The organism is Desulfovulcanus sp. (assembly GCF_982781345.1).
In genome coordinates, this window is record NZ_CEYAEZ010000008.1 from 1 (window position 1) to 57,671 (window position 57,671).

At 41.8% G+C, this 57,671-nt stretch carries 53 protein-coding genes and 1 tRNA gene; 36 read left to right on the forward strand and 18 right to left on the reverse strand.

What is annotated here, in order from left to right; genetic code table 11:
* Window positions 1–103: 103 nt before the first annotated feature.
* Together AC3WVG_RS02260 and AC3WVG_RS02265 are read left to right on the forward strand one after the other, a co-directional pair.
* Complete coding sequence (locus AC3WVG_RS02260) at window positions 104–556, forward strand: hypothetical protein (protein ID WP_488796557.1); 453 nt, start codon at window positions 104–106, stop codon at window positions 554–556.
* Between the two features lie 703 nt (window positions 557–1,259).
* On the forward strand, window positions 1,260–1,955 hold the full coding sequence (locus AC3WVG_RS02265) for a DUF5714 domain-containing protein (RefSeq protein WP_488796558.1): 696 nt from the start codon (window positions 1,260–1,262) through the stop codon (window positions 1,953–1,955).
* 90 nt (window positions 1,956–2,045) lie between these two features.
* On the opposite strand, the gene thiL is transcribed toward AC3WVG_RS02265, so the two are convergent.
* From thiL to AC3WVG_RS02280, 3 genes are all read right to left on the reverse strand, one after another.
* On the reverse strand, window positions 2,046–2,996 hold the full coding sequence (gene thiL, locus AC3WVG_RS02270) for a thiamine-phosphate kinase (protein ID WP_488796559.1): 951 nt from the start codon (window positions 2,994–2,996) through the stop codon (window positions 2,046–2,048).
* A gap of 140 nt (window positions 2,997–3,136) precedes the next feature.
* Window positions 3,137–5,257, reverse strand: a complete 2,121-nt coding sequence (locus AC3WVG_RS02275; RefSeq protein WP_488796560.1) for an ATP-dependent helicase — start codon at window positions 5,255–5,257, stop codon at window positions 3,137–3,139.
* 4 nt (window positions 5,258–5,261) lie between these two features.
* Window positions 5,262–6,563 (reverse strand): alkaline phosphatase family protein, encoded by a 1,302-nt coding sequence (locus AC3WVG_RS02280; protein ID WP_488796561.1) that lies wholly within the window; start codon window positions 6,561–6,563, stop codon window positions 5,262–5,264.
* Window positions 6,564–6,673: 110 nt separating this feature from the next.
* Here AC3WVG_RS02280 and AC3WVG_RS02285 point away from each other — a divergent pair.
* Both AC3WVG_RS02285 and AC3WVG_RS02290 read left to right on the forward strand, forming a co-directional pair.
* Window positions 6,674–6,763 (forward strand) — tRNA-Leu (locus AC3WVG_RS02285).
* A 538-nt stretch (window positions 6,764–7,301) separates the two neighbouring features.
* Window positions 7,302–8,177: a DUF2569 family protein gene (locus AC3WVG_RS02290; RefSeq protein WP_488796562.1), complete on the forward strand. Its 876-nt coding sequence runs from the start codon at window positions 7,302–7,304 to the stop codon at window positions 8,175–8,177.
* A 311-nt stretch (window positions 8,178–8,488) separates the two neighbouring features.
* Here the strand turns inward: AC3WVG_RS02290 and AC3WVG_RS02295 are convergent, their stop codons facing one another.
* The 13 genes from AC3WVG_RS02295 to AC3WVG_RS02355 form a co-directional block, all read right to left on the reverse strand.
* Complete coding sequence (locus tag AC3WVG_RS02295) at window positions 8,489–8,956, reverse strand: hypothetical protein (RefSeq protein WP_488796563.1); 468 nt, start codon at window positions 8,954–8,956, stop codon at window positions 8,489–8,491.
* Between the two features lie 90 nt (window positions 8,957–9,046).
* The gene (locus AC3WVG_RS02300; protein ID WP_488796564.1) at window positions 9,047–9,382 is read right to left on the reverse strand and encodes a hypothetical protein; all 336 of its coding nucleotides are present in this window, start codon (window positions 9,380–9,382) and stop codon (window positions 9,047–9,049) included.
* A gap of 89 nt (window positions 9,383–9,471) precedes the next feature.
* Window positions 9,472–10,602: a hypothetical protein gene (locus AC3WVG_RS02305; RefSeq protein ID WP_488796565.1), complete on the reverse strand. Its 1,131-nt coding sequence runs from the start codon at window positions 10,600–10,602 to the stop codon at window positions 9,472–9,474.
* Window positions 10,586–10,759 (reverse strand): hypothetical protein, encoded by a 174-nt coding sequence (locus AC3WVG_RS02310; protein WP_488796566.1) that lies wholly within the window; start codon window positions 10,757–10,759, stop codon window positions 10,586–10,588. Before AC3WVG_RS02310 ends, AC3WVG_RS02305 begins: the two co-directional genes overlap by 17 nt.
* An 81-nt stretch (window positions 10,760–10,840) precedes the next feature.
* Window positions 10,841–11,233: a hypothetical protein gene (locus tag AC3WVG_RS02315; RefSeq protein ID WP_488796567.1), complete on the reverse strand. Its 393-nt coding sequence runs from the start codon at window positions 11,231–11,233 to the stop codon at window positions 10,841–10,843.
* Between the two features lie 112 nt (window positions 11,234–11,345).
* Complete coding sequence (locus AC3WVG_RS02320) at window positions 11,346–11,963, reverse strand: hypothetical protein (RefSeq protein ID WP_488796568.1); 618 nt, start codon at window positions 11,961–11,963, stop codon at window positions 11,346–11,348.
* On the reverse strand, window positions 11,938–14,670 hold the full coding sequence (locus AC3WVG_RS02325) for a hypothetical protein (protein ID WP_488796569.1): 2,733 nt from the start codon (window positions 14,668–14,670) through the stop codon (window positions 11,938–11,940). The genes AC3WVG_RS02320 and AC3WVG_RS02325 overlap by 26 nt, the downstream gene beginning before the upstream one ends.
* On the reverse strand, window positions 14,670–14,885 hold the full coding sequence (locus tag AC3WVG_RS02330) for a helix-turn-helix transcriptional regulator (RefSeq protein WP_488796570.1): 216 nt from the start codon (window positions 14,883–14,885) through the stop codon (window positions 14,670–14,672). Before AC3WVG_RS02330 ends, AC3WVG_RS02325 begins: the two co-directional genes overlap by 1 nt.
* A 576-nt stretch (window positions 14,886–15,461) precedes the next feature.
* A complete protein-coding gene (locus AC3WVG_RS02335; RefSeq protein ID WP_488796571.1) occupies window positions 15,462–15,710 on the reverse strand; it encodes a hypothetical protein in 249 nt (82 codons plus the stop codon).
* A gap of 177 nt (window positions 15,711–15,887) precedes the next feature.
* Complete coding sequence (locus AC3WVG_RS02340; RefSeq protein ID WP_488796572.1) at window positions 15,888–17,150, reverse strand: tyrosine-type recombinase/integrase; 1,263 nt, start codon at window positions 17,148–17,150, stop codon at window positions 15,888–15,890.
* A 299-nt stretch (window positions 17,151–17,449) separates the two neighbouring features.
* Window positions 17,450–17,905, reverse strand: a complete 456-nt coding sequence (locus AC3WVG_RS02345) for an Hsp20/alpha crystallin family protein (RefSeq protein WP_488796573.1) — start codon at window positions 17,903–17,905, stop codon at window positions 17,450–17,452.
* A gap of 35 nt (window positions 17,906–17,940) precedes the next feature.
* Window positions 17,941–18,309: an Hsp20/alpha crystallin family protein gene (locus tag AC3WVG_RS02350; RefSeq protein WP_488796574.1), complete on the reverse strand. Its 369-nt coding sequence runs from the start codon at window positions 18,307–18,309 to the stop codon at window positions 17,941–17,943.
* Between the two features lie 15 nt (window positions 18,310–18,324).
* Complete coding sequence (locus AC3WVG_RS02355) at window positions 18,325–18,738, reverse strand: Hsp20/alpha crystallin family protein (protein WP_488796575.1); 414 nt, start codon at window positions 18,736–18,738, stop codon at window positions 18,325–18,327.
* Between the two features lie 560 nt (window positions 18,739–19,298).
* Between AC3WVG_RS02355 and AC3WVG_RS02360 the strand changes: the two genes are divergently transcribed.
* The 27 genes from AC3WVG_RS02360 (at window position 19,299) to AC3WVG_RS02490 (ending at window position 49,104) form a co-directional block, all read left to right on the forward strand.
* Window positions 19,299–20,153 carry a tetratricopeptide repeat protein gene (locus AC3WVG_RS02360; RefSeq protein WP_488796576.1) on the forward strand — a complete coding sequence of 285 codons (855 nt, stop codon included), beginning with the start codon at window positions 19,299–19,301 and terminating at the stop codon, window positions 20,151–20,153.
* A 22-nt stretch (window positions 20,154–20,175) separates the two neighbouring features.
* Window positions 20,176–21,105, forward strand: a complete 930-nt coding sequence (locus AC3WVG_RS02365; protein WP_488796577.1) for a type II secretion system protein N — start codon at window positions 20,176–20,178, stop codon at window positions 21,103–21,105.
* Window positions 21,106–21,264: 159 nt separating this feature from the next.
* On the forward strand, window positions 21,265–23,184 hold the full coding sequence (gspD, locus tag AC3WVG_RS02370) for a type II secretion system secretin GspD (RefSeq protein ID WP_488796578.1): 1,920 nt from the start codon (window positions 21,265–21,267) through the stop codon (window positions 23,182–23,184).
* A 31-nt stretch (window positions 23,185–23,215) separates the two neighbouring features.
* A complete protein-coding gene (gene gspE, locus AC3WVG_RS02375; RefSeq protein WP_488796579.1) occupies window positions 23,216–24,907 on the forward strand; it encodes a type II secretion system ATPase GspE in 1,692 nt (563 codons plus the stop codon).
* A 395-nt stretch (window positions 24,908–25,302) separates the two neighbouring features.
* Window positions 25,303–26,523 (forward strand): type II secretion system F family protein, encoded by a 1,221-nt coding sequence (locus AC3WVG_RS02380; RefSeq protein WP_488796580.1) that lies wholly within the window; start codon window positions 25,303–25,305, stop codon window positions 26,521–26,523.
* 172 nt (window positions 26,524–26,695) lie between these two features.
* Window positions 26,696–28,078, forward strand: a complete 1,383-nt coding sequence (locus AC3WVG_RS02385) for an ExeA family protein (RefSeq protein ID WP_488796608.1) — start codon at window positions 26,696–26,698, stop codon at window positions 28,076–28,078.
* Between the two features lie 42 nt (window positions 28,079–28,120).
* Window positions 28,121–28,606, forward strand: coding sequence for a type II secretion system major pseudopilin GspG (gene gspG, locus AC3WVG_RS02390; RefSeq protein WP_488796581.1), 486 nt, complete (start codon window positions 28,121–28,123; stop codon window positions 28,604–28,606).
* A 6-nt stretch (window positions 28,607–28,612) separates the two neighbouring features.
* Entirely contained in the window at window positions 28,613–29,122 is a 510-nt protein-coding gene (locus AC3WVG_RS02395) for a GspH/FimT family pseudopilin (RefSeq protein WP_488796582.1), read from the forward strand.
* 11 nt (window positions 29,123–29,133) lie between these two features.
* On the forward strand, window positions 29,134–29,523 hold the full coding sequence (locus AC3WVG_RS02400; protein WP_488796609.1) for a type IV pilus modification PilV family protein: 390 nt from the start codon (window positions 29,134–29,136) through the stop codon (window positions 29,521–29,523).
* Window positions 29,516–30,259 (forward strand): PilW family protein, encoded by a 744-nt coding sequence (locus AC3WVG_RS02405; RefSeq protein ID WP_488796583.1) that lies wholly within the window; start codon window positions 29,516–29,518, stop codon window positions 30,257–30,259. Before AC3WVG_RS02400 ends, AC3WVG_RS02405 begins: the two co-directional genes overlap by 8 nt.
* Before the next feature lie 47 nt (window positions 30,260–30,306).
* Window positions 30,307–31,341 (forward strand): type II secretion system minor pseudopilin GspK, encoded by a 1,035-nt coding sequence (gene gspK / locus AC3WVG_RS02410; RefSeq protein ID WP_488796584.1) that lies wholly within the window; start codon window positions 30,307–30,309, stop codon window positions 31,339–31,341.
* Complete coding sequence (locus AC3WVG_RS02415; RefSeq protein WP_488796585.1) at window positions 31,341–32,828, forward strand: PilN domain-containing protein; 1,488 nt, start codon at window positions 31,341–31,343, stop codon at window positions 32,826–32,828. The genes gspK and AC3WVG_RS02415 overlap by 1 nt, the downstream gene beginning before the upstream one ends.
* Window positions 32,829–32,904: 76 nt before the next feature.
* A complete protein-coding gene (locus tag AC3WVG_RS02420; protein ID WP_488796586.1) occupies window positions 32,905–33,423 on the forward strand; it encodes a type II secretion system protein M in 519 nt (172 codons plus the stop codon).
* 57 nt (window positions 33,424–33,480) lie between these two features.
* Window positions 33,481–34,341 carry a type II secretion system protein GspN gene (gene gspN / locus AC3WVG_RS02425; protein ID WP_488796587.1) on the forward strand — a complete coding sequence of 287 codons (861 nt, stop codon included), beginning with the start codon at window positions 33,481–33,483 and terminating at the stop codon, window positions 34,339–34,341.
* Between the two features lie 129 nt (window positions 34,342–34,470).
* Window positions 34,471–35,466, forward strand: a complete 996-nt coding sequence (locus AC3WVG_RS02430; RefSeq protein ID WP_488796588.1) for an NAD(P)H-dependent glycerol-3-phosphate dehydrogenase — start codon at window positions 34,471–34,473, stop codon at window positions 35,464–35,466.
* A 77-nt stretch (window positions 35,467–35,543) separates the two neighbouring features.
* On the forward strand, window positions 35,544–36,524 hold the full coding sequence (locus AC3WVG_RS02435; protein WP_488796589.1) for an ABC transporter permease: 981 nt from the start codon (window positions 35,544–35,546) through the stop codon (window positions 36,522–36,524).
* Between the two features lie 4 nt (window positions 36,525–36,528).
* Window positions 36,529–37,344 (forward strand): ABC transporter permease, encoded by an 816-nt coding sequence (locus AC3WVG_RS02440; protein ID WP_488796590.1) that lies wholly within the window; start codon window positions 36,529–36,531, stop codon window positions 37,342–37,344.
* 25 nt (window positions 37,345–37,369) lie between these two features.
* Window positions 37,370–39,067 (forward strand): CgeB family protein, encoded by a 1,698-nt coding sequence (locus AC3WVG_RS02445; RefSeq protein WP_488796591.1) that lies wholly within the window; start codon window positions 37,370–37,372, stop codon window positions 39,065–39,067.
* Between the two features lie 526 nt (window positions 39,068–39,593).
* A complete protein-coding gene (locus tag AC3WVG_RS02450) occupies window positions 39,594–41,198 on the forward strand; it encodes a DNA repair protein RecN (protein ID WP_488796592.1) in 1,605 nt (534 codons plus the stop codon).
* Between the two features lie 3 nt (window positions 41,199–41,201).
* Window positions 41,202–41,963 (forward strand): iron-sulfur cluster-binding protein, encoded by a 762-nt coding sequence (locus tag AC3WVG_RS02455; RefSeq protein WP_488796593.1) that lies wholly within the window; start codon window positions 41,202–41,204, stop codon window positions 41,961–41,963.
* 12 nt (window positions 41,964–41,975) lie between these two features.
* Window positions 41,976–42,911, forward strand: coding sequence for a dihydroorotate dehydrogenase (locus tag AC3WVG_RS02460; RefSeq protein ID WP_488796594.1), 936 nt, complete (start codon window positions 41,976–41,978; stop codon window positions 42,909–42,911).
* A gap of 179 nt (window positions 42,912–43,090) precedes the next feature.
* Window positions 43,091–44,416 (forward strand): HD domain-containing protein, encoded by a 1,326-nt coding sequence (locus AC3WVG_RS02465; RefSeq protein ID WP_488796595.1) that lies wholly within the window; start codon window positions 43,091–43,093, stop codon window positions 44,414–44,416.
* Window positions 44,417–44,569: 153 nt separating this feature from the next.
* Window positions 44,570–45,622, forward strand: a complete 1,053-nt coding sequence (gene rlmN / locus AC3WVG_RS02470; RefSeq protein ID WP_488796596.1) for a dual-specificity RNA methyltransferase RlmN — start codon at window positions 44,570–44,572, stop codon at window positions 45,620–45,622.
* 101 nt (window positions 45,623–45,723) lie between these two features.
* The gene (gene hisI / locus AC3WVG_RS02475) at window positions 45,724–46,095 is read left to right on the forward strand and encodes a phosphoribosyl-AMP cyclohydrolase (protein WP_488796597.1); all 372 of its coding nucleotides are present in this window, start codon (window positions 45,724–45,726) and stop codon (window positions 46,093–46,095) included.
* Window positions 46,096–46,980: an ATP phosphoribosyltransferase gene (hisG, locus tag AC3WVG_RS02480; RefSeq protein ID WP_488796598.1), complete on the forward strand. Its 885-nt coding sequence runs from the start codon at window positions 46,096–46,098 to the stop codon at window positions 46,978–46,980.
* A gap of 98 nt (window positions 46,981–47,078) precedes the next feature.
* Window positions 47,079–47,792: a tetratricopeptide repeat protein gene (locus AC3WVG_RS02485; RefSeq protein ID WP_488796599.1), complete on the forward strand. Its 714-nt coding sequence runs from the start codon at window positions 47,079–47,081 to the stop codon at window positions 47,790–47,792.
* Window positions 47,695–49,104 (forward strand): B12-binding domain-containing radical SAM protein, encoded by a 1,410-nt coding sequence (locus AC3WVG_RS02490; protein ID WP_488796600.1) that lies wholly within the window; start codon window positions 47,695–47,697, stop codon window positions 49,102–49,104. The genes AC3WVG_RS02485 and AC3WVG_RS02490 overlap by 98 nt, the downstream gene beginning before the upstream one ends.
* Before the next feature lie 91 nt (window positions 49,105–49,195).
* Here AC3WVG_RS02490 and acs read toward each other — a convergent pair whose 3' ends face one another.
* Window positions 49,196–51,115: an acetate--CoA ligase gene (gene acs, locus AC3WVG_RS02495; protein WP_488796601.1), complete on the reverse strand. Its 1,920-nt coding sequence runs from the start codon at window positions 51,113–51,115 to the stop codon at window positions 49,196–49,198.
* 218 nt (window positions 51,116–51,333) lie between these two features.
* Window positions 51,334–52,182 (reverse strand): LytR/AlgR family response regulator transcription factor, encoded by an 849-nt coding sequence (locus tag AC3WVG_RS02500; RefSeq protein ID WP_488796602.1) that lies wholly within the window; start codon window positions 52,180–52,182, stop codon window positions 51,334–51,336.
* Window positions 52,183–52,522: 340 nt separating this feature from the next.
* Between AC3WVG_RS02500 and AC3WVG_RS02505 the strand changes: the two genes are divergently transcribed.
* The 5 genes from AC3WVG_RS02505 to AC3WVG_RS02525 all read left to right on the forward strand — a co-directional run bounded on the left by AC3WVG_RS02505 (window position 52,523) and on the right by AC3WVG_RS02525 (window position 57,587).
* On the forward strand, window positions 52,523–54,262 hold the full coding sequence (locus AC3WVG_RS02505; RefSeq protein ID WP_488796603.1) for an aldehyde ferredoxin oxidoreductase family protein: 1,740 nt from the start codon (window positions 52,523–52,525) through the stop codon (window positions 54,260–54,262).
* Between the two features lie 107 nt (window positions 54,263–54,369).
* Entirely contained in the window at window positions 54,370–54,591 is a 222-nt protein-coding gene (locus tag AC3WVG_RS02510; protein ID WP_488796604.1) for a MoaD/ThiS family protein, read from the forward strand.
* 1 nt (window position 54,592) lies between these two features.
* Window positions 54,593–55,444: a HesA/MoeB/ThiF family protein gene (locus tag AC3WVG_RS02515; protein WP_488796605.1), complete on the forward strand. Its 852-nt coding sequence runs from the start codon at window positions 54,593–54,595 to the stop codon at window positions 55,442–55,444.
* Window positions 55,445–55,470: 26 nt separating this feature from the next.
* Window positions 55,471–56,955, forward strand: a complete 1,485-nt coding sequence (locus AC3WVG_RS02520; RefSeq protein ID WP_488796606.1) for a two-component system sensor histidine kinase NtrB — start codon at window positions 55,471–55,473, stop codon at window positions 56,953–56,955.
* Window positions 56,956–56,966: 11 nt separating this feature from the next.
* A complete protein-coding gene (locus AC3WVG_RS02525) occupies window positions 56,967–57,587 on the forward strand; it encodes an XTP/dITP diphosphatase (protein ID WP_488796607.1) in 621 nt (206 codons plus the stop codon).
* The last annotated feature ends 84 nt before the right edge of the window (window positions 57,588–57,671 follow it).

Consider the following 57,671-nt stretch of genomic DNA (forward strand, 5'->3'; position numbering starts at 1 on the left):
AAACCGAACCCCTAAACCACCGCCTTTATTAAAAATTTTAACCGGACACTAGTGATAGAAAATATTTTTCAAAAATCTAACATCTACATAAGGAGGTTAAACCATGAGCATAATAGAAAACAAAGAAATACCCAGTATTATCGTCGGTGCTTCACTGCATCATGCGATGCAAAAGATAACAGAAAATACCACGGGTGAAGAAAGAAAAAAACTACTCAGGATAGCGGGGCAGGCAGTTTTAGACTTTCTTAAAGAAAACGATATAGTCAAAGATAGGATGACTCTTTCTGATGTGAAGCATGTATTTGTTGATGTTCTTGACCTTCTTGATGATTTGAAAATTGAAGACAAAGAAAACGAAATTGTCTTTAAACTAATAAACCCGCTACTAGCTGATTGCCTGCGAGAAGCCTACCTAACAAACACACCTGTCTTCTGTCCGTATATTGGAGTTATTGAAATACTTTATTCACAAATAAATAAAACAAAACTCGATCTTACAGCTGTAGAACCTCAGAAAGAGGGTAATCTGGAGCTAACATTCAGGAAATGTTAAAAAATTCATAATGACGAATTTGGCCGAACATACAAAAAACAAATTTCACGATTCTGCCAAACAAACCTCCAGCTTAATGAATTGATATTACTAAAAATTTTAAACCCATTAAAGACAGACGAACATGGTATGTTAATAGGCACGGCCCCTTTAGAGTAACCATCTGCTTAACCCTATTTCCCTCTCCCTTAACCTCGTGGAATTGATCCATAGGACTGTATCATCTTTTGGTGTCTCGCCCCAAGATGTGCGGCCTTATATGGTGCCCGTTAGCACAATTTTGTACTCCGACTCGCTTTACAGAATTCACCTCACGATAATGCTCTTGCCCCCGGCTAGGCTAATAGTTTATGGCAAAAGCCATCTTGCTAATCGACTAGCTACTGGCAGAGATACTCCATAAATCCACACATACTAACCATACACAATTAGGATAGCTGACATGACCATTCCAGAGATGGACCACAAGCCGGTTATCAACGTTGTCATGACATCTGCTAAAAGACCTAAAGCAGCTAGCGGTCAATTACAAAGCTGGAGTCCTGGCCAGACTGCTCACGTTCTAAGGAGTGAAGGGGATATGATAAAGAATAAAAAAATAAAAAACGGTTCAAGTTGTTGAGCGCAACCAGCTAACAAATCCGGTCGGGTTTATACTGGTTCTTCTGTCCAAACTGATTCTGGGAACAACATAAAAAACTGTATGGTATGCGGGTCTCAATTAGAATATCTCAACCATGCAGTAGAGCTGCAATGCTCCAATTGTGGCAGACTTGAAACAGGTCATATTCGTTGCCCAAACAACCATTATGTTTGCGATATATGCCACAATCAACAAGCTATAAAAACAATCAAAGAAATTTGTTTGTCGGCTAAATCTAAAAATCCTTTTGAGATTGCAGAGCAAATAATGGCGCTCTCTCAATTTCCTATGCTTGGATGTCACCATGCCTTTGTTGCAGCAGGCGCCTTAATGGCTGCTATTCGCAATGAAGGGACAATAAGAGTCGCTGACGAACAAATTGAAGAAGCATTCAACCGCACAGAACGGCAAGCTATAGGTGGTTATTGTGGGTTAACAGGGGTTTGCGGCATTGTACCGGCCATTGGTGCTTGTTTTTCTATCCTGCTTGGTTCTAAATGTGGAACGGATAAAGAACAGAGATTGACTATGGAAGTAGTTTCAAAAGTTGTTCATGCTATTACAGAGTTAACAGGACCGAGTTGTTGCAAAGCTTATGTTCGAATAGCACTGGAAAAGGCCGTGTATTTTTTGAAAGATAATTTTAAGATCAATCTTGTACTGCCTCCGCCTCCTATTCAATGTAGAGCTATCGACCAGCATCCACATGGATGTCGAGGCATAAAATGCCCTTACTTTAGTGAGCCCAACACCTAACAAATCGCCCGGCCCCGGTTTCAAAGTATTTCAAAAAAACAATAAAGTGTTATCTTCAGTCGTTTGAGGCCTGAAGCAAATCAAAACGATTCAACCAACAAAGTGATCAAATCCCTTTATCCCTATTCTTGTCCCACGCACAAAAAGACCGGGGCTGGGCACTACTTTGCCTAAAATCCAGGCATGTGGAATAATCTTTTCTACTTTCGAAAACGATTTTGGTGAAGTTGCCCCGATCAATGCATAATCTTCACCACCCTGCAGGCTAAACATAAATGGATCCTGTTCTGTCAGGCGACAGTAGTCTAACACTTCCTGGTGCAGAGCAAAACTTTCTTCATCAATCTCTAGCCCCAAACCAGTACCCAAAAAACGCGGTATGTCCTGCGCCAGTCCATCTGAGACATCCATCAGCCCCTTGACGCAGTCTATCTTGGCCAGAAGCATTCCTTCACGCACCAGAGGCTCTGGAGAAAGATGCCTGGAAATGGAAATGGGGAAGTCTTCCTGGGGGGTGGTTCTTTGTTCCAGTATATGTAGACCTGCCCTGGCCAGGCCAACATGACCAACCACAAAAACCAAGTCATCTGGAGAGACATTTTGACGACAAAGAATCTTTTCCGGACACTCACCCCAAATCGTAATACACAGACTTAACCGCTCACCCAGGCTTAAATCGCCCCCGGCCAAAGCCAAGTCAAACTGCTTGGCTACATTGGACATGCCATTGAATAAGCGGTGCGCAAAATCTTGGTCCAGATTCCTGGGCCAGGTAAGACCCAGCTCAAACCCCAATGGTTTGGCTCCCATGGCAGCCAAGTCGCTCAAATTAACAGCCAGGGCCTTGTGTCCAATGTGCTCAGGCCTAAAATACTCGGTACGGAAATGGATGTCCTGGATAAAAAGATCAGTGCTTATGCTTATGCGGGCAGGAGTATTTAAGACAGCACAATCATGACCCCGGCCCAAGAAAAGATGAGAGTGCTCTTGGGGAAAATAGGTGTCGATCAGGGCCAAAAAATCATCTTCGCTTTTGAACATACGGCTCTCGAGTTTTAAATTTTGATTTTTGAGTTGAATGAGAACGAGATTGCCCCGCTCAGGCCGCTAACCCTTTAACCTTTGACCCCTAACCTCTAGCCTTATCAAAACATTGAACTCAGGACTGGCCAACCTAATTTCTAATCCTCAAACTCCAGGTAGTCTCCAATTACTGTTTTTAGACCAACCCCCGGAAAATTGACCTTGAACTTGTTGGGCGGAATTTCAGCAATGACCTTACCTCGTCCAAATATCTTGTGCGAGCAATAACGACAATCAGGCCTCTGGCCGAGCCCTTGGCCGTACGTCTTTTGCCCTAAGGTTTTGGTCCTGGGTTTCTTGTTTTGAGTAGGTACCAGGCTGCCCAGATAATTTTCGCGCCATTCTTCAAATAATGAATTGTCCAGTTCCTGGATAAAGGGACAGGGGAGCACTGACTCATGCAGGCCCTGATAACGGTTGTAAATGGAATCAGGGACGAACAGGGCAAGGTAATCTTTGGCCCTGGTACAGGCTACATACAGAAGCCTGCGTTCCTCTTCCATCTCATCATAGTCCATCAGGGCATGTTTGGATGGAAAGCGCTCTTCCACCAGGTCAATAATAAGCACTGCTGACCATTCCAGACCCTTGGCAGAGTGCACCGTGGATAAAACCAGGGTGTCTTCCTTGACCTTGTTACCCTCTGGGTCCGGATTTTCCAAACTCATATCAGCCAAAAAGATATCCAGATTGTCATAAGCAGAAGCTATTTGGGCCAGCTGTTCCAGGCCAGTGGCTCGTTTGGGATAATCATCAGCAAACTTCTCTTGCATTATCGGCTGGTAAAACCTGACTATCTCATCTAATATTTGAGCCGGACTGTCTTGCTTGGACCGCAACTCATCCAAAAGATTCAGGATATGTTCTAATTGCTTGCTCTTTTTACATTGTTTTTCAATGTACTGGCTGTTGCCCTGCATAAAAGCATTATAGAGCCGTTCGCAGGTTTTGGGCCCGATACCCTTTAGATTGGACAGCCCCCTGGTCCAGGCCAAAAGGTCTGCCGGATTGGCCACCAAACGCATAAACGCTAAAACATCTTTTATATGGGCTGCTTCAGAAAATTTGATCCCACCAAACTTTTGAAAAGGAATGGAAGCTCTGTTTAGTTCGACCTCCAGCGGATATGATTGATATCCAGCGCGAAAAAGCACTGCGATTTCGTGAAGAGAATATTTTTTGGTAAGTTCAATAATTTTTTGAACCACAACCCTGGCTTGACTAAGGTCACTCAAGGGGCGGATCAATTGAGGTTTGAGAGATGACTTACGTTTGGTAAACAGGTTCTTGGGGTATTTTTCTGTAGCCTGAGCCAAAATTTGGTTGGTCAAATTTAAAATTGGCTGGGTAGAACGATAGTTTTGTTCCAGCTTAATAATTTTGGCATTATTAAAAATTTTAGGGAAATTAAGGATATTATTTACATTAGCACCCCGGAAAGCATAGATAGACTGGGCATCATCCCCCACGGCCATGACATTGCCCTCGCTTCCGGCTATAAGCTTAACCAACCTTCCCTGCACCAGGTTAGTGTCCTGAAATTCGTCCACCATAATGTATTGAAATGCTCGATGTAAAAAGTCCCGTATATCATCGTGCTCCACCAGAAGCCGCTCCAGCTGGAACAAAAGATCATCATAGTCGAACAGGCCGTGTTTTTGCTTAAAAAGTTGATACTCTCTGTAAATGCGTTCCAGGTCTTCGGCATAGCCTCGCAGATGATATGCTTCCTTGAGCAAAACCTGCTCCAGCTCCATTTCCTTGTTTCTGGCCTTGCTGATCAAAGCGAGGACTGTTTTTTTCTTGGGAAAAGAACGGTCGCCCTGCCCTATTTTAAGTTGTTCTTTGACACTTTTGAGCAGGTCTTCGGCATCACTGGAATCCATGACAGTAATGCCATTCACGTATCCCAAGGCAGTGGCAAATTTGCGCAACATCCCGTACGCAAAGCTGTGAAAAGTTCCGCTGTGGACACCCAGTAGTCCTCGCCCAAGCAGGCTTTCAGCTCTCTTCAACATCTCCCCTGCTGCTTTGCGGGTGAAGGTAAGCAAGAGAATATTTTGTGGGCTCACCTCATGTTCTACAAGATAAGCCAGGCGATAGACAATGGTTCTTGTTTTGCCGCTGCCAGCTCCGGCAATAACCAGAACAGGGCCAGAAGTGGTAGTTACAGCGTCATACTGGGCAGGATTCAAGTCTTTTTGGTAATCTATCTTCATAATTTTAGCTGATGATATTCTTTTTGCCAAAATGAGCCAGGATTTCCTGGCCGATCTGTCTCAGTTTTTGTGGGTTAAATCCTTGGCTGTCAAAGAAAAAGGTATCTTGAACCGTATGACAACCAAAGCGGCCAAAATGGCCGAAAATTTCCTGTCGGTCAAATTTTCCCTTGAGGTCGAAGCCGGGGTTGGGCAGACAAACCAGATCAGGCGCTAGATGTTCCGCGTCCGGATAGAGCTCATCTTTTGTAAAAACCCTCTCCATGACCTTTTCTCCTGCATAAGATAAACTCATAAGCCCTGCCTTGATTTCCTGGATAATTTTTGGTGCATCAATATGTGTTACCTGGCCCCTGGGAAACAAATCTTTTTTATGCAGATAAATTCTACCCGCATCCAAAGCAAAGGCCTGACAGTTGGAACTTATTATTGATGCATCCAACTCATGTCTGGGCTTTTGGTCAAATCTAAAAAAGCCAGCCCTGGCCAGCCATGCATTCAGATCAACTTCAGTCTTCAAATTGGTAAAACCATGGTCTGCGAGCATGATCAGCCTTTTGGGCTCAGGCAGCCTGTCAAATCTGTCCAGTACCTGGCCAACAGCCCTATCAAAGTCACGCATGAATTCCATACATTCGCTGTGTAAGGGATGGTTTTCCTGTATCAAGGCTGGGAAAAGAAAATGAAAAACCCGATCTGTTTCAGTAAACACTATCACAAATAGATCCCAAGAAAGATCCGGCCAAAAAAGTTCCAGGGCTGCGAGCTTGGAAGAGAGGGTCTGTTTGAGCTCTCTTAAAAGCAGTGCAGGATCTTTGGCTCCTCTTATGGTGTCTGCCTCCAACTTATATCCCTTGCTCTTAAGAATGGCAAAAAGGGGCGGAGGAAATACTGCTTTTTTTAGATCCTGGGCCACAAAACCAGAAATGAGCATACCTTTTATTGGCCTGGCAGGATAGGTATTGGGCAGGTTAATAACTTTGGAAAGAAATCCTTTTTGCCCTAACTGGTCAAAGATAGTAGGTATCTTGACCTGAGAAAAATCAGTTATATAAAGCCCGTAATCTTTGGGAACTATATTGGTAAAACCAAAAATACCATGAACTTCCGGACCCTCGCCTGTATAAAAAGAGGTCCAGTTCACCGGAGAAAGTGGTGGAATTTCTGCCTGAATGGGTCGGCAATAAGGAGAGTCAACAATTGATTTTAGATGGGGTAGAGCTCTCTTCTGACAAAGCTTTTTGACCAAAGAATAAGGCAAGCCATCCAAACCAATAACTAAAATACGCTCTCGTTCCTTAAGCATATACAAATCTTAACAGTATTGGCTTGAAAAGACTAGAGTGTAAACCCTCTCTCAAATGCGAGTAAATGGTTGACGAGAATTAAATCAAAGTATAATGAAAGGTCTTCTTCGCCCGGGTGGCGGAATTTTGGTAGACGCAAGGGACTTAAAATCCCTCGAAGCTTAGCTTCGTGCCAGTTCGAGTCTGGCCCCGGGCACCAAGAAATTACAAGGGCTTAGAGGATATTTACAAAAAGTTCCCCTGAGTCCTTTTTTTATTTTATGAACTATTTGTCCAACTCCTGTCCAACCTTTGGAAGCAAGCCACGCTAAAAAATTTGTGGTTAACCTGTCCAACCTTTGTCCAACCCAGGAAACACACAAAAAACTCCGTTTACCAATCAGTTGTCCCAAATAAGACCTGACAACAAGACCAACACTGTCTTTTTTTAGGGTCAACTATTTGATATTCATCTAATACTCTAACATACCTCTATTTAACTCCAGTGCAGACACAAACAAAAAGGCCAGGCAGACACTCCATCAGGATTGATTTAATTTTTGAAAAATTTCAAATTTTATGAATTTTGTGCTAAGTTTAACTTGACCTTGCCGGCTGTTTTTTGCTTATAATTCATCTTAAAATAATATAGATTTATAAATACGAAAAAATGTCCTCATTGTGGCTTTATAAATCCAGAATCAGCACAAAAATGTAATTGTGGTTATGTTTTTTTGTCAAAAAAGAAGGAGTTAAGCTTGCACAATACATCATTATCACACTCAAATTTTACCTATAAACAAAAGATAATTAAATCACAAAAGATAATTGTAGGAATAATAATATTAACTCTTTTGTTTATGATGTTATTCCCCCCATTTCATGAAAAAAGAGGAAGAATAACAATAAACTCTGGCTATTCTTTTATATTTAGTCCGCCAAGTAAATATGCCACAGTTAATATTGGGCTGTTAATAGTTCAGTGGTGTTGTGTGTTAATGGTTGGTTGTGGATTACTATTTCTTTTTAAAAAAAAATACCCTACTAATAATGACGAGGACGACATTATTATATTAGATAATCCAATTATCGAAGACGAAGACAAAGTCGACAAAAATACAATTAAATTTACTTCTAGCTCTCAATTGAACAAAACATTAACGAATTCTAAGGAGCCAAGGGGAGTAGGAGGCTGGTTGCTTTTTTTCTGTATAACTCTCACAATCCTCTCCCCATTATTTACCATAGGCAGAATGAATTATCACTGGGGGAAGATTTCGTCTGTATTTGCTGTATTTCCAAATAGTTTTAAAACTGCGATTTTACTAGAATGCAGTTATTCTATAACAATTTTAGTCTACGGATTTATCGTGGGCATTATGATTTGGACTGGCAATTCATCTGGAAGGAATTTGGCAAAACAATACCTTTTAATACGATTTTTTAGTTACATAGCTGTTGAGATGATTACATTGTTAATGATATCCGATTTACCTTCTTATATATTTATTGCAGTAGCTACAGCATCAGGTAAATATTTTTTTTCAGAAACAGTATTTTTTCTTAGTTGGTGGTTTTATTTTAAAAATTCAAAACGTGTTAGAAACACATACGTTTCTTTACTTGCTCCCTAAAACTTTTTTAAGGCACTTTACCAAAAATCAAAACACTTAAAATTAAGCAAACATGTCAACACCATATTTTCATTAATCATTACACCCATGACACTGTTCAGGTTTATAAATGCTAGAAAGGTGTAATCTTATAATGCAATTAATCATACAGAATATGTTACATTAATTAAATGGCTATTTATTTAACAGTTAATATCGAAAAAGTATAGACAACAACTTCATGCTTAAATCAATTTGTGATCCTATTTGGCGATAGAGTACCTGTATGATGAAAAATCTAGTTACACAATTAAGTTGATAGATCACTTACTTCACAACCAATCAGTGGCATTCCTTAAGGCATTGCGCTCCTTAAGTTCCTGGACAATCGCTTGTCTTACTTCTGGTGCAGCCCCGCCTATTGCCCCAAGAACTGTAACTTGAAACTCTTGAACCGCTTTCATATCATAAAGACTTTTAAAAATATCGAACCACAATCGAACCTGCTGCCTAATTTCTGACAAAATCTTTAGTCGAATTTCTGGCTCTGTCTCAATCTTTAACATATTTTTACATTCTTCATTGATCTCTTGAAGCTGCTGTGTGATATTCAATTTTTGCTGAATAATACGATGAGCATTCTCTAAAGCCACACACTTGGCAACATCCGCATTCAATTGCTTCTTCAACTTTGAAATCGCTGCCATGCTAACATGAAAATACTCAGCACACTCTTTTACACTTTTGCCATCCTTAAGCATCCTCAAAAGCCTCTTCTTATCCACAACGGCTTTTGCCATCTTTACCTCCAAAGTTAACTCAAATTAACCAAACAATAACCGAAAAAAAGTCTACCTAATTATTTTTTATGTAAAATCAACAGGTTAAGCTCAAGTTCGAATTAACTTAATTAACTTGTGAAATTCCTTTTCTATCCTCTGCATTTCTTTTCGGTCGTAGCTCAAGTCATCCTGACTCTCGCCCTCGGTTAATAATTTAATCAAAGCCTTTTCATTTTTCTCTTTTAACGCATCGGTCTTATCAAAAAACTCCATTATAGCCATTTCTTTTACAAGCAATTTTAGTTTATTCAGAAGAAAACCTCTAAACTCTTCCAAAATATCAAGGCTTGCATTGTAATGTTCTAACCTATCAAAGTAATCCATCTCATTAACAACCTTTTCATGTTCAAAAAAATCAATGATTTTCTCTTGAAGTGCGTTCATAATTGTTACTCCATACTCATTAAAAGTTTTATATTATACGATACAAACTTAGTTGCTGAATCTAAAAACCCCATTATTTACTCCTGTGTTTACCATCTATCTGCACCGGCAGCTTTACCACCAAATCCGGCTCCACCTCTACCACCGCCGAATCCTGCGCTACCGTGCCCAACACCACCAACAGAACCGCCACCGAAACCACCGCCACATCCATTGCCTTCACCTCGACGGCTTGTTCTACGTACTGAATTCATCGCATGTTCTACAGCCTTGGTAATGTTGGCCTTTGTTATACTTTTTGTAGACTTATTTTCTTCTGACCATCCGGTCACGTCCAAGCTTTTCCAGCCGCCTAGATTTTGTCTATCAGCAAGACTAATTGGACTTAAACCATATCCATAACCATTAGGCATATTTGTTCCTGTTGAATAATTCGAGTTTTCATTTACCCTAAAAGACTTGCCTGTTAATGGCTCGATTGCAATTAAGTCGTCTATACCGCCTAGTGGAGTTTGTGTTGTCCCTGTGACCATGCCGTAAGGAGACAGTAAGCCAGAAGATTCATATAGTCCTGCACCCATAGATTGTGCTATGTCTTTAGCCTTGGCATATCCCCTTAATCCTCCTGTTATTCCATATTTGCCATAAAAATCTTCAAGTGGGTCTCTAATATCTTCGTCTGGCCTTATGTCTGTCCAATCACCTATGGCATCCATGCCTAGCCCCAAAAATGGTCTAGCAATATTTATAGCCAGTCCAGCCCCTGGGGTGAAAAAATTTGCGCCCATACTTAATTTACTCAGCAGTGGCGAAGTATATTGGACGCCCATTTCCCGCATTGCTAGATTTGAAAACGGTCCTAGAAGATTAGTTGGGTCAGCACCGATAGTTAAGGCATCACCAAAAGACTCCCCCATAAATAGCGGGACAGCAGTGTTAGCTAAACTTTTAGTCCCTACACTCATTAAATCTTTTTTTAATAAATTAAGACTGCCAGGCATCCAGTCTTTAGGGGCAGTAGAAGACGGAGTGAACTCAAATTCTTGTTCGCCATCACTCAATAGTTTGCCGGTTAAAGCACCAGTAAGCCCGCCGATAATCCCCGATTCAAGAGATGGAGCGGTAGGCCCCCAAAAGTCTGAAGGAGAAAAGTAGGTTGGGTTATATGGGTCAAATGCCAATCCATAACCATAGGCAGGAAAATCATAATAATCGGCCATTTATTTCTCCGCCTACGTATTGGCCTGGTCTTTTTGATGTAAATAGCAATCCTTCTTGCCGGATCAATTCTTGAGCTTTCCGGAGCCTGTCTAAAGCTTCTAATCTAGTCACAAATAAGACACTTGAAAAAGTGACCTCTTCTTTTTTTTCTGACATAATTTTCACCTCTTTTATTCCTGCTTAAAGATTTTAATCACCTTTTATAAGTTTTAAATTTATTATTAGAAATATTATAGCCTAAGCGATTACCGGCCATTCTAGCTCCGTTTTCGACCTGTCCATAGGCTTAAAATTATGCTTCTGAGCTATTGCCTTTCGCTTTTCTCTTGTTGCCCGTGTAATGTTTGGATTTGTGCCTAACCTGAATGGCCACAAATAACAGGGGTCATTGCCCAGGTAAGTCTCATTAGCTTGGCAACCTTTCAGCTCATTAGCACTACCAACACACTTAATACAATATTTGTGGATCATCTTAACTAAACTTCTGCTTGCACCTGGCTCAATTTTGCCCGTTCTGTATGGAAACAAAACACAAACTTCATCTGGACATTCAGCCACAAATTTTGATTTTCCACCCATGCAGCCTAAACATTGACGTCTTATTGCTTGCAATGGACTTAATCTTTTCACTATATCCACCTATCCAATTGACTAGATTGTAGATTCAACCAGGTAACTACACCAAAGAGAATAACTAAATTCATCAATGACCAATTGTTTAAAATAAACAGTTTCAATCTTTTCATTGAACTACCTCCGGCCTTGCTGTTTTGTAGGCCCTGAGTATGCCAGAAGTTATGAGCTTAGATTTTGCCCTGCCATCACCATAAACTTTAGTCTTAAACGCTGGTTTATGGCATGTAACGCAAACCTTACTTCCGGCCAGGTTAATCCAGTATGAATGACCGCCACAACATGAGCATTTGAACTGACCTTCTCTTCTCTTTTGTGATGTCTTAGCTGACAAAGAAGCAAGGCATTCAGGTTTAAAGATGTATTCTTTGGCATCCAGAAACAACTTTTGAAATTGATATTGCTGTTCCCATGTCCAATTTTCAGGATATACTGGCCAGCATCCACCTTGCCCATCTGTAGCCAAATTCAACCCTTCGGCTCTATGGGCTTCAAGCATATCCTGGAGCTTTTGAAATGCTACTTCAGGCGTAAAGTCTAGCTGTGCCGATTCTGTCTCTGGCTGCTTGTCTTTTTTTAACTTATCTAAAATATCGGCCAGGTTAGCCTTTGCATATTCAATGACTGACTTGGCCTCATCCTCTGTCAGGCTTGAAAGGCCAGCAATCTCAAGCTGGCCGTCCACCAGTTGAAAATCAACCTTAGTTAATGGTGAAGCGGATAACATCAGGACCACCCCACTTTTTAGATTGGGTATGAAATTTTTCGTCATTACCGTCATTGGTGTCATTGTTCTGTGATTTCAACAGGTTATGACATGACGGTATTGTGACGATGTTCTTTTTATTGTCATTACCGTCATCGATATCGTCACTACTTAACTTGTTAAAATTGTTAGATAATGACGATAGTGACGATGATGACTGTTTTTTACATACCCTTTCTAAAAGGATGTATCTTGTTTGAGCTTCTCTCGATTTTTCAAAAAGGTAACCAGCTTCCTGCAAGAAAACAGCTAGTCTCCCAAGTTTTCTGGATAAAGAGTTTCCCGTTTTCGGCCAAATCTTCAGCCTTTGCACTCTTTCGGGCACTCTGGAGTTTAACTCCTCCAGCAGTTCGCTGGCCGTCCCACTAAATTTATCCGCCTCATCGATAAAACTAATGACTGCCTTAGCGACTTCATCAGCTTGAAGACTATCGGCTACAAGGTCCTTCCGCTTAGCATCGTAAGCCTGAATAAAATCATCTGGCAGCCAAAAGTCCAACAATTCAACGAGTTTAGGCTCGCAGGCAACAATCCACTTTGCAAAGTCTGCCATCCGAGGCAGCCGGTCGAGCTTTACGGTATCCCAATTTTTAAGGCCACAAGCAACAGCATCAAAGAGACAGCCCAGAGCTTCGGGCAAAACAGCATGAAATTCAGCCTCAATCTCAGCTAACGGTCGCCTTTCATTTTCAGTGATAGGTTCTAAATTTAAAATTAAAGCTCTATCTGCTAAGTCGTTTCTTGTAGCGATGGCATCTATGCCGTTCAGGATTACCGGCCGCATAGCTTCAAAAAAAAACTCTTCGCCGTTAGTGTAAAGCTCTCGCTTGGATAAGGCGCCACCTGTTGCGAGACGAGAAAGCGCATCTGATAACCAGGCTGGCAACCCACTTAAATTGTCGAAACTTAGGACATGGTTGTTTTGCGCTGCTATTAGCAAGTCATCTTCATTGCGTGGGATGGTGCGGACTGGAGCAACAAAAGGGTCAAGCAACATCTTTAAGAACTTGGTTTTTGTAGATTTCCCCGTTCCCTGTGGCCCCTGAAGCAGTAAAAGCGGATAAGGTCCATCAGGAGCTAAACAGCCTAACAACCAGGCTATGCACAAGATTTTATCGTTTTTGTGTTTAAAACCAAATAATTTCAAAATGTTGCATAACCCATCTTTGCTCTTCTTAGGCGTCGGCAAAGACTTCATACCGTTGGGTCGCCGGAAGACTACTGGAGATTTATTTAAGACACTCCAACCCGCTGTGGTAATTTCCACTACCCGCCATTTATCGTCACCTAAATCAACATAAATGTTGTCTTTGTGCGCTATACGCAAAAAAACAGGCAAATTTTGACCTTCAAACTGTGCTTTTGCTTCTGCTAGCCCAACAGCATCAGCAACGGCTTGCGCACCTGGAGGCTTTTGAAATTGTGAATAATATTGATGAGTGATCCATCGTTTAAAAGCCTTTGAACGAACAGGATAGATTTCAAAATGGTCGCCTTTGTCTATTCTTGCGTAGGCATCGTCCTTTTGGTCTCGAAACAGCATAACGCTTGAATTTTCAAGTATCTCTCCCAAAATTTGAGCTTGTGTTTTCTTAGGCTCTTGCTGTTTATCATCAGATTTATTAAGTCCATCATACTTCTTTTTATGGTGTTTAATCCATTGCAAAACCTCATCTTGTGTCCAGTCTTCATTAAGCGCATCAGCTAAGTCCCAACCCTTAGCTTTGTCCTGTGGTGGCTCAATCAAATAAACAGTTTTTGCACCTACTTTGAGACAACTTTTAGCAACTTCCCTGGCAGCTTTTCGGCCCGGGTCATCGTTGTCAGGCCAGACACAAACAACACGGCCACGCAATGGGTAGAAGTCAGCATACCGGACAGCATTCGTTCCCCCGGGCCAGGTCAAGACCGCATAGGCATCTTTGAGCAATTCCTGACCGGCATCCGATGCCTTTTCACCTTCCACAACCAGAACAGGTTTTTGATTTCCTGGAAGCTTCCACAGTCCATAAAGCGGACGTGGCTTTTCAAAGGCTTTCCATTGCCAGAATAAATGGCCGTTAGTGTCTTGCCATAATGTTTGAGGCAGGATTTGCTTGCGCTGGCCCGCTGGCTCAAATCGTATCACATGACCAAGAATGCGCCCTTTTTGGTCTTTATATGACCAGACTTTTATCGATTCGCCTAAAAGGGGATGGTTGAAGTTCGGTTCAGGTGCATTGGAAGAGATGAGCGTAACCTGGGTAGGACCCTGAAGTCCAAACTTCTGAGCTAACTGTGTCGTTGCTTCAATCTGAGACAGACTCTTCAGATAGGCATATAGCGAAATCAAATCAGCGCCGTTGTCATCTGTGGCAAAATCAGCCCACACGCCGGTTTTAATGTTTATTTTGAAACTTCCACGCTGATTATCTGCTCTGGTGGGATTACGGGCAACATATTCGTCCCCTTGAAGTTTTCCATCAGGCAACCACGATTGAAGCAGTCCAGGACACCGCTTCAAACATTCCAGCTTTACAGCTTTAAAATCAACTTTTTGGTTGACACGTTCTTGTTTGGTTTGTATATTAAATTTGTTATTAGGAGGATTAAATTTCTCTTGCTGCCCACCTCTAATGGCCCCACCATCGGGAGGAAGGGCAGCTTCTTTTTTTGCTATCAACTCCATCAAACCTCCTCCATCTTTGATGTAAGCCAGTCAATAAAGTCATCCCGTCTGTACATCGTGCGCCTGCCAATTTTGAAACACTGTGGCCCCTCGCCTCTGCTCCTCAGGTTTGCCAAATACCCACGACTATAAAGCCCCGGCATTAAATCAGGGATTGCCTGTTCTGCAAAAACTGGTGGAAGTGCTGACTCTAAACTTTGAATTAAATCATTCATAAAACAACCTCCGTATAAGTTTTGTCGTTTTATACCATGTGAAATAAAAAAAATAAAATTTTAACTTTCTTTTAATGCTTCAAAATAACTGTGTTTTTTAAGGTTGGAGGAAAGGATAGAACCTCTATTGATTATTCAAAGGGTTTCCCTAACTTTTTGATTACATCCACCCCTCCTACACCCCCCAAGTCTTCGGGCAGATAGTAAATTCTCCCGCCAATTTTCTTGAAGCATGGCCCTTTGCCTCGACTTCTCCAAGTGTTTAAAGTGTTTGCTGTGGCATTGACGCCTAAATCCTTAAGAAATTTTGCCGCCTGCTCAACATTTAAAAAACCCCCAAAAAAACTTAAACAAAAGACTTGACATTCTAAATTATTTTATAGCATAATAAATAAATTTTGTCAAATTTATGGCTTAATTTAACATCTTGAAATAATTGTAATTTTTTAAACGTGGAGGGTGCATATCATTCCTCGAAGAAAAAACAAAAAAAGCCAGACCACCATAAGGCAATCTGGCTTGAATTCGCTTTAATCCTGGTTAGTTCCAGGACTAGACCGGGCAAATATCATTTAGTTATGCAGCTTTTTTTATGTCTGAAACCTTTTTTTGCTTTGCAAGGTAACCATCGATCAGCTCGCCAATCTTTATGTCAAGATCACCTTGTGCCTTCTCCATAAGCGCCCTGCCCACAATGCCTACATGGCACCACTCAACACCGCTATCATCTTTGCTCCTCTGGCTATCATCAAGTAAGTCAAAAAAACAAATAAGAGGTTCAAGCGCATCATAAATCTTGTCTTGGAGCTCTTTCTTTAATTCCATAATTCCTCCATTGTTAAAAGTTAATCCTAATTGCAGACATTGCAGACCTTAGCATACAATTATCTGCACCTCATCAATCACTATCATTTCTAGGTTTGCAGACGTTACAGGTATTGCAATTGTAATATATCCACAAACTTGTTCCCACTTCGGGTGGCATATAACAATTTTTTTAGTCTAGTTATTTTCTATTTGTGATTTAACCGGAAACTCCAAGACTTTGCCAGCAGTTCTTTTTAATGCTCGCTCAAACTTCCGCATTGCATCAATCTTATGTTCTTGTAGAACATGCAGATATTTCTCTGTAACTTTAATTGTAGAATGCCCCATAAGTTCTTTCAATGTATTTATCGGCGTACCATTTAAAACGTGCCATGTCCCGAATGTGTGCCGCAAGCTATGAAAAACAACCCTATCTCTTGGGTCATCAATTCCGTCATTAAAACCTAGTTTGTCCACAATCTTCTTAAAAAGCTTTGGTATCTCTTTAAAAGGCTTTCCGTAAGCATCTAAAAAAATAAGTTCATTCTTTGCGCCTGGCCCTCTATTAAGAAGCATGTCTTTTGCTTCCTCGGTCAAGGGCACTGTGCGGTCTTTGCTGTTTTTGGTGTTTTGTGATTTGTAAACGACAAATTCATCTTCAAGGTTTACATCCCCCCAGTGCAAAGAAAAAATTTCTTTAGCTCTTGCGCCTGTGTGCAGTGCCAGCAACGCCATGTCATGCAGATCTGGCCGTTTCTCTTTTAATGCTTCAAGCAATTCCTCTGCTTCAGCTTGTGTTAAATATCTAAGTCTTGAGTTCTCAAACTTTGGCAACTTGATTTTCTTTCCAGGCCACACTGTGGAGACATACCCTCGGTCAAGGGCACTATTCCAAATAGTTCTGAAAGTAGATAAAACATATTGTCTATAACGAATGGATAAATCTTGTTTATCCATTAATTGAATTATAGCCTCCAGGTTTTCACGGGTTATTTTTTGTAAAGGCAAGTGTCCAATATTTGGATTGAGCCAGCGGTCGAAATGCTGTTTCTCTTTCTTATATGTGCCAGGCTTTTTACTAATCTGGGCAGAAGGATAATAAATTTGCTCAAAAAAAGTTTTCAGTGTGATGCTTTCCCGTTCCTTTATTTCTTGCTCTAAACGCTCCTGCTTCTTACGTTCTTTTTCCTGCTTGCGCCTTTCTGCCAGTGTGGAGGCTTCCTTTCCTAACCGGTAAGCTGTTTGTAACTCTTCCCTTATTTCACTAGCCTTTTTTGGAGTTAAAACACCACCACCTTGCCACTTGCTTGCCCAACCTAAAGCTTCCTCTTTTAACTTGCCATCTCGTTTATAATAAATCACAAAATATCGGTCAGGCTTGCCTCTAAATGGCCGCTCTGGATGCTCACGATAACGAACACCCTTATATCCTGTTTTTATCCATTTATACCTTGCCATGAAAATAATCCCTCTGCCTCAAGGTTAAAAACTTTGTCCAACCCTTGTCCAACCTTTGAAAGTTAAACATCATCCTTTTAAGTGAAATAAAGTGAATATAGAAGTAGGGGGTTAAGCTTGATATGTCAAGGCTTTTGTGGCTTTTTATGAAAAGAAATAATATTAAGTGAAATGGTATGTCGAGAAACTTAAAATCCCTCGAAGCTTAGCTTCGTGCCAGTTCGAGTCTGGCCCCGGGCACCAAGAAAAACAAAAAAAGGAGGGTACACCCTCCTTTTTTTTGCTCTTTTGAAATTTTATTAACTTTCAATGGCAATACGTTTGGCTTTGGCAGACTCAACCTTCGGTAGCGTAATGGTTAAAACACCTTTTTTATATTTAGCTTTAATTTTATCCTTATCCACTTCGGTAGTTAAAGGAATAGTACGGTAGAAAGAGCCGTAAGAACACTCCATGTGTACCATATTCTCTTTTTCCTCTTTCTTTTCCCTCTTTTTTTCTCCCTTGATAATCAGATAGTTATTTTCAATAGTTACATCCAAATCTTTGGTATCCAGACCAGGAATTTCTGCCCGCACGACTATTTCATCATCTTTTTCACTTACTTCAACTGCAGGGACGAAGCCAGGTGTAAATTGCTCAAAACCCAAAAATGGCTGTCTCCACATTTCTTCAAACAGGTCAAAAATGGTTTGAGGACTCTTTATCTCGGACTCTTTTTTTCTCCGTAAGACCGGGAACATTCTTTCAAACATAATATCACCTCCTTTATTCTAATGTCTTGTTTATATTATTCAGCCTGAATCTCGATTTTTCTCGGTTTGGCCTTTTCTGCCTTAGGCAAGAAAAGCTCCAATACACCGTTTTTTAATGTTGCTTTAATATTTTGGCGATCAACAATGTCAGAGATGGTAAAATTACGCACATATTCACTATCGCCAAATTCAAGATGGATATTGTTTACATTTTCCCTCTTAGGATAAACAGCCCTGGCACTAACCTGGAGTTCGTTGTCTTTAAGATCAATTCTTAAATCATCCTTGCTCACTCCAGGAAGGTCCATATATATATGAAATCCATCTTCTCGTTCTATAATATCAGTATTAGGAGCAAAGCGTGGCAGTGTATTGGTCTCTTTTTTGGTTACTTCTTGGGTCATTATGCTCACCTCCCATTATTCAGTTTCTATACTGATTTTCTTTGGTTTGGCTTCATCAGCTTTTGGCAAAACTATTTCCAACAATCCGTCCTTCATTTTTGCTTTTACTTTATCAGCTTCAATTGGTACATTTAAATTTATAACTCTTTGGAATACACCAGTTGGTCTTTCCTGTCGATAGTAATTACCATTATCTGCCTTTCTGTTACCTTTGATAACTACACTGCCATCGGTTAAAGTTAATTCTAAATCGTCAATATCCATCCCAGGAATTTCAGCAGTTACATAGATATTAGCTTGATCCTCAGTTATATTGATAGGTGGATATGATGCCCGTCTCTGGCTAATTACATTTGGTTTCCAGAATTCATCAAAAAATCTATCTATTTGTCTTGGCAAATCATAAAATGCACTAAAATCGATTACCATAATTATCACCTCCATGAATCTTTTTTTGCAATATATAATAAACACCAAAAGAGAGGCGTCAAGAGGATGTGCCAAATTTCGACACAGCCTGGCCTCAATTGGGAAAATTGGGAAGAAGGGAAGTTTAACGAGATGAAAGAAATAAGCGCTCCTGACTAGCAATTATGCCCTACTGACTTAAGCTTTTACTGTACTAGGCGTTTTCCTTATATTCTTAGACAATCACAACCTTCTCCTATGACTACTGACTACCCCACTCTATACCAAATGTGACTCAAAATTATTGGTTATTTCTGACCCAGTTTAATAAAAACCATTACCACATACAAAAAAACATACCTTATAAGCCCTTTACAGTTATTCTCTCGCCTGAGGCAGGACTAGGTGAAGAATCCTGAATATATGGAAGAAACTTCTTCCCTTCGTTCGGAAATAACGTTAAGCGATGTAAAGATGGCAAGACAGTCTTGGGAATAAATTACAAATTGGGGCAATCGACCTTTTCCGTCACCATCATCCTAAATAAACTCTTAACAACTCAAAAAAACGCAAGGTTCTCAATGTCTGCAACAAACGCAACAAAATTTTTAATCTGCTTATTCTTAATATTTGCAGGTTGTGCAGCTTACAAAAGCAAACCAGACAGCCAACTGAAACCAATATCCAATGTTAAACGTGGCCTGTTTTTTTACACAAGGGGCGAGTATGAAAAAGCCATAAGAGCTTTTAATCTAGCTATAAAAAACGAGCCTGCCAATGCAACCTTGTATTTTAACAAGGGACTCTGCCAAGCCAAGTTAAAACTTTACTCTAATGCCATTGAAAACTTTACACGAGCCATTTCATTAAAGCCTGACTTTGTTCAAGCTTATATAAACAAATCTGTAGCCTATGCAGAAATTAACAACTTAGATGATGCAAAAAAAATTTTGCAACTTGCATTAAACATAGACCCAAGTAATCCATTGACACACTACAATCTTGGCAACATTTATTTACAAAAAAGACAATATGATCGTGCAGCTTACTGCTACACACAGGCAGTTAGCTCCAAACCTAACTTTACAAGTGCTTACTTAAACCGTGGCATTGCCTACTTAAAGTCGGGTAAAGTACAACAGGCCTTGCAGGATTTGACTCAGGCTACGGCTCTCAATCCCACAGATGTCCATGCATATTATAATCGAGCTCTTATTTATGAGGCCTCAGGCGAAATAGACCAGGCCCTTGACGATTATTCCCGTGCTTTATCTCTGGATCCTGAATTTGCTCCTGCTTATTATAATCGAGGGATTCTGCGTCTGCGTAAAAACAAACGCAAATTAGGCTGTGCTGATTTAAACCAAGCCTGCAAATTAGGTCTATGCGATCGGTACAAACAATTGCAAAATAGTGGAGAATGTCCGGTCGAATGATGAAGGAAGGAAGATGCGGACAATGGGCCACAAATTGTTAAACAATGAAAAATTGAGTGAAATTATCAACACCTGCCGAGAATTTTTCCTAACCATTGCACACTCTAACAATCTAAAATATATAGTGCTCGGGGTAAGTATAGTTATCTCATCCATTTGTCTGGGCAAAACAATAACTAACTGGCTAGCCTTTAAACTTTTCCCAGAGCCTGGACTGACCCTACCTAATCCTCAAAAGCCAAATTTTTCAGCCAATACCAGTACCAAGATAAATCCTCTGACCCTAAATTATAAGTCCATTATTGATAGAAATTTATTTGGCGGAGAACCTTATAAACCTGCTATCCAAAAAGAAGAAGAGCAAAAGCCAGAAGATCTCCCGTTGGCCACGCTCAGGCTTAAACTTGTAGGGACTATCGTGGACAGGGATGGGGACGTCTCAACAGCTATCATAGAAGATTTAACAAAAAGAGAACAAGGCCTTTATCATGTGGGAGACAGAATCAAAAATGCTCTGATAAAAAAAATTTTGCGCACTTATGTGATCGTTAATACAGGAAAACGAGATGAGATTTTAAGCATGCATCCAGAAGAATTAAAAAATAAACAAAAGAATTCAAGTCGTACAACAAAAGGAAAAATAAAGATCCCCAGAAAAATGATCGAAACTTCCATGAGTAATTTGGCCAATATCATGCAAGATGCTCTGATACAACCCTACATTAAACGCGGCCAAATAGCTGGCTTTAAAATCACCAAGATAAAACCAAACAGCATTTATACACAACTCGGGCTACAAAATGGGGATGTGCTTCTGGATATAAATAAGGAAAAATTGGATAATCCTAAAAAATTGCTCAACCTTTATGAACGACTCAAAGATAAAAATAAAATTAAGCTAAAAATATCGCGAGGAGGAAAGGAAGAGACGCTAGAATATCTGATATACTAGTGTAAATGTAACCGCCAGCAATGACACATAAATTTGTGACTTTCCTGACTAAAGACCGACAGTTTAACAGACAGTCAATCTGCAGGCTGATAAGTCTGCGGTAAAAAAATTTGGTCTATTTACGCCGAAACAACTACAGAGGGAATGGAAATGCTACATATGAGAATATTTATATATTTTTTATTGTTTTTGTTATCAATGCCAGTACCTACTTTTGCAGATAACGCCGCCAAGCAAATAACCATGGACTTTGATGACGTTGATATTAGGGTCTTTATCAAATTCATCAGTGAATTAACAGGAAAAAACTTTATAATTGACAACAAAGTTAAAGGTAAGGTCACTGTTTTATCGCCTAAAAGCATTACACTCAATGAAGCTTACAAGGTATTTGAATCTGTCCTGGAAGTAAATGGTTTTACTACTGTCCCTTCTGGAGATGTGATTAAAATTGTCCCCACTATTTCTGCTCGCCAGAAAAATATTCAGACATACAAATCAAGCAACGGAGTACCTGGCTCAGAGGATAAATTAGTTACACAAATTATACCGCTGGAATATGCTTCAGCTCATGAAGTGCGCAAAATACTTATTCCCATGGTTTCCAAGCAGGGCTTATTGGTTGCGTACTCCCCCACGGAAACACTTATCTTGGCCGATTATGCCTCTAATATCCGCAGGTTGCTACGAATTATTAAAGAAATTGACGCGCCGGGTGTAGATGTGCACATGGAATTAGTTCATTTGGAATATGCATCAGCGACCAAAATCTGCAATCATATTAACAAACTCTTGCATACTAAAAAAAGAATAACCAAAAATGGCGCTGCCACTCCTGCCCTGGCTCTAGCCGATGAAAGACTAAATGCAGTCATTCTCCTGGCTGACAAAAAAGATTTACAAAAAATCAAAGAGCTAATTACAAAAATTGATAGACCTACCCCAAAAGGAAAAAGTAAAGTGCAGGTAGTCCATCTCGAAAATGCCGAGGCGGAAAAATTAGCCAAAGTACTGTCGGGTTTGGCAGGAGCAAAAAGCAAGACTCAAAACGAACCGATTATTTCTAAAAATATAAAAATCGTGGCTGACAAAGCAACCAATAGCCTGGTCATTACTGCTGAACCTGAAGAGTTTGCAGTACTTGAACCAATTATTTCTCAACTGGATGCCCCGCGTAAACAGGTTTTTATAGAGGCTGCGATCATGGAAATTTCAGAATCAAAAATTAAGTCACTGGGAGTGAATTGGAACCTGGCCGGACAAAAAAATATTTTTCATATGGATAAAGATACTGTTGGGTTTGTAGGCTCCAATCCGGGCGGGCCACCAAACTTGCTTAGTACGGATACCCTCACGCCTCCTCCCGGTCTTTCCCTGGGGCTCATTTCATTTCCCTTCACCTTTAACGGCATTACAGTCTATAATTTAGCCACCTTACTTAATTTGGCTAAAAACGATTCCAGCTTTAACATTATTTCATATCCCCAGATCATGACTATGGAGAATGAAGAAGCTAAAATTATTGTTGCTGACAATATACCTTTTACCACGAGAATAGATCAAGGTACTTCCAGTACTGACCGGGCCATTCAAAACATCGAATACAAGGATGTGGGAGTCACCCTTAAAGTTACGCCTCAGATAAATGATAAGGGCTCAGTCAAACTGAAAATTTTTCAGGAAGTCAGCCGTATCGTGAACCAGGTTGTATCGGACGAAGCGCAGGGAGTCGTGGCCATAGCACCTACTACCAAAAAAAGAACCGCCGAAACAACCGTTGAAGTGAGAAACGGCGAAACCATCGTCATTGCAGGGCTTCTGGAGAAAGGAAAGGAAGACACCACTCAAGGAGTGCCAGGCCTTAGTGACATCCCTGTTCTGGGTTGGTTGTTCAAATCAAACACGAAAAAAAATAATAGAACAAACTTAATGGTCTTTATTACCCCTTACGTGCTGGCCAACCCAAATGATGCCCGAAAAATATACCTGAGCAAGGCAGAGCTCCTGGACAACCTTCGTTTTGGTCCTAGCGGCAAGGCCGAGCCAATCATAAAACCTTTTATTTGGGCAGAATATTAACTTAAGTCGAGACCAGGCGAGACACAAGAGCATGCGCACATCACTTACATCATTCCTTATTGACCACGGTCTGATTTCTGAAGAGGAAGTCAAACCTCTTGTTCAGGAAATCAGAGATAAAAACAGGAGCATGCTAGGCTACCTTTTACAAACCAAGAAGATAAGAGAAGAAGAACTATTACCGTTATTGGCCAAAGAATTAGGCCTAGTATTTATAAATAAGATTTCGGAAGAAGAGATTGATGCAGAGCTTGTTCAAAAACTACCGCTTCACTATCTAAAGAAGCATTGTTTTGTTCCATTGCGTCTTCAGGAAAATCATCTTGTCCTGGCAGCTAATCTTCCCTTTTTGGATGGTTTGCTTGCGGATTTAAAAATTATTTTTCAACCAGATTCAATTGAATTCCAGCTCTGCCCCAAAAACGAAATAATCACGACCATAAATCGCGTCTTTGGGCAAATCGAAGCAGAACCAGATGAAATCATTGACGATTTAAACAGTGAAAGTGAAGACTTTTTATCCGAGCTAGAACAGGGCAGCATCGACTTATTGGACGAAGCAGACGATTCTCCGATCATAAAGCTAGTCAACCACATCATCACCCAGGCTGTACGCGGCCAGGCCAGCGATATACATATTGAGCCATATGAACACAACTTAAAAGTCCGTTTCCGTCTGGATGGAATTTTATATGATTTTCTCTCATTGCCCCGCAAAATCCATCCGCATATGGTCTCGCGGGTGAAGATAATGGCCGGGCTAAACATTGCTGAAAAGAGATTACCTCAAGACGGTAGAATTGAAATTAAAATAGGCAACAGGCAGGTAGACCTGCGCGTATCCAGTCTACCTACTTCATACGGAGAAAGAATCGTTCTAAGACTCCTGGAAAAAGGAGCTCGACTTTTGGCTCTAAACGACATTGGCTTGAACGAGCATAACTTAACCCAACTTAAGCAATTACTAACGTTATCACATGGTATTATTCTGGTTACCGGTCCAACTGGCAGCGGTAAAACTACAACCTTATATTCTGCTTTAAATCACATAAACTCCCCCGAAAAAAATATCCTGACAATTGAAGATCCCATAGAGTACCGATTGGAAGGCATCGGACAAATGCAGGTTAACCCCAAAATCGGGCTTACCTTTTCCTCGGGCCTCCGCTCTATGGTGAGACAAGATCCCGACGTGATTTTGGTAGGCGAAATAAGAGATCTGGAAACTGCAGAAATTGCAATCCAAGCTGCTCTGACCGGCCATCTGGTCTTCTCCACTTTGCATACCAATGATGCGCCAAGTGCCATTACCCGACTTATTGACATGGGCATCGAACCGTTTCTGGTTTCCACAGCCGTACGGGCAATTATTGCACAACGCCTGGTTCGCATTTTATGCCCTCATTGCAAGCAACAATATCGTCCATCGGCCATAGAGGCCCAACAGTTGGGGTTAAATGATAAGGAGAAGGAAATAACAATTGGTCAAGCCAAAGGATGTGAACATTGTCTTAATACTGGCTATAAAGGTCGTACAGGGATTTTTGAACTTATAGTCATAAATAATGAACTCCAGAGTCTGATTTTAAAATCATCTGATGCCAACGTAATTAGAAATAAAGCAATTCAGGGAGGAATGAAAACCCTGCGCCAGGATGGTATTGAAAAAGTTCTCAAAGGACTAACCACCGTAAGTGAAGTTTTACGCGTAGCGCAACTTTAGGGCATGTGGCCAAACCCCATTTTAACCGCTGATTGAAAGTCTTGGTTTCTGAAATGCATTACAAACGGCTTGGGTAACCCATCTTGACGAAGCTTGCGGAAGAACAGAGCATCGAGATGAATGGGCTAAATACTTTGCGATATTGACCATAACTCTTGGCAATAAAAAGAATATTTGTTTACCCAAAGTATCCCATTATGCTCTGTCCGCAAACAAATTTTAGATGGGTCCAAGTCTTTGTACCAGCATGAAAGAAACCAAGACTGAAATAAACCTTGGAAATTAAGTTGATAAATAAGTTGATAAAAAGGTTTGGCCATAGGCTCTTTAGGGGTGTTATTAATTTAATAGTTTATGCCAGCTGGTTGATGCTAAAAGCTAACTAAGGTGTCAAAATGCCTGTTTATGAATATAAAGGCTATGACCTGCGTGGGAAAAGCAAAAAAGGAGTCATTGATGCTCCAGGCAAAAACGCAGCTAAAACCAGGTTGCGCAAGCAGGGGATATTCATTTCTTCCATATCTCTTATTAAAACCCCAAAAAAAGAACAAAAAATCTCCGGCCTAAATCTCTTCAAACCCCGCATAAGCCGGACCGAACTAGCAATATTTCAACGCCAATTAGCAACCCTTTTGAACGCTGGCCTCCCTTTGCTCAACGCCCTGACCCTAGTAATTGGTCAAATGAAAGATTCTGCCCTAAAAAAAATGCTCGTCCAGATAAAAGAACGAATCAATGAAGGAGCAAGCCTGTCAGCTGCCATGGAGGAACAAAGTCATGTCTTTGATCAAACTATCACTTCTATGGTCAGGGCCGGAGAAAATTCAGGCACATTAGAACTTGTTTTAGAAAGATTAGCAGACATGGCAGAACAACAGCTTGCCCTGAGCCGTAAAGTACAATCCGCCCTTGCCTATCCACTTCTCTTGCTCGTAGCAGGTATAAGTGTAATCTTTTTTTTAATGGGTTATGTTGTTCCCAAAATCACAAAAATCTTTTTTAATCTTGAACAGGCATTGCCCCTGCCCACGACCATTTTGATAACTGTAAGTCACTTGTTCCAATACTACTGGTGGGTTATACTCATGTTCATCATCTTATCACCTGGTGCTGTTTATAAATTCAGTCAGACGGACAAAGGTAAAAGAATTGTTGACCAGTTAAAATTAAAAACGCCTCTTTTAGGAACTCTATATAACAAAATGGCTATAGCAAGATTTACACGCACGTTAGGTACTCTCCTCAATAACCATGTCCCTTTGACTACAGCTTTGCACATTGTCCGCAATGCAATCAACAATGTTGTATTTACCGAAGCGGTGGACTTAATGCAGCAAAAAATTAGCCAGGGAGAAAACATGGCAGACGCCCTTCATGAGAGCCGAATATTTCCTTCTCCTGTTGTTCAGATGGCCTCCGCAGGTGAACAAAGCGGTAAACTTGGAGACATGCTTCTCAAGGTGGCGGAAACTTACGAAAATGAAATCGGTTCCAGGCTTGTAGTCATCACGTCCTTATTAGAGCCTATTATGATTTTGTTCCTGGGAGGCTTGGTTGGCTTTGTTGTTCTGGCGGTGTTATTACCCATTTTTGAAATGAGTCATCTGGTAAAATAAAAAATTGTAACGGAGTCAAGTGCTGTATATTTGAAATATCTTCTCAGCTACCATAATATATTTTTTTTAATTCCTCATTCAACATTTAACATTTTCATTTTCCATAACGACAGAAGCTTACAATGTGTACTTTTTGAGGATACAAGAGACCAAGAATCCTTATATTTCAACCATGAACTATCGACATCCATTCCATAACGCTCCTGATCCATACTTATTCTTTCCATCTAAAGAACACCAGGCAGCACTGAACCTATTACTTAAATTTCTTAGAGCAAAAAAAGGTCTTTTTTTATTAATGGGAAAAATAGGCACAGGGAAAACAACTTTGTGCCGATATATTCAAGCAAATTATGCTCAGGAGTTTGCAATCGGTTTAATAGGAAATCCTTTTTTAACCCCAAAACAGTTTGAACAAAAAGTGCTTCAGGAATTTAACCTAACTGCTTCCAGCAATAATGATTTTTTGACTCTACTACATAACAAACTCCTAAAGTTACATAACAACAAAAAAAACCCTGTGCTTTTCTTGGATGAAGGCCATCTTTTAGGCCCTGAACTATTTGAATTTATCCTTATTCTATCTAATCTTCAGGCTGACAATGTCCACCTTTTACAAATCGTGATTGCAGGCCAACCAGAGTTGGAAAACACTCTCAGACAACCTCGTTTTGCTTCCCTATATCAACGCATTGGTGGACGAATATTTTTATCCGGTTTAAGCGCCAAGGATACTCGAAACTACATCCAATATCGGCTGACTAAATCCGGGTTAGCTGACAAGATCCAAATTTCTTTCCGGGCATCCAGAAAGATATGGCTCTGGACAAGGGGAATTCCCCGTCAGGTAAACAAAGTTTGCGACCTTTGTCTTGACTATCTTTATAGTCATAAACAACAAAAAATCACCCCGTCCACTTTAAAAAAGGCTGTGCTGCAAAATAAACACTCGACATTTTACCCTCCAACTCCTACAATCAAAATTTATCTATTCGCATTTTTTATTCTTGGGTTTATCTCTTTGGCTTCTCCAAAACAAATTTCTAAATTAACATTATATGGATTTAGAGAACAGTTTACTCTGAACACTATTGCATCAACTTTTGATAATTCCAGCTTCAAAAGCAAACTGCACACAACTCAACGCCAAAACCTTGCTGACCAAGATGACAGCAATTCAACGCAAAATCAATTAGTCATAGCCTTGAATTCATTACGCCAAGAGATTAAACGCTTAAATACGGTTTACACTAATCAAACCAAAACAGAAATTAAGCATGAAAACAATATGCCACCTGGACCGGAAACACAAGACAATAACATTTCCCAGACCCAAAATCTGATCTGTCAAACCAGAGTAGCCACGGATCTTAATTTAAGCGCTATAGTCTGGGATATTGAACCTGAACAACGATGTGCTGTAATAAATGAAAAAATCCTCCGCCAAGGTGAAGAGGTATCAGGGTATAAATTAATATCTATTGAAAAGAACTATGTCCGGCTTGTTAAAGATGATTTAACTTATACACTGAAGATAAAAAGTGACTTAAAATGAGAATAAATGAAAGCTATAGGACTAAAAAGTCAGGAGGCGGATATGAAGACAAAAAATAAATTAATGCGCACACAAGCAAGATATCTATCAGAAACTGCTCAAAAGCAGCGACAAAAAGGCTTCACCTTAATTGAAATTCTAGTGGTCATTATTATCCTCGGTGTCTTGGCCGGTTTAATTGTGCCAAGACTAATGGACGAACCGGACAAGGCCAGGATTGTCAAAGCTAAACTTCAGATGGGCGAGTTAGTGACGGCCCTGAAAAAATTTAAACTAGACAATGGATTTTATCCGTCGACAGAACAGGGTTTACAAGCGCTAGTGGAAAAACCAACTGTTGGTCAAGAACCTAAAAATTATCCCCCCAATGGTTATTTACCCAAAATCCCCAAAGACCCATGGGGCAACGACTATATTTATATCTGCCCAGGAGAACATGATGATTTTGATATTATCAGCCTTGGAGCTGACGGTGCTGAAGGCGGAGACGGACATAACAAAGACATAGGCAGTTGGGAACTGGATTAATGTTGAATGAAGATTTCAGACACTAACACACTAAAAGGCTTCACCCTGATCGAACTTGTGGTGGTCATTCTGATTTTGTCCATTGGACTGGGTTTTTTGGCTCCCAAAATTAGCTCCGGATTATTTGTCAATGAAAAGAAAAGTTTCTTACGCAAGTTGCACGGAGCGCTTCAAGAGGCCAGGAACCAAGCCATGCTTTCCGGCGGCCCGGTTTCCCTGACTTTTCAGCTCAAAACAGGGGTAGGCAGGGAATATTTCTGGCTGAACACTCACAACCAGGACACCAACCCCAAAAGAGAGCCTCAAAAAATTAGCGTCCCTGAACACCTTGATATAGTAAGTATTATCACACCAAAAGGGGTGCCTGAAACTTCTGGACCGGTAAAGTTTATTTTTCTGCCAAATGGACTTAACTTAAGCGGCATAATCAATTTTAAGGATGACGAAAATTATTTTCACATAATTATCAAACCATTCGCACGCATGGAAGTTGCATCGGGAAAAGTGACACAGTGAAAAAGTTCAATGTGAAACACCTTTACCCATTCAACACTCAACATTTGACATCCACCATTCCCTCTGGTTTTACCCTGATGGAGGTGCTCATATCTCTGGCCATTTTAAGTATCGCGTTAGTTGCAGTTTTAAAGGCCAATATTTCAATAGAAGACACAAACCAAGCTGCAGAAGAAGAAATCATGGCAAACCTTCTTGCTCAGAATATAATGGCTCATATTCAGACTTTTGGAATAAAAAAATATGATCAGTTTCCAATGGAAATAGAAAAGAAAGGCTTAGAATATGACATACAAGTTGATGCCACAAACATTGAAAACCTCTGGAGACTAAAAGTAACAATCTACAAACAGGATGCTACTGTAAACCAATTGGAGGCATTTTTCTGGAGCGATGATTGATATATTTCAGAAAAATAACATCGAACGCCGAACTAACAAAAGGCTAAGAGCTAAGGACTATATCGGATCTAGAACGTCAAACGTCAAACGTCAAAATGGTTTTACCTTACTGGAAATTCTAATTTCTCTTTCCATTGCTGGGATAATTTTTTTTACTGTCTTTGCTGTATATAGCAATACTTTAACTTTAACAGAAAATTTTAATACATATTTTAAAATAAATCAGATGGCTCAAACCATCATGGATATAACTTATCAGGATATCCAATCTGCTTATTATAAAAAAGCAGATAACAGTACAAAAGAAAATTTCAAGTTTACTACTACCTCTACCTTAGAAACTATAGACGACAACAAAGATAGCCGATTGGTATTGTCTATGGCAACAACCAATGATTTGACTTTCGATAATATCTTTCCATGCATGACAATCAATCAAGTGCAGTACTTTTTAAAAAAAAATAATGAGTTATTTTCTCTGATAAGAAAACAAAAGAGCTCTCAGCAAACAAAATGGCATGTTCTGGAAATAGCAGACAATATTCAAGAATTCTCACTTCTCTTTTTAAATAAAGAGGGACAGGAATTTGAGGATTGGGACAGTGAAAATAATGAATTTTATGGTTCTGTTCTGCCTTGTTTAGTCAAATTAACCTTGCGAATAAAGGAAGAGAATAACTTTAGCAGAAAATTTGTTTATTTTATCCCTGTGGAAGGATGGTCAGTTCATCAGTGACGACCGAATAAGGTTTGAAGTTGGTGAATGGGGTTAGGAGTTGGAAATTGGGAATTAGAAAAAAAGTCGAACAAGAAAACGGCAGTGTCCTAATCCTGACTTTATTGATTATTACCATTTTAGTGACCATCGTCCTGCAAACACAGAGCAAAAATCGAGTTTATTTAACATCAACAATCTATATGGCCAGAAAAGAAAAGTGTCGTGTTCTTGCCCGTTCTGGCCTTGCTCTGGCAAAGGCATTACTTACTTATGATCGAGCACAAGATAATGAGTCCGATCACCCGGGTGAAATATGGGCTCATCCTGATGAGCAGGATGAGTTAGACCTGCCAGCGCCGGAAAAAGGACAGATCCTTTTACAAATCGCTGATGAACAGGCCAAGTTCCCCATAAATTTTCTAATTGATTCACGTGGAAGATGGCGAGAAGAATATCGCAAAGCTTTTTTCAATCTCTTGGTCGGGCCGGCCTTTCAACTGGATCCAGAAAAGGCGCATAATATAATCATCGCCATCAAAGACTGGTTGGACAGCGATGAGTTGCCAGAATCAGAAGCAGGGTTTGAACAGGATTACTATGACCAAAATAAAAAAAATATCCGGGTCAGAAATGGCCCCATCCAAACTTTATCTGAATTAAGACATATAGCGGGCATCAGTGACAGTTTATATTTTGGGGACAGTGGTCGTCCCGGATTAAAAGAGCTTGTAACTATTTTTAGTGACGGGAAGGTAAATATCAACACAGCGCCACGGTATATTTTAGCCTCTTTAATTAAACAAGGGGACACGGGTGTGCCAGGTGAAAATGCCCTGGATTTTGCTCAGGAAATGATTGAATACCGCCAGGACAGAATGCACTTTGATGAATTATCATCATCGGAGTGGTATAATAATTTGCCTGGAGCTTTAGGTATTCATTTTTATAGTTTTATAACCATTAAATCCAGATACTTTTCTGTATTAAGTACAGGCAAATTTGGTCAAACAGAAGTAAAAGTACAGGCCATTTTAAAGTTAAAAACACAACAAAATAAAAAGAAGATAAAATTTATTCCTCTTTTTGTAGAGTATTCATAATGTTATCAAAAATTTTAACCTTGCACATATCAAATTCCTATTTAAACTTTCTTTTTGTAGAAAAAAAATGGGGGCAAATAACAGATGTAAATTGCTGGCAAAAAGAATTGTCAGGTATTAAATCAAAATCGGAATTAGCCAAAAGTATCAAATTGGAACTTGAAGAAAAAAAGTTAATTTACGACTGTCTCTTGCTGTCGATTTTACCAGAAAATTATTTTCTCAGGAAGTTGACCTTTCCATTTTCTGACAAAAACAAAATTTCCGAGATTCTACCACAAGAGCTTGAGGATAGCCTTCCTTTTCCACTGGATGAATTCTATTATGATTTTATACCTACCACAAAAGATGCGGCTCAAAACCAACAAATATTATGCCTGGGCATAAAAAAACAGGAAATAGATGAGCTGGTCCAATCCCTTGAAGATGTTAATATATATCCTTTTCTCATAGACTTGCCCTACTCTTCTCTCTTATCCCTCTGCAGTAATATAGCAGAACCCAGGCCAAAAAGATACATGCTCCTTCACTTTGAACCAGAATGCGCTTTTTTGCTATGCATAGAAAATAATAAACTTATAGAAGGACATGAGTTTAAATGGAAGCTACATAAAAACAGCTCGCCAAGCGACATATCAAACACAAATTATAGTAGCAATCATGATCATCTTATCGACAAAATAAAAATATCTTTACTCAAAGCAGACAACGACTCAATAGATTTTGTCATAGAACAAATTATAATTTCAGGTCCATACCCGGAAAATCTACCTGAATCTATTGAAAAAAAACTCGGCATTCCTGTACAAGAAATTTATAAGTTAAAATTTTATTCTAAGTTATTTCAAATCATTAGCAAAAAAGATATCCCGAAATTTTGCCCAAATCTGGGCTTATTCCTTGGTTTTGGACAAAAAGCGAAAACTTTAAATTTTATTCAAAATAAATCACGATATAAACATTATTACAAATATAAAGACAACATCAAAACAATAATAATATCACTATTTATACTACTTGCTAGCATTTCCTTTAGTTATATATCTCATATTTATGTTAAGAAAAAAAGATTAAACCAAATTTACAATAAAATGAATGAAGTGATTTCAAGAAACTTTAAAGATATTCAAGGTCAATTAACTCCCATACAATATATCAGTTTATTTAAGTCAAAAATTCAACAATTAAACACAAACGATAAAAGTTTATTTACCTCTAAAGTAAAAATGATAGAAATCTTAAATTTAATAAGCTCTCAGATACCAAAAACATTAACTGTACAATTTAAAAATTTTACAGCAGACCATCAACATATCAGGATTCAGGGAATAACTGACTCTTTTTTTACCGTAGACAAAATAAAAAAATCCCTTGAAAGTATAGATTTATTTCAAAAGGTGGAGATTAAAGGAGCTAAAACAGATCCAAATGGACAGGTTGCATTCGCTTTACACATCGATCTTTCATGTGATACAAAAGATTCTTAAAATAGAAAAAGAAAAGTCGCGAAGCCAGAAAGGCTAAATGCTCAGAACCTAAATTATAAAACCAAACTATCTAATAATGATAAGTAACACACAGAGAAAAATTGTAATTTTACTCTTTGCGGGAATAATAGTTGTTTTGGCCATATGGCAATGGGCTATAATACCACTCGTCAACTACCAAAAAAGACTGGATCAAACCATTGCCATCAATACAACCCGACTGGAGAAACTTTTAAAGTTGGAAGGCCAATTAAAAAAAATTTTAGAAACAAATTTAAAGGCTCCACTAGGCCAAGGCAACCTCCCTCGTAACTTTACCCTTTTTTCCTATTTAGATCGCCTGGCCACTCAGAACCAAGTCAAAAAAAATGTCGATTTCCTGCGTCCATCGACCAAAAACATCAATGACAGTGTGACCATGGAAATTGTTGACCTCCGCTTAAAAAAAGTCAGACTCGGAAAGTTAATACCGTTCCTTACCCAAATCGAATCATCGCCCCACGGCATCAGTATAGATCGACTGATAATCCGCACTGAAAAAAAACCCGGTCTCCTGGATGTTGATGTATCATGTTCAATCCTAAAAGAGGATTAACGAAAATAAAGGCAACACTGCAAAACCAACAGGCCTTTTTGTAGCAGGTTCATATTTATGTCAAAATCAAAGCTTATTCTCCTCTATTCAGTACTTGCTCTACTCACCGTAACCGCCACTATTATTTTTACTTTTCCGTTCAAAGGTCTGGAACAGAGACTTTCCCAACATTTAAGCCGTACACTCAATCTAGAGGTAGGCTTAACATCCCTTGCTCCAACTGCTTTCTTAGGACTAAAAGCTCAAAGTTTAGTTGTCAAAACTCCAAAATTCCCTCCTCTAACCTTATCAAACCCGAACCTTAAATTAAATCCATCGAGCCTCTTTTTAGGCAACCCGGAATTCAATATTTATACCCAACTGTGGGATGGAAAAATATTCATTAACGCTATTTTTGATTCAATAAAAAACTGGAAAATTGGTGAGCTAAAAGTAGAATTAAAAGACATTCACCTCTCTAATTCCATCGCTTACCTCAAAGATGTATATATTAATTCGATTGACGGGAGTTTAGACAGCACTATTAATCTCCAATACCCTAAAAATTTTAGCCTGCCTCGGTTAAACGGCCAGGGCAACATAAAAATAGTTAACTGTAATATAAATTTTGATACCCCCTTATTTAAAAATATTCTTCTGCAGGACATAAAGACAACCATAAAATTTATCATTAAAAACGGGGTGCTAAAGATAAAAGAAGGGCCTGTAAGTTTGGCAGGTATCAACGGAAAAATTAAAGGAAATATTTTTCTAAACAAGAATATTAATTCGAGCAGGATAAATCTAGCCGTCGATCTAAAAATTGGTTCAAATCTGAAAAATTTCCCACAATCACTTAAACCCTTGATGTCTAAAAGAAAAAAAATTCGCCTGAATATCCAGGGTACCATTGCCAATCCTAAAGTATCATGGCTTTAGATTTTGCGTTTTTTGCACATAATGTCATAACCTCAATGGCTGGTGTCTTCGACATACTGTAAACACTTGACCTCCTCCATCCCTGACACTAACACTAACTACCAACACTAACCCATAATTGGAGGCCCGATGCCTAAAGTTGCCGTTCTCGGAGGAGGTAGCTGGGGCACTACCCTAGCCAACATGCTCGCTGGAAAAGGACTGACCACCTGGTTGTGGATCAGGGAAGCAAAACTTGTGGAGGAAATCAAAAACCGTGGCGAAAACACCTGGTATCTGCCAGGAATAAAGCTTAGCCCGGGACTACAAGTAAGTGCGGACATGGCTCAGGTGGTAGATGGAGCAGACTACTTTCTGGTGGTCATTCCCTGCCAGTTTATCCGTCAGGTCCTTTCCACTTACAAACACCTTTTCCCGCACAATCCTATTATTATCTGTGCCAGTAAAGGCGTAGAACTAAAGACATTAAAACCCATGTCGCAAGTAATTGAAGATGTGCTTGAGGACAAAAAACCATATTACGCTATCCTTTCTGGCCCTTCTTTTGCGAAAGAGGTTAGTCATAAACTGCCCACGGCTGTAAGCCTTGGCTGTGCAGATAATAATCTGGGACGCAAACTCCAGGAGCTTCTTTCGACGGACTATTTTCGTGTGTATTTTAACGAAGACTATCGCGGAGTAGAATTAGGAGGAGCCATCAAGAATATCATGGCTATTGCCGCGGGTATTTCTGATGGTTTGGGTTTTGGCCATGATGCCCGAGCCGCCCTTATTACCCGGGGATTGGCTGAAATGAGCCGGCTGGGCGTAGCCTTGGGAGCCAAAGAAAGGACCTTCATGGGCCTTTCCGGCATGGGGGATTTGGTCCTCACTTGTACCGGGGACTTAAGCCGCAACCGCCAGGTGGGACTAAAACTAGGCCAGGGCCAAAAGCTCGGCCAGATCCTGGCCGAGACTAGAACCGTTGCTGAAGGTGTCAAAACCACGGAATCAGTTTATTTTTTAAGCAGAAAACTCGGTGTAGAGCTACCCATAACAGAACAAGTTTATGAAGTTTTATTCAAAGACAAAGATCCTAGACAGGCAGTACAGGAACTAATGAGCCGTAAGCTGAAAGCGGAATGATGATTAATGTTGAATGTTGAATGATGAATGTTGAATTAAAGAAACCGGAATGATGTTAATAAAAAGAAATGAGTGGGATGAAACTGATCATAACTAAACTCCTCTGGCTGGTACTAATCTTTTTCGGTATTACGGTCATCAGTTTCTGGGTTATTCACCTGGCCCCCGGTTCACCTACTGACCTGCAGACCACTTTAAATCCCATGGCCGGAGCCGGTGCCAGGGCAAGACTGGAAAAAATTTATGGTCTGGATAAACCACTTCATATCCAGTACTTCAACTGGCTAAAACGCATTGTCAGGTTTGATTTTGGCCAGTCTTTAAGCGGAGATCATCGCCCGGTATGGGACAAGATTAAAGAACGCCTACCCCTGACTTTGTCCCTTAATCTCATTTCCATGTTTTTAATCCTGGTTATAAGTATCCCCATTGGGATTTTCTCGGCTGTATATCAAAATAGCTGGTTTGATCGCCTAATGACCATCCTGGTCTTTATTGGCTTTGCCATACCCGGATTCTGGCTGGCCCTGCTCCTTATGCTATGCTTTGGCATTTACTGGCCCATCTTGCCTATTTCCGGCCTGACCTCACTGGATTTTCCATATCTTTCTTTCTGGGGAAAACTTGTGGACCTGGCCAAACATTTGGCCCTGCCCGTATTTGTGTTCACCATCACCGGGTTAGCTGGCATGTCCAGATTTATGCGTACCTCCATGCTTGAGGTCCTGCGCCAGGATTTTATACTCACGGCCAGGGCAAAAGGTTTGCCCGGCCATGTAGTCATCTTTAAACACGGTCTAAGAAACGCACTTTTGCCGGTTATTACCATTTTAGGTCTCTCTGTCCCAGGGCTTATTGGCGGAAGCGTGATCATTGAGTCCATTTTTGCCCTGCCTGGTTTAGGTCAACTCTTTTATCAAGCAGTTATGGCCAGAGATTACCCTTTAATTATGGGCAATCTGGTTCTGGGAGCCATTTTGACCCTGGCGGGGAATCTCCTGGCTGATATTGGTTATGCCTTAGCAGACCCACGCATTAGATTAGGTTCCAGGGATTAGAAAGGTGAAAAATAGAAATTGGCTGTTTATTCTAGGGATCGTCATCGTAGGCAGCATGAGCTTGATTGCTCTTTTAGCTCCGATTATTGCCCCTTATGATCCTACCAGTTTAAATGTTGATGCCATCTTGGCACCGCCTTCTAGTAAATATCTGCTGGGTACGGACAGCCTGGGTCGGGATGTGTTTTCCCGCCTGGTCTACGGGGCCAGGGTCTCTTTATGGGTTGGTTTTATAGCTGTGGGTATTTCTGTAGGTATAGGCATCTTTTTGGGCCTCCTGGCCGGCTATTTTGGCGGAATTATTGACGAGATAATCATGCGTTTTGTCGATATTATGCTCTGTTTCCCTTCCTTTTTTCTTATCCTGGCGGTGATTGCATTTTTAGAACCCAGCTTAACAAACATAATGATTGTTATCGGCCTGACCTCATGGATGGGAGTAACCAGGCTGGTCAGGGCAGAAACCCTGTCTTTGCGCCAGAGAGAATTTATCCTCGCGGCAAAACTGTGTGGTGCAAGACTATGGCGGATATTATTCGTTCATATCCTGCCTAATGCCCTGGCCCCGGTCCTGGTCTCGGCCACTTTGGGGGCTGCCTCGGCCATTCTCACGGAATCCGCTTTAAGTTTTTTGGGCCTGGGAGTTCAACCGCCTACGCCTAGCTGGGGCAACATGCTCATGGAGGGAAAAGATGTCCTTGAGATTGCTCCCTGGCTATCTATTTTCCCCGGCCTTTGCATCTTATTTACTGTTTTGGGGTATAATTTACTCGGAGAGACTTTACGTGACATTCTGGATCCGCGCCTGAAACAAAAATAGATAGAGAGTTGGAGGGTTAAGTTGGGTGCTTAATACTGTGAACAAATACGAATCTCAGACCAGAAATCACGCATTACGAATTTTAGGCATCCACCTAAGCCTCGCAAGAGCTCTAGAAGAACTCGGAGCTAAAGTCTTAAATCTTAACCCGCCACCAGGTGAACTTCTTGATCTAAGCCTCCATCCCAATGTCCAAGGCTTTAATCCCGACCTGATTATTCAACAGGAAAACCTAGGCCCCAGAACCCTGCTTTTAGGCCTTGAACATTTCCCCTGCCCTAAAATTTTCTGGTCTATTGATACCCACCTGAACTCTTTCTGGCATAAATTCTATGGCCGCAATTTTGATCTTGTCCTGACTACTCAAAAAGGATGGGTAGATAAACTACAAGTTCTGGGCCTGGAGAAGGTCAAATGGCTACCTTGGTTTGGAATAAAAAAAGAATGGAAAGATTTTAGCAAAAAAAAATATGATTTAAGTTTTGTCGGCCGGGTAACTGCCCACAGGCCAGCACGCAAGTGGCTGGTTGAATTTTTGCGCCAAGAGTTCAAGGCACACATAGCCCAGGATATAGAATTTACCCGGATGCTTGATATTTATGGACAAACAAAACTTGCTCCCAACGAGGCCATAGCCGGAGAAGTAAACTTTCGCACTTTTGAGGCAGCCTCCTGCGGCGCCCTGGTCCTAAATCAAGACTTGGGCGACGAAATCACTCCTCTATTTATCCCGGGTAAAGAAACCCTGGTCTTTGAACATGTTTTAGAGCTCCGGGAGCTCATAAAATTTTATTTACGTCATCAAACTCAAGCGGAGACAATAGCCCGCGCCGGGTGGGAAAGAATTCAAAACAACCACTTGGCCATACATCGCGCACAAAAACTTCTGCACTACGCTAAAGGAATAAGTCCCAAAGCACAGTCAGAACAGCAGGCCTTTAAAAATATTGTCCTCTCTCTCTTTTTCCTCTGGCAGAACCAGGCACTGGCTGTAGACAAGAAGGATCTCATTGATTTATTTTTAAAGCTACCCATTGATCCCGAAGTGTTAAGCGGTTTAATCGAGCTTCATGCGCAGGACGAGAAAAAGACAAAATCCTTTTTAATCCCTATTTTAGAGCAAAGGCAATACGATTTTCACTTGGGGCTAAATGTAACCTGTTCCTTTGCTGCCTTAAAACACAATGACTTTTCTCTAGCCTACCAATTCTGGCATAGGTACCTCTTAAGCAATGGACGAAAACTTAAACCTGCCCCCACCCCTTTGCAACTTAGCCTGTTCTGGGCTAAAGAACTCATACGCAAAGGTGAAATCTTTCGCATAGGTCTACGCTTTAATCCCAGGAATATGCTTCCTCGGTCCGCCTTGGAATGCCTGATTTATGCGGAATGCCTGGGTCCACAAAACAAAGAGGTATTAAACGAAATTTTAAATCTTATCCAAAACCAAAAAGGGCAGGAGCCACTTTTGCTCCAGATTCAATCTCATTTAAGCCTCATTGAACCGGAAAACTGGCGTTTGGGGCTTGATTTAGCTTTAACCAACTTAAAAACCTTCCGCATGAGCCAAGGTCTGGAAGAATTGTTATTGGCCTTTGAAACAGCGCAAAAAATGAATAAAGCAGATGTTTTCCTTCGCCGGTTAAAGAAAAAGGATGCAACCGTAAAAAGTTTCTTTGTTCAGCTTTTGCAACAGATTAAAAAGCAGGGTCTCGCCCCGTGAAATAACAGGCGTGCCTGCAAAAAGTAGATTTTTGTAGGCAATTTTGAATGTTGAATTTTAAATGATGAATTTTTTAAAAATTTTATAAAGCATATACTTTTGTGAAAAAAGCATATTTTGAGTCTGTGACCAAACCCCATTTAACCGCTGATTGAAAGTCCTGGTTTCTGAAATGCATTACAAACGGCTTGGGTAACCCAATCTTAACGAAGCTTGCGGAAAAAACAGAACATCGGGATGAAAGGGCTAAATACTTTCGATGTTGACCATAACTATCGATAATAAAAAGAATATCTGTTTACCCAAAATATCCCATTATGCTCTGTCCGCAAGCAAGTTTTAGATGGGTCCAAGTCTTTGTACCAGCATGAAAGAAACCAAGACTGAAATAAACCTTTGAAATTAAGTTAATAAAAAGGTTCGGCCACAGACTCTTATGCATAGCCTGCAAGCAAGCCTTTGTCAGCATTGAAGGAAATGTGCCCGTAAATTAACTCCGAAAATTGAAACAACCTAACCCAATAATATGCTTGAACTTTTACGCATCAAAAACCTAGCCCTTATTGAAGACCTGGAGCTTGAATTTCATCCGGGTTTAAATGTTCTTACTGGCGAGTCTGGAGCAGGCAAATCATTTATCTTAAGAGCCCTGGACTTTATTCTGGGCGAAAAGATCCCCGTGACAATGGTTCGTCCGGAAAAAGACAGGGCGGTTGTCGAAGCCTTGTTTATCCTAAATGATGAAGAAATCCTGCTGCGCCGAGAACTAATTGCTGGTACAGGCCGAAGTAGGTTTTACCTTAACGATAGCTTAAGTTCACAGGAGAAGGTCCTCTCTCTTCGTCCCAGGCTTTTGATCCATACCAGTCAGCACGGTCAGCAAAAGTTGTTAAAACCATCCTTTCACACAAAAATATTAGACTATTTTCTGCCTAAACCGGAGCTGTTAAGCCAAAAAGAAATGGCACTGCGCGCCTTACGCCAGGTGCTGGGCGAAAAAAAGGAGTTGGTGGCCAAGATTTCCCACCTGGCAGCACAAAAGGACTTCCTGGAGTATCAGAGGGAAGAGATTGCCCGTGTAAGCCCGAAGCCTAACGAAGAGGAAGAGCTTCTGGATGAACTCACCAGGCTAAAGTCCAGGACAGACCTTGTCCAAAACATCGACCGCGCTCTCAATATCCTGCACAGCCCGGAAACCAATCTTTTACACAATCTTTACGAGCTGCAAAAAATTATTTCCAGGCTTGCTGAAAATGAAGAATTTGCCCAGCTGGACACAGAAATGGACGGGGTGATTGCCATTTTACAGGATATGGACAGAACCTTAAAGTCTGTTCCCATAGACACAGAGGAAAGCAATGTAGAGGCCATTGAAGCCAGGCTCTTTGAGCTGGCCCGGCTTAAACGCAAATTAAACAAAAGTCTGGACGAAATCCTGGCTCTTGAACAGGAGATTGAACAAAACCTGTCCTTTCTTGATGCCAGCACCTTAAGTCTAAGACAGCTGGAGCGCAAAGAAAAGGAACTGGCTCAAAATTTAAACCGAATCATTGACAGCCTTAATGAGCAAAGAAAAAAAGCAGCAAAAGTCCTTAAGCAGGCCCTTGAAGAAGAATTAAAAAACCTGGGCTTTTCCGAGCACATCCAGATTCAATTTGACCTCTACTCTGAAGAAGTTTATCCACAAATAAATGAATTGAAGGTCAGGCTTTTATGGGTGCCCAATCCCGGCCAACCTCCCCAACCTCTGGACAAAATCGCGTCCGGCGGCGAGCTTTCCCGCTTTTTACTTGCACTGGTGGGTCTGCAATCTGAAAAGAACCTGCCCACCTTGCTTTTTGATGAGGTCGACGCAGGCATTGGAGGAATCACCTTGTCCAGAGTGGGAGAGAAAATAAAAAAACTCTCTCAGGACAGACAGGTAATCTTGATCACACATTGGCCGCAACTAGCCTGCCTGGCGGATAAACACTTTCAGGTACAAAAGAAGATTATAAACGACCAAACATACACCCTGTGTACCGAGCTTGACAACAAAAAGTCTTTACATGAGCTGGCCCGTATGGCTGGCGGTGGAGACAAAGGCCTGGCCCTGGCCCGTAAACTAACAACTTACCGTAAAGAAGTTTAAATTATGAATCACTGTCTTGACCTAAAAATCAAGCACATAGACTTTTCATGTTCACAAGATTTTTGCCACCTTTATCTTGAGCCGCCAGATTGGCAATTTACCCCTGGCCAGTTTGTTATGCTGAGACCAACGGCCTGGGGCAAAGACCCTCTCTGGCCCAGACCGTTTTCCATTTGTGAGCTAACCAGCGACTATTTACACATATTTTTCCAGGTAGTTGGCCGAGGCACAGAGCTTTTGTCGTACCTAACCAAAGGTGACCGGATCACGGTCTGGGGCCCGCTGGGCAAAGGGTTTAGTATTGATCAGAATAAACCTCTGCTTATCATAGCCGGAGGCATGGGCCTTGCCCCTTTTATTGGCCTGACCAGGACCCACAAGCGGCCAGAGCTGATTAATTTTTTGTTTGGCCATCGCCTGAACATTTCCTGCTATCCCTTTGACCTCATACCAGAACAGGTAAAAAAAGAGCATAAGCAGCAGGAATCTGAACAGGATTTAAAATATTTTGAACAATACCTGCGTCTCCGCATCCAGGATTTTGCTTCCAAAGGTACTATTTTGGCCTGCGGCCCCTATCCCTTTTTAAAGGTTGTTCACAGGTTCGCCCTGGAATTTCACGCCAGGGTACAGGTTTCTTTAGAAAACAAAATGGCCTGCGGCATTGGAGCCTGTCTCGGTTGTGTAACCAAAAATAAAAATGATGATTACATTCAAACCTGCACCCTTGGCCCGGTATTTTGGGCTGATGAAATAAAGATATGAGATGCTGTTGAAATGAGCCGGACAAATTCAACAAACCCAATAACTACCGTAAGCCTGGGGAAATTGTGTTTAAAAAACCCCATCCTAACTGCCTCAGGAACCTTTGGTTACGGTCTGGAGTTTGCCCCATACGGAGATCTATCCGCCCTGGGAGGAATAGTGGTCAAAGGGTTATCCTTAAAGCCCAGAAAAGGTAATCCCGTCCCTCGAATTGTGGAAACCCCATGCGGAATGCTCAATGCCATTGGCTTGCAAAACATTGGCGTAGAAAAATTTTTGGCTCATAAATTACCCAAGCTGCCCTGGAAGGAAACAGCCATCATTGCCAATCTTTACGCCCAGACCAAGGAAGAATTTGCCAGGTTGGCTGAAATTTTGGCCCAGGAGGAAGGCATTGCTGCCCTGGAAGTAAATATCTCCTGCCCCAACGTGAAAGAGGGAGGAGTGCTATTTGGCCAGGATCCTGATATGGCTGCCCAGGTCACGGAAGCAGTCAAAAAAAGTGCCTGCAATAAACCTGTCATTGTCAAATTAAGTCCCAACGTTACTGACATCAAAGTCATAGCCAGGGCCGTTGAAAAGGCCGGTGCAGATATTTTGTCTCTAATTAATACCTTAAGCGGAATGGCTGTTAATATTTATACCCAAAAGCCCATGCTGGCTAATGTTATTGGTGGCCTTTCCGGGCCAGCTATTAAACCAGTTGCCCTGAAAATGGTTTATGAAGTGGTAAATTGTACTGATCTGCCAGTTATAGGCATTGGCGGCATTAGCACTGTGGAGGATGTCCTGGAGTTTATCCTGGTCGGGGCCACTGCCATTCAGATAGGCACGGCCAACTTCATGCGACCGGACAAAGCCTTTCAAATCGTCGAAGAATTACCCCGAAAACTCGCTCAGTTAAATATTGGTTCCTGGTCTGAGTGGCGGGGAAAGTTGAAAGTATAGCCGACTATCAACTTGTTGAGTTTCGCTCTCATTGAGATTATAAAGTTTACAATGTGAAACATTGAAGACGGTGACAAATCCATTTATAGTTTTCTTGGAGAGTATCCAATAAACTGCATTCTCATCTTCATAAATATTCCACTGGATGAAATGAATTTGTGGAATTAAAGGAGAAACTTATGCCCCAACCCATAAAAGACGCTGTTTCAATCTGTAAAACAATTATGCGTAATGGCTATGATGCCTATATTATCAATGCCCCCCTGCAGGAAAAAGCTCTGCAGAATACCAACATGATCGTGGATATCTGTACTGACCTGGATTTTGAAGGTTTGAAAAAACTTTTTCCCCACATACACAATACACAAGACGAGTCATTAATCGCCAGTCTTAAGCAAGGGGAAATCATCTTTCACTTCTACCCTGCAGATGTACTGGAAAGTTCTTACACAGAAAGCACCGTGGCCAGGCTCACTCCCAGACTTTTAAAGCAGTTGGCACAAAAAGACGAACTGCCCATGAGCCTGGCCTGTCCCTATGTTCCTACTCCCAAAGACGTATATGACGGTTTTGAAGATTTAAATTCCGGACATATTTGTTTGCAAGGAATTCCCGATGAGGCATTGAAAAGAGATTATCTACGAGCTGTGCGAGCTTTACGCTTTTCTGCCAATTATCATCTGCCTATTGAAGGAAACACTTGGCTGGCCATTGTCAGGGCGGCCAGGAGAGTACTGGATTATGTTTCGGTTTCAGACATAATGGATGAATGGCGCAAGGTGGAAGCAGAGAATATGTGGACCTTTGTCCAACTCTTATTTGAGAGCATGATCCTGCACGGCCTCATCCCGGAGCTGGCAGCCCTGAGTCGTGTCAAACAGATCAAAAATCCCGAAGAAGGCGAGGAAACCGTATGGGAACACACTGTCCAAGTCATGCGTCGCTATCCAGAAGAACTTCCCTATGACTGGTATGGAACATTGGCCTGCCTGTTCCACGACGTTGGCAAGCTCTACACCGGGGAAATCTACGACCAGCAAATGACTTTCTACCAACACCATCAGGTCGGGGCCAAAGTGACCAGGAAAATACTAAAAAGACTCCGTTTTGACCCTGAAGAAATCGACCTTATCTGCCACCTTGTCCGGCATCATATGCGCTTTCATTTTATGCTCACTGATAAAGGTATCCGCAGATTTAAAAGCCTGGATGAGTACCCACGACTCATCGAAATGGTGCGCGCCGATATTAAGGCCAGAAACGGCAGCTACAAAGAATTCAATCACAACATAAAAATGCTCGACCGTGCCGATATCAGTGAGGAAATGCTTGAGCCGTTGCTTAACGGCCATCAGATCATGGAGTATACAGGCATCAAGCCCGGACCATTGGTAGGACTAATTCGCGATGCATTGCTCCAGGCCCAGATAGCCGGCGATGTGACCAATGTGGACGAGGCTATTACCTTTGTTCGCAAGTACAAAGACAAGGAAAAGTTGTCTTAAGTGAGTCATATTTGCTAGTATGCGAAACGTAAGAAGGATGATACAGGAAGGTTGGGAAGTCCCGCCTTTGGCGGGACTTCCCAAGTTGGATAACTTTCCACAACAAGTAAAGTAAGCAGAAGGCAGGAAAGATCAAGCCTCGAACTTCGAACCTTGAAAAATAAGACCAAAAACATCCTGAGTTTAAATTTTGACCAAATCTCCCACTGGCTTATAAACAGGGGGGAAAAGGAATTCAGGGCCAAACAGCTCTGGTACTGGCTTTGGGCCAAAAGGGTAAAAGACTTCTCCCTGATGACCAATTTATCAAAGCCACTGCGAAAAATTCTTGCTCAGAACTTTTGCATTAAATGGCCCGAAATCAGGGACACAAAAGAAAGTAAAGACGGAACAGTCAAATTTCTACTGGCCCTTGAGGACGAAAAGCTAATCGAAACTGTCCTTATCCCGGAAAAGGATCACTACACGCAGTGCCTGTCCTCACAAGTAGGTTGCTCCCTGGCCTGTACCTTTTGCAGCACTGGCCAGATGGGCTTTCAACGCAATATGTACAGCCATGAAATTGCTGCCCAAATCCTGGTGGCCCAAGACTATCTGCAGAAAAAAAACTCCCCCAAGCACTTGACCAATCTGGTCTTTATGGGCATGGGAGAACCCCTTCTCAACTGGAAAGAAGTTAAAGAGGCTCTGCAAATCATAAATCACCCATTGGGTCTCAACTTCTCCAGGCGCAAAACGACCTTGTCCACTGTCGGAATTAAGGGAGTTTTGCAAGAGTTTGGACAATCAAAACTGGCGCTTTTGGCAGTTTCTCTCCACGCCCCGACACAGGAACTAAGGCAAAAAATTATGCCCAAAGCGGCCAGGTGGGATCTGAACGAGTTGGTGTCCGTGCTGGCCGAATATCCCCTGGCCAGGCGAGAGAGGATCACTATTGAATATGTCTTGCTGGGCGGAGTAAATGACACGCCAGAGCATGCAAGGCAACTGGTTCGATTGCTTTCAAGAGTTAAATGCAAAATCAATCTCATAGCATACAATCCCGGCCCGGATTCAAAATACAGGGCTCCTGAAAAGAAAGATATCTTAAAATTTGAGCAAATTCTCTGGTCCAAGGGCATGACCGCTATATTACGCAAAAGCAAAGGACAAGATATAAGCGCTGCGTGTGGACAATTGATTGTAAGAACAAAGTTAAATAGTTGAGTGGTTAAGGTTAAGTAAGTAATAGTTACAATTAGATCCAATACCAGCAGTCAACCAATAAATCACTCCGCCACTCAACCAAAATAAATGGAGGAAAAACATTGAAACCAGACTTTGCTAAAGGAAACGGCCTAGTCCCGGCTATCGTTCAGGAAGCCGCAACTGGTGAAGTTTTAATGTTGGCTTATATTAATGAAGAAGCTTGGAATAAAACACTTGAAACTGGTGAGGCCCATTATTATAGCCGTAGTCGGAAAACCCTCTGGCATAAAGGTGGAACTTCCGGTCATGTGCAAAAAATAAAAGAAATTCGCCTTGACTGTGATCTGGATACAGTGCTTTTTATTGTGGACCAGGTGGGAGGTGCTGCCTGTCATGAGGGGTATAAAAGTTGCTTTTATCGCAAACTGGAAAACGGTGAAGAAAAGCTTTGCTCGCCCAAAGTCTTTGATCCCAAGGAGGTATATAAGTAAATGAACGCTAACGATAAAATTTTAAAACTAGGCATCCCCAAAGGTTCACTTCAGGAAGCAACCATGCGCCTCTTTGCTCGGGCAGGATGGAAGATCAAGCCCCATCACAGAAATTACTTCCCGGAAGTCAATGACCCGGAACTGCAATGCTCCTTATGCAGGGCCCAGGAGATGTCCAGATATGTTGAATCCGGCACCCTTGATGCCGGTCTTACCGGTAAAGACTGGATTTTAGAAAATGAGTCCGACGTAGTAGTGGTTTCCGATCTGATTTATTCCAAAGTAAGTAACCGTCCAGCCCGCTGGGTACTGGCCGTGGCTGGTGATTCACCATACAAACGACCAGAAGACCTGGCCGGGAAAAAAATTGCTACAGAATTAAAGAATTTCACTGTCAAATATTTTAAAAACGCCAATATTCCAGTAGAAGTGGAATTTTCCTGGGGAGCTACAGAAGCCAAGGTTGTGGAAGGTCTGGTCGATGCCATAGTCGAAGTCACAGAAACAGGAACAACCATCAAGGCCCACGGCCTACGCATCATTGCAGAACTTTTACAGACCAATACTCAGCTAATTGCCAACAAAAAAGCTTGGGAAGACCCTTGGAAACGGCATAAAATAGAAACTATCAACACCTTGCTCCAAGGGGCCTTGCGTGCGGATAAATTGGTTGGCCTGAAAATGAATGTGCCTAAAGAAAAGATGGAGCAGGTCATGGATGTGCTGCCCAGCATGACCGCGCCTACTGTAGCCAACCTGTACCACAAAGAATGGCTTTCCGTAGAAATTGTTGTCGAGGAAAACAAAGTCCGTGAGCTAATCCCCGAACTCATGTCTCGTGGGGCCGAGGCTATCATCGAATACTCATTAAATAAGGTTATTTAATCTGCTTAATTGGTTTTATAGTGACAAAAACAAACGCATCACAAATTACATACTACCATTTACGTCCAAAGATTCTATTGCTTGCGGTGCTATTTCTTGTGGCTTGCGCTCCAAAGATAGGCCCTAAAGAAATAGTTACCCCTGAACAAGTCCAGGCTCGTCTGGAACTGGCTGAAAGATATCTGGTAGAGGGCGAACCCAGGCTGGCCTTACAACAGCTTTTACTCATTGAGCCTAAAGCGGAGGACAATCCTCGCCTCTATTTTGACCTGGGCCTGACCTATATGGCCATGGGGGAAGACCCAAAAGCTGAACAAGCCTTTTTAAAAGCTATACAACTGGATCAAAATTATGCAGAGGCGTGGAACAACCTGGGCCAAGTTTACTTGGTCCAGGGGAGATATTCTCAAGCTGAACAAGCCTTTAAAAAGGCTTTATCTATTCTTACTTATCTCACTCCGGAATTTGCCGCTTATAACCTGGCTCAACTATACTTAAAACAGGGCCAGGCAGACCTGGCCCTCAAATACGCAAAATTAAGCATTGATAAAAACTGGCGCTATATCCCTGGCTATATCCTCACTGCAAAACTGTATCTACAAAAAGGACAGCTGCTCCTAGCCGTTAATTTGTTACAGCAGGGAGTGGAAGCCAACCCAGAAAATCCTCAGATTATCTTAAACCTGGCAGAATACCTGGTCCGGGCTGGTGAAAATGAACAGGCCAAAAAGTGGTTTAGACAAATCCTCGAGCTTGACCCCTCTTGCAAAGAGGCCCAGGTGGCCCGAGATTATCTGGGCTTCCTCCCCTGATCCTTACGCCCCGCGAATTTTAGGCCTTAACCCCTGGATATATGATTTTGCCGCTTATAATCTCTGGTCCAGGCCTGTAGGACTCCTGGCTTGTTTGGACATGCTCAGAAAGGCAGGGGCCAGAGTAGCTCTTTTAGACTGTCTGGATAAAACCTGGGCCGACATAAACTGGCCCCGGCCAAAAAGCTATGGTCAAGGGCATTATCCCAAAGTCCATTTGCCCAGGCCTTCTCTTTTGGCCCATGTTCCGCGCAACTACAGCCGCTACGGGCTGCCCTTGCAGGCCGTTGAACAAGCCTTGCCTAGGCTTTCTCCTCCCCCGGACCTCGTTCTGGTCACCTCCATCATGACTTACTGGTACCCAGGGGTGATCACCGCTATCAGAATGATACGCAGGACCTGGCCCCATATTCCCATTGTTCTGGGAGGAATCTATGCCTCCCTTTGTTTTGAACATGCCCAGTGCTTGGATGTTGATCTTGTCATAAAAGGACCATTAGAAAACCAAAACAACTGGCAGTCCCTTTGGCGCCTTTTAGATATTAGCCCGCCTCCACTCCCAAAACATGCAGGATTGACCCTGGCCCTGGACCTCTATCCTGAGACAAATTTTGCGCCAATCTTAGGGTCCCGCGGTTGTCCTTTTCACTGTGCTTATTGTGCCAGCAATAAGCTCTTCTCAGGATTTAGACAAAAAGAGGCTGACCTGGTTTTTGAAGAAACATACGCCCAATTTCAACGGGGAACTCGTGATTTTGCCTTTTATGATGATGCATTGCTGGTTAACCCTGATAAGTGGCTCTGGCCTTTTCTTGAACTCATCCACAAAAAAGGCCTTCGTTTAAGGCTGCACACTCCCAATGCAATGCACATTCGCTATTTAAGCCAGGATGTCTGTCACAAATTAAAAAAAGCCGGCCTGACTACTATTCGTTTAGGCTTGGAAAGTGCTGATTTTCAAAACAGATTGGACGCGAAACTGACTGAAGAGGAGTGGCAGAGGGGAATAAAAAATATATTACGGGCAGGGTTTAAGCGTAAAGATATTGCTGCTTATATCCTCTTTGGCCTCCCAGGACAAAAAGATGAGGAAATCGAACTGGCCATTAAAAAGGTCAAAGAATGGGGCATAAGGCCTGAGCTAGCCTATTATACTCCTATACCTGGCAGCAAACTTTTTTCTAAGGCACAGGAGCATTCTCCCTATCCTTTAGATGAGCCTTTGTTTCAGAATAATTCTATCTGGCCCTGTGTTCCTGGAGGATTTTCCTGGGAAAAGCAAAAAAAGTGGAAAGAAATAATAAAGGATTAAGGAGAAAGGGGTAAGGAGTAAGGGATAAACCAGTATCAAGGGATAAAGGGCAAGACAAAATACACCCTTTATCCCTTGCTTTTGCAGCTTTCTAATCTTCCAAAGTTGAAGTATCGCCAACCTCTTCGCCTAATTCCTGGGCTCTCAGGATGCGGCGCATAATTTTCCCGCTCCTGGTCTTGGGCAGTTTATCCCTGAACTCAATGCTCTTGACTACTGCAACGGGGCCAAGCTCATTGCGGACATGCCTTTTAAGTTCTTTTATCAGTTCGTCGGGATCTTCAACTTCGACATCTTCACTCAAAATCACAAAGGCCTTGGCAACTTCGCCTTTTATCTTATCTGGCACACCAATGACTGCTGCCTCTGCAACTGCCCGGTGGGAGACAAAGGCACTTTCAAGCTCAGCAGAACCAACTCGGTGTCCGGCAATATTCAGGACATCATCAGAACGTCCCTGGATCCAGAAATAGCCGTCTTCATCCTTGCGAGCTACGTCTCCGGCCAAATACATGCCCGGGAACTTTTCCCAATAGGTTTTCTTATACCTCTCGGGATTTTTGTACAATGTGCGCAGCATAGACGGCCAAGGCTTCTTGATAACCAGAAGCCCTCCCTTACCCGGCGGTACAGGATTTCCTTCTTCATCCACTACATCGGCTTCAATGCCAGGTAAAGGCTTGGTAGCGGAACCGGGCTTGAGCAACGTAATGGGCAAGGGGCTGATCATAAAAGAACCTGTCTCGGTCTGCCACCAAGTATCCATAATAGGACATTCCGAACGGCCCACATTTGTATAAAACCAAACCCAGGCTTCGGGGTTTATGGGCTCTCCAACTGACCCCAGAAGTCTTAGAGTGGATAGATCATGTTTTTTGGGATATTGTGAGCCAAAACGCATAAGCATCCTGATCAAAGTCGGAGCGGTATAAAAAATAGTAACACCATAACGCTCTACTATATCCCAGAGTCTATCTGCCTGCGGATAGAGTGGGTGGCCTTCATACATTATAGTCGTTGTCCCAACCATAAGAGGTCCATAGACAACATAGCTATGCCCGGTAATCCAACCAACGTCAGCCGTGCACCAAAAAATATCCGTGGGCTTAATATCAAAAACCCACTTCAAACTTCTGTGCACACCCACCATATAGCCACCATGAGTATGCACTATTCCTTTTGGCTTACCTGTCGTGCCTGAACTGTAGAGCAGGAAAAGCATGTCTTCGGAGTCCATTACTTCGGTCGGACAAACAGGACTCTCCTGGCGGACAAGGTCTTCATACCAAATATCTCTGGTATCCACCATTTCCATTTCCACACTGGCCCTGTGCACAACGACTACTGTCTCCACACAGTCACATCCATCCACAAGGGCCTGGTCAACTACCTTTTTCAAGTTAACCACTCGTCCGTTGCGATAAAATCCGTCAGCGGTAATGACTAACTTGGCCTCAGCGTCAATGATGCGATCTCTCAAGGCCTTAGCTGAAAATCCGGCAAAAACCATGCTGTGCACGGCCCCGATCTTGGCCACGGCCAGCATGGCAATCATGGTCTCCGGCAGAGGAGGCAAGTACAAAACTACCCGATCACCTTTATTAATACCTAAAGTTTTAAGGGCGTTGGCGAACCTGTTTACAGCCCGGTACAGCTCATAATAGGTTAGCTTTTTGGTATCGCCCGGTTCTCCCTCCCAGATCAACGCCAGCTTGTTTTTGTTGGCTGTCTCTATATGTCGGTCAAGGGCATTATAGACAATATTACACTTTGCATCCACAAACCATTTGTAAAAAGGAGCATTAGAATCATCCAGCACCTGATTCCACTTTTTAAACCAGTCCAGTTCTTTGGCTGCTTCCTCCCAATACTTCAGATAATCTTCAGAGGCCAACTTCATGGCTTCAGCATATTCTTGCGGATTAACGTTGGCCTCAATGACCAACTGGGGTAGAGGCCTAAAAACTCTCTCCTCATGTAAAAGAGCGTCCAGCGCGCCTTTTGTTTCCATCTTTTCCTCCTTTAGCTCTGGCCACAAATTGAAAAGTGCCTCCTTATGGCCAAATCGTAACCTTAATTTACTTAACTATATATCAAAACAAGGAATTTTCTCAACTTAAATTTAACCTTAGGCAGGCTAAAAAAAGAAAGATAATCGACTAAAGGTTTAAAGATATAGTTGAACGGTTTTATAATTTTTAAAGGCAACGAATTTGTTAACAAAGAATTTTACAGCCCGAGTATCTGCTTTAATTCCCCGATTCTCCGTCGGCTGATAGGCAACTCTATCCTTTTTTTACCTGCAGTTCTAAGCATGAAATTGCTTCCGGGTAAAGAAGCTATCTCTGTAACCATATCCAGGTTGACCAGGTATTTCCGATGCACCCGAAAAAAACGATACTGCCTCAGCCTTTCCTCCAGGTTCTTGAGACGATAGGACGTTAAATACTTGTCATTGGCCGTGTGCACGTAGCTATAATCCTCAAAGGCCTCCACAAAAACTATTTGATTATAGGGTATGAGCAAAAGTTTACCATCCTGATTAATTGGCAATTTCTCAATTTCCACCTTCTTGTACTGTTTATAGTCCCAGGCCTGGCGCAAGGCTTTAATAATTAAATCTTCCTCCTCCTCCCCCAGGGCAATATGTACGGTCTCATCATCTTCTGATTTTTTGAGCTTGCTTCTCTCAATAATACGCAATTGCGGAGAAACTCTAAGCAAACGTTCAATTGTTTTTTGTAGTCTGGCCTTCGGGAAAGGCCACAACAAGTAATCTATCGCACCAACCTCAAAGGCCTTGAAGGCCATGTGTTCATCTGAAGCAATAAAGACCAAGGCCGGCCTTTGTTTGCGTTGATTGAGAATCTGGGCCAACTCTATCCCGTCAACCCCGTTGGGAAGATCTATACCCAGAAAAAAAACATCATAGGCGATGTTTTCCAAAAGCTCCAAAGCCTCAAAAGAAGTCATGGCCTCGCCAAGGATTTTAATCTGATCCTCCTTGGCTAAATACTCGCGTAAAGTAGCAGAGACTTCACGGTCAGGATGGATAATCAGAGCCTTCAAAAAAGACATATCTACCTCAAGGGCTTGTTCATTTTTTTTAAATTTTTAGCAAATTTTATACCCACATGGCAAGTATTAGTTTTCTTAACTTCAATTGACTTGTCGCTCATAAAAATTAAGACAGTTCAAACTTATTATGTCTTCAGTCACATAATAAAAATATGTCAAACAACACAACGTTTTTAATTAAGTTTTATGTTGCTTTAACCTAAAAAAACTGCTTAATATAAAAGTAGTTATTTATGGCTTTACAGGTGAACATTTCACTATTATACATTGCTATCTAAACACCTTTGAGCCATAGATGACATAAATACTGCAAAAGCAGTTTAAAAATCAGGAGGTATCAATGACACGTTTATTACGCATTAACATTCAAAAAAAAGAGTTCGCATTTGAAGAACTAAGTGGCGATTACGCAGGTCTTGGCGGAAGAGCATTAACTTCCAGGATAGTGCGCAAAGAGGTTCCTCCCACCTGTCATCCCTTGGGCAAAGACAATAAGCTGGTCATTGCAACCGGCCTTTTAACCGGAACAATTGCTGCTAATACAGGGCGAATTTCGGTTGGGGGTAAATCACCTTTAACCGGTGGCATCAAAGAATCCAATTCTGGCGGGGTATTTTCTCAAAAACTGGCTAAATTAGGTCTTATGGGTATAGTAGTGGAGGATAAGCCAGAGCCAGATAGCCCACTGATGACCATTTTCATTAATAAAGATGGGGTACAGATTATTGAAACTCCCGAACTGGCAGGTCTTGGCACTTATGAAACTTCAGCCAAGCTCTTCGAAAGGTTCGGCCAAAAGGTCGGTATCATGGTCATCGGACCTGCCGGTGAAACCTTGCGTTTGGGAGCCTCTATCCAGTTCACAGATCCCAAAGGCAGACCTGCTCGGGCTGCAGGACGTGGTGGCCTCGGCGCTTTAATGGGTTCAAAAAAGATTAAAGCCATTGTCGTTGATGACTCCGGAGCAAAAGCAGCACAACCTGCGGACCCAGAAACATTCAAGACAGCAGCCAAGAGATGGGTGGAAATTCTGCGTAACCACCCTGTCACAGGCCAGGGACTCCCATCCTATGGCACGGCAATTCTTGTAAATATCATCAATGAAGCCGGCGCCTTTCCGACCAAAAACTTCCGTGAGGGTCGTTTTGAATCAGCTGCGGATATCAGTGGCGAGAAAATGGTCGAGATCATTGAGAAAAGAGGGGGCGTAGTCAAAGAAGGCTGTCACGCAGGCTGTATTATCCAGTGCTCCCAGGCCTACTGCGACGAAAAGGGAGAGTATCTCACCTCTGGCTTTGAATATGAGACTGTCTGGGCCTTTGGCGCCAACACAACCATCAAGGATTTAGATCAGATTGCCCAACTGGATCGCCTCTGTGACGATCTTGGCCTGGACACCATTGAAATGGGTAACACCATAGCCGTAGCCATGGAAGGAGGGGTTATACCCTGGGGCGATGGACAGGCAGCCATTGACCTGATGAAACGTATTTATGATCCTAATGACTATCTGGGCCGGATTATCGCCAATGGTTCAGCCTTTACCGGCGAGGCCCTGGGAGTAGAAAGAGTCCCCGTGGTTAAACGTCAGGCCATTCCAGCTTATGATCCGCGCGCGGTCAAGGGCGTTGGAGTCACCTACGCCACCACCCCAATGGGCGCTGACCACACTGCTGGTTATGGAGTATGTCAAAATATCCTGAAAGTTGGTGGAGACGTCAATCCTTTAGGTAAAGAGGGCAACATTGAAATATCCAAAAACCTCCAAATAGCTACAGCCGCCATTGACGCCACTGGCATGTGCCTATTTGTCGCCTTCGCTGTTCTGGATACTGAAGATGCCCTGGATGTAATTGCCAAGATGATCAGCGCCAAGTATGGGATAGACTTCACCCCAGATGATATTGTCAAAGCAGGCATTGAGATTCTCAAAGATGAGTACTCCTTCAACAAGGATGCAGGCTTTACCAAAGCCCACGATCAGCTCCCGGACTTCTTCGCCAAAGAAAAACTGCCTCCTCACAACACTGTCTGGGATTTTACCGTGGAGGAACTGCAAAAAGCCAGAGCCGATGTTTAACTGATCCTTGTTAATCCTTCGTTTTTGCGCTATGGGCAGGCTATCTAGTCTGCCCTTTTTTTTATACTCATTGCTCTCAACCCAAATCAGCCTTTACGAGGAGAATTATGATAGAAGTTAAATGTTTTGCTACGTTATCAGGATATGCTCCTCCGGGGGGTCAAATCGATTTGCCGGCAGGACAGGATGTAGCCCAGTTAATCAAAAAACTTGGCATCCCGGAAGAAGAAGTAAAAATTGTCTTTGTTAATGGCAAAAAGGCCACCCTGGATACAAAACTTAAGGATAAGGATCGTGTAGGTATTTTCCCAGCCGTTGGTGGGGGATAAAATGACTGATACTGACTTTAAACAAAAACTCATTCAGGCGAGTACAAAGGACACTTCTCAATCAATAAACAGGATCTCCTCGCAAGAGCTTGCTCGTTTGGCAGACGAATTTGACCTGGACCTTCACTCTGCCCACAATTTAGCTTTAAGCTACAATATAATTCCAGATCGATACTTAAGAAACTTTAAAGCATTGTCCACCAAAGACCAACAGGCCCTGGCCAAAAGCAAAGTACTTATTGTCGGTGCTGGTGGACTGGGCGGATATATTTCAGAAAGCCTGGCACGGACAGGAGTGGGCCAGATTATCATAGCTGACGGCGATGTATTTGAAGAAAGCAATTTAAACCGCCAGGTTCTTTCCACCCAAGAGACCTTGGGGACCCCAAAAGTTCATGCGGCAAAACGCCGTATTCAGTCCATTAACCCATTTGTTAAATGCCAAATCATTCCCAAATTTCTGGATGAATCTTCCTTGCCTCCACTTTTAAGCAAGGTTGATCTGGTCATTGATGCCCTGGGTGGAATTGGCTTTAGACAAGTTCTACTCGAACACACCGTAAACTCAGGCCTTACACTGATATCCGGAGCAGTTGCCGGCTGGACAGGATTTGCCGCCACAATAACACCCGGACACAAGGGGCCTGTTGACTTCTGGCTCGGCCAGGAAAGTCAATCCGCTGAGATTGAATTGGGTTGTCTGGCTCCTATCGTTAGTCTCATAGCCTCTATTCAATGCGCTGAAGCCATAAATATTCTGACCCAAAGAAAAGCTAATTTAGTGGGCAAAATTTTCTTTATCGACCTTAAAACAATGACTTCGGAAATTTTAGACCTCAATGACCAGCAATGAAGCGGCCCTTGCCCGGAGACAAAACCATGCACCACAACACGCCCCAATATCGCCTTGCTCTGGTCAAAGCGGATGACTTTATCCGGGACATGGTCCACCTCGCCCAAAAATATGACTTGCCCACCTTGTTTCCGGAGGTAAAAATCCTGGGTATAGCCGACACACGGCTTGAGCCAGATCTCGCCCAAGTTATCACCTCGGCCGGGATCCGTATCTTTGATCACTATCAGGATATGTTGGCCCAAATCCCGGATATCAACACCATTATTTTTCTTAAAAACGGTCCGGAGTTTGCTCACGACTTACGCCGTAACCTTTCGCCGTCCATATCTATTATTGATTCACAAACAGCCTCTTACTTATGGCAAACCCTCGTCCAAGAAAAATTATGCTTGAGTTGTCAGACTAATCTCTCCCACACTCAAAATATGCTCCAGACCATTATTAACGAGATGCATGAAGACATTCTCATCCTTGATAGGGATAAAATTATCCTTGACGCAAATAAAAACGTCAGCCAGCGCCTTGGATTGTCTAAAACAGATATCCTGGGCAGGCCATGCTGGTCTACCTGGGACAAAGCAAGTCAGTCTTGCAAAGAAGCCAATCTACATTGCCCTTTTGAGACTGTTCTAAGAACCGGCCGCAAGGCCGAGGCTCTCCACTCCAGAACTGATAGCCAGGGGCACTTACAATATTTTCGCATATATATTTATCCGGTCAAAGATAATGAGGGGCGCATCACGCACCTGCTGGAAATGCGCCGGGACATAACTGAACGTACTTTTCTTGAAAAAAAACTACAGCAGTCAGAGAAAATGGCTGCCATCGGTGAACTATCTACTTACATTGCTCACGAAATCAGAAACCCTCTCTTTGCTATTGGCGGATTTGCCAATAGCTTACTCAAAATGCCAGAACTGAGTAAAAAGGCTCAAAAAAAGGCCGGAATCATTCTTGACGAATCCAAACGGCTGGACGAAATTTTAAAAAGTATCCTTAATTTTGCCCGTCCGACAAAAACAGATATCTCGGAAGTTGAAGTTCATCAGATTATCAAAGAGACAATGAACCTCTTGGGAATAGGCTGTAAAAAACAAAAAATCCAAGTTACTCTGGAGCTTAAGCCTGGTTTGCCTATGGCCAAGGCCGATCCGGGGTTGATTAAACAAGGTCTGATAAATATTATCAAGAATGCCATTGAATGCATGCCTGATGGCGGACAACTCCGGATCAAGACCTTCATGGAAGAAAAAATGCTCTGTCTCCAGATTAAAGATACAGGGCCAGGTATCCCCCCCGAGCACCTGGTCAAAATCTTTAATCCTTTTTTTAGCACCAAAAAAAAAGGCTCTGGTCTGGGGCTTGCTATGACCAAAAAAATAATTGAGGATATAGGAGGCAGGTTGGAGCTCAAAAGTAAGGTGGGACAAGGGACAACTGTTTCCATCTATCTCCCCCCGGTCCTGGCTTTAAAAGATAAAAACACTAAAAATATCTCTATCAGATGAAGAGGGCAGGCATGTCTAAAATTGTTTTAGCAACACGCAATAAAGGAAAGATTAAGGAAATCAGAGAACTTCTAAGCACATTGTGTCCAGAACTGGAAGTTCTTGGTCTAGACAGTTTCCCCAATATAGGAGAAATTCCTGAAACGGGGAAAACTTTTGAAGAAAATGCACTTCAAAAGGCCAGGACAGTATGTGAGTTGACAGGATTGGTAAGTCTTGCTGATGATTCCGGCCTGGTGGTCCCGGCGTTAGGTGGAGAGCCAGGTGTTTACTCTGCCCGCTATAGCGGACCTGATGCCACAGATGAAAAAAATAATGCCAAGCTTCTCGCCAAAATGCAAAATTTAGCAGAACCAGAGCGATATGCTTATTTCGCCTGTGTCATGGCGGCTTGCGCCCCAGACGGACAGACGTTGGTGGCCCATGGCAAATGGGAAGGGAAAATCGCTTTTCAGCCCAAGGGAGAACATGGATTTGGCTATGACCCGATTTTTATAGACAATGAAAGCGGTCGACATGCAGCCGAAATGACCCGGGAAGAAAAAAATAAAATCAGCCATAGGGCCAAAGCACTAAAAGAACTTTTAAAAAAATGGACAAATTTTTACAAAAAGATAAAAAACAAGAGCTAAAAAGGTAAAGAGGTTCATTGAACCACTTTAGAACCTGTGGCCAAACCCTATTTTAACCGCTGATTGAAAGTCTTGGTTTCTGAA

Bases quoted from the DNA above. Each gene is read 5' to 3' on its own strand.
- AC3WVG_RS02260 (WP_488796557.1), top strand. From the start codon at position 104: ATGAGCATAATAGAAAACAAAGAAATACCCAGTATTATCGTCGGTGCT.
- AC3WVG_RS02265 (WP_488796558.1), top strand. From the start codon at position 1,260: ATGGTATGCGGGTCTCAATTAGAATATCTCAACCATGCAGTAGAGCTG.
- thiL (WP_488796559.1), bottom strand. From the start codon at position 2,996: ATGTTCAAAAGCGAAGATGATTTTTTGGCCCTGATCGACACCTATTTT.
- AC3WVG_RS02275 (WP_488796560.1), bottom strand. From the start codon at position 5,257: ATGAAGATAGATTACCAAAAAGACTTGAATCCTGCCCAGTATGACGCT.
- AC3WVG_RS02280 (WP_488796561.1), bottom strand. From the start codon at position 6,563: ATGCTTAAGGAACGAGAGCGTATTTTAGTTATTGGTTTGGATGGCTTG.
- AC3WVG_RS02295 (WP_488796563.1), bottom strand. From the start codon at position 8,956: ATGGCAAAAGCCGTTGTGGATAAGAAGAGGCTTTTGAGGATGCTTAAG.
- AC3WVG_RS02300 (WP_488796564.1), bottom strand. From the start codon at position 9,382: ATGAACGCACTTCAAGAGAAAATCATTGATTTTTTTGAACATGAAAAG.
- AC3WVG_RS02305 (WP_488796565.1), bottom strand. From the start codon at position 10,602: ATGGCCGATTATTATGATTTTCCTGCCTATGGTTATGGATTGGCATTT.
- AC3WVG_RS02310 (WP_488796566.1), bottom strand. From the start codon at position 10,759: ATGTCAGAAAAAAAAGAAGAGGTCACTTTTTCAAGTGTCTTATTTGTG.
- AC3WVG_RS02320 (WP_488796568.1), bottom strand. From the start codon at position 11,963: ATGTTATCCGCTTCACCATTAACTAAGGTTGATTTTCAACTGGTGGAC.
- AC3WVG_RS02325 (WP_488796569.1), bottom strand. From the start codon at position 14,670: ATGGAGTTGATAGCAAAAAAAGAAGCTGCCCTTCCTCCCGATGGTGGG.
- AC3WVG_RS02330 (WP_488796570.1), bottom strand. From the start codon at position 14,885: ATGAATGATTTAATTCAAAGTTTAGAGTCAGCACTTCCACCAGTTTTT.
- AC3WVG_RS02335 (WP_488796571.1), bottom strand. From the start codon at position 15,710: ATGGAATTAAAGAAAGAGCTCCAAGACAAGATTTATGATGCGCTTGAA.
- AC3WVG_RS02340 (WP_488796572.1), bottom strand. From the start codon at position 17,150: ATGGCAAGGTATAAATGGATAAAAACAGGATATAAGGGTGTTCGTTAT.
- AC3WVG_RS02345 (WP_488796573.1), bottom strand. From the start codon at position 17,905: ATGTTTGAAAGAATGTTCCCGGTCTTACGGAGAAAAAAAGAGTCCGAG.
- AC3WVG_RS02350 (WP_488796574.1), bottom strand. From the start codon at position 18,309: ATGACCCAAGAAGTAACCAAAAAAGAGACCAATACACTGCCACGCTTT.
- AC3WVG_RS02355 (WP_488796575.1), bottom strand. From the start codon at position 18,738: ATGGTAATCGATTTTAGTGCATTTTATGATTTGCCAAGACAAATAGAT.
- AC3WVG_RS02360 (WP_488796576.1), top strand. From the start codon at position 19,299: ATGTCTGCAACAAACGCAACAAAATTTTTAATCTGCTTATTCTTAATA.
- AC3WVG_RS02365 (WP_488796577.1), top strand. From the start codon at position 20,176: ATGGGCCACAAATTGTTAAACAATGAAAAATTGAGTGAAATTATCAAC.
- gspD (WP_488796578.1), top strand. From the start codon at position 21,265: ATGAGAATATTTATATATTTTTTATTGTTTTTGTTATCAATGCCAGTA.
- gspE (WP_488796579.1), top strand. From the start codon at position 23,216: ATGCGCACATCACTTACATCATTCCTTATTGACCACGGTCTGATTTCT.
- AC3WVG_RS02380 (WP_488796580.1), top strand. From the start codon at position 25,303: ATGCCTGTTTATGAATATAAAGGCTATGACCTGCGTGGGAAAAGCAAA.
- AC3WVG_RS02385 (WP_488796608.1), top strand. From the start codon at position 26,696: ATGAACTATCGACATCCATTCCATAACGCTCCTGATCCATACTTATTC.
- gspG (WP_488796581.1), top strand. From the start codon at position 28,121: ATGAAGACAAAAAATAAATTAATGCGCACACAAGCAAGATATCTATCA.
- AC3WVG_RS02395 (WP_488796582.1), top strand. From the start codon at position 28,613: ATGAAGATTTCAGACACTAACACACTAAAAGGCTTCACCCTGATCGAA.
- AC3WVG_RS02405 (WP_488796583.1), top strand. From the start codon at position 29,516: ATGATTGATATATTTCAGAAAAATAACATCGAACGCCGAACTAACAAA.
- AC3WVG_RS02415 (WP_488796585.1), top strand. From the start codon at position 31,341: ATGTTATCAAAAATTTTAACCTTGCACATATCAAATTCCTATTTAAAC.
- AC3WVG_RS02420 (WP_488796586.1), top strand. From the start codon at position 32,905: ATGATAAGTAACACACAGAGAAAAATTGTAATTTTACTCTTTGCGGGA.
- gspN (WP_488796587.1), top strand. From the start codon at position 33,481: ATGTCAAAATCAAAGCTTATTCTCCTCTATTCAGTACTTGCTCTACTC.
- AC3WVG_RS02430 (WP_488796588.1), top strand. From the start codon at position 34,471: ATGCCTAAAGTTGCCGTTCTCGGAGGAGGTAGCTGGGGCACTACCCTA.
- AC3WVG_RS02435 (WP_488796589.1), top strand. From the start codon at position 35,544: ATGAAACTGATCATAACTAAACTCCTCTGGCTGGTACTAATCTTTTTC.
- AC3WVG_RS02450 (WP_488796592.1), top strand. From the start codon at position 39,594: ATGCTTGAACTTTTACGCATCAAAAACCTAGCCCTTATTGAAGACCTG.
- AC3WVG_RS02455 (WP_488796593.1), top strand. From the start codon at position 41,202: ATGAATCACTGTCTTGACCTAAAAATCAAGCACATAGACTTTTCATGT.
- AC3WVG_RS02460 (WP_488796594.1), top strand. From the start codon at position 41,976: ATGAGCCGGACAAATTCAACAAACCCAATAACTACCGTAAGCCTGGGG.
- AC3WVG_RS02465 (WP_488796595.1), top strand. From the start codon at position 43,091: ATGCCCCAACCCATAAAAGACGCTGTTTCAATCTGTAAAACAATTATG.
- hisG (WP_488796598.1), top strand. From the start codon at position 46,096: ATGAACGCTAACGATAAAATTTTAAAACTAGGCATCCCCAAAGGTTCA.
- AC3WVG_RS02490 (WP_488796600.1), top strand. From the start codon at position 47,695: ATGAACAGGCCAAAAAGTGGTTTAGACAAATCCTCGAGCTTGACCCCT.
- acs (WP_488796601.1), bottom strand. From the start codon at position 51,115: ATGGAAACAAAAGGCGCGCTGGACGCTCTTTTACATGAGGAGAGAGTT.
- AC3WVG_RS02500 (WP_488796602.1), bottom strand. From the start codon at position 52,182: ATGTCTTTTTTGAAGGCTCTGATTATCCATCCTGACCGTGAAGTCTCT.
- AC3WVG_RS02505 (WP_488796603.1), top strand. From the start codon at position 52,523: ATGACACGTTTATTACGCATTAACATTCAAAAAAAAGAGTTCGCATTT.
- AC3WVG_RS02510 (WP_488796604.1), top strand. From the start codon at position 54,370: ATGATAGAAGTTAAATGTTTTGCTACGTTATCAGGATATGCTCCTCCG.
- AC3WVG_RS02515 (WP_488796605.1), top strand. From the start codon at position 54,593: ATGACTGATACTGACTTTAAACAAAAACTCATTCAGGCGAGTACAAAG.
- AC3WVG_RS02520 (WP_488796606.1), top strand. From the start codon at position 55,471: ATGCACCACAACACGCCCCAATATCGCCTTGCTCTGGTCAAAGCGGAT.
- AC3WVG_RS02525 (WP_488796607.1), top strand. From the start codon at position 56,967: ATGTCTAAAATTGTTTTAGCAACACGCAATAAAGGAAAGATTAAGGAA.